Consider the following 55,870-nt stretch of genomic DNA (forward strand, 5'->3'; position numbering starts at 1 on the left):
CCCCCACAATGACATCACCCTGATTGAGTTTCCCCGGGTGTGATTTTTCGCCCGCTACCAGCCGCCGTAAACACCACACTGAGTGGATGTTTCGAGCTTCTTTATCCGTGCTTCTTGCGCTTCTCGTCGCGACCGTTGCTGGCGCGAGCGCACACGCTGACACCGCTGCCGAGTGGGACTGGCCAGTGGAGGCACCGCATCCGATCATCCGCCCCTATATCGCACCGGACACGGCGTATTCGGCGGGGCACCGTGGCATCGATATTGGTGCAGGCACAACGACTGAGGTGCGAGCCCCTGCCGCGGGCGTCGTGCACTTCGCCGGTGTCGTGGTGGATCGCCCGGTGCTCTCTGTATTACATCCGGGTGGGCTCATCACGAGTTACGAGCCTGTCACCACTACGCTCTCTCGCGGCGACTCCGTGCAGCAGGGAGACGTGATTGGCGAGCTGCAGCCCGGACACTGTTCGGTCGCGTGCATTCACTTCGGGGTACGCCTTGATGGCGAGTATGTGTCGCCACTCAATTACCTCGGAGCGATCCCCCGCGCGATACTGCTGCCCACACGAAAGCCCTAGTCGAGCCCGAGCGCATAGCGCCTGCGGGCTCAACTAGGGCGAGCATCCGAGTTGTGCGTCGACTAGGCGTCGATGCTGTGTTTCGGCGAGTGGTCATCCTCCGCATGCTTCGGAGCGTGCTCCTCGGTGTGAGCCGGAGCGTGCTCACGCACATGCTCGGCAGCGGCACGCTTCGGGGTGCGCACCTCTGCGCCAATCGAAATCACGCGACCCGGCCACCAGAACTTCTCGCCAAGCATGAACGCAAGCGACGGCACAATCACCGTACGAACGAGAAGCGTGTCGAGCAGCACACCGATGCAGACAATGATTCCGATCTGCGTGAGCGTAATGAGAGGCAGAACACCGAGCACCGCAAACACGGCCGCGAGCAAGATGCCGGCGCTCGTGATGACGCCACCGGTCGAGGAAAGCGCACGAATCATTCCCTGGCGTGTGCCGTGCTCGACCGCTTCTTCTCGCGCCCGCGTGACCAAGAAGATGTTGTAATCCACACCGAGCGCCACAAGGAAGAGGAAGCTAAACAGCACCACATTGGTGTCGATAGCGGGGAATCCGAAGACCGACTGGAACAGGAGCCAACTCGCGCCTAAGCTCGCAAAGAACGAAGCAAGCACCGTGAGCAGCAACAGAATCGGAGCAACAAGCGAACGCAAGAGCAGCACCAGCACAATGAAGACCAGGCCAAGGATGAGCGGGATTACCAGATCCTGATCATGCTGCTGGGCGCGCTGCACGTCGAGAGCCTGCGCATCCAACCCGCCGACGAGCGCATCAGCACCGTCGATGCTGGAGAGTTCAGCGCGGAGAGCCTCGATAGCGGCGAACGAGCCTTCAGTCTCGGCTGCGTCATCCAACACCACACTGATCTGCGTGATCGTCGACGTGCTTTCACCGATGCTGACAGCATCCACACCGTCAACTCCCTCGGCAGCCTGAGCAGCTTCATCGGCGTAATCAGAGTTCACAATGACGGATGCCGGCGAACCGCTGCCAGCGGGGAATGCTTCAGCAATAAGGTCCTGACCCTGAACCGCTTCGGGAACCTGCGTAAAGCTCTCGGTTTGCGAGAGACCAATCTTGATTTGCGGAACGCCCAAGGAGAGAGCGCCAAGCACGATCGCACCCAGAATGGCAACGGCAACCGGCTTCTTGGATACCAGAACGCCCAGCTTGTGCCAGACACCGCGTTCTGCGCTGCCCTCCGTGCCGAACTTGGGGATGTACGGCCAGAAGAGACCGCGACCGAACAAGACGAGAGCCGCCGGCAAGACGACGAGCGCGAAGATCATGGCGATAACTACACCCGTGGCACACGCGATGCCCAGCGCACGGTTGCCCTGCAGCTCAGCGAACACCAGCGTGAGGAGGGCGAGCACCACTGTGCTTCCACTGGCGATGATGGCGGGGCCAGCTCCGCGCAGTGCCCGCGACATCGCTTCGCGACGGTCTTCCTCCAAGCGCAATTCGTCACGGTACCGGGCGATGAGCAGCAGCGCGTAGTTGGTGCCGGCACCGAAGACCAGTACCGAGAGAATTCCCGTGACCGAGGCATCCAAGGGTATGCCAGCGAGCGCGGCGACACGAGCCGCGACGATGCCGGCAAGCCCGTCAGCGGTACCGACGACGATGAGCGGGACGAGCCACAACCAGGGGCTGCGGTACGTCACGAGCAGGAGCACCGCGACAACAATCACGGTGGTGATGAGAAGGGTGAAGTCAGCGCCTTCAAAGACGGCGGCGATGTCGACCGCGAATCCTTCAGGACCGCTGAGCAATGCAGTGAGGCCACTCGGAAGGTCGGCGTTGGCTTCAGCCCGAATCTCGTCCGCGCGCTCGGCTTGTTCGCCAGCTTCGGAGAGGGAATCGAGCGGAACCGTAACGATCGCGGTCGTGCCGTCGTCGGAGAACGTCGGTGGTGGAACGAATCCCTCGGCCGAGAGGTCGCTCAGCGTGCCAGCCGCCTCGGTGATGGCAGCGGTGTCGTCGTCGGTGAGTACATCACCGTCACGCGTGAAGACGAGAAGAGCAACCGTGGAGTCAGCCCCAGGGAGGTCTTCTGCTGCAGCGGCAGCCTGTGCTGATTCGGCTGACTCCGGAAGACCGACGCCGGGAAGGGCGCCCTCTTCGTTGCCCGAACCTGCCGCGAATATTGCGCCCGCCGCGAGAAAGGCGGCGACCAATACGATCCACGAAGTGCGCCGGGCAGTGATGAACGTCCTGAGGCGAGACATCGCTCTCCTTCTGAAGAAAAGTACTTCGATTAACTAGATATTAGACAAGTTAGAAACATAGCGGTAAAGTGAACGGCATGCAACACACCGAATCCCCTCCGGAGCGTCCCGACGCGCGACGCCCCACCCAGCTGTTGCGCGACATCCTCGATATCAGCGAAGAGTTCGAGGACCACGTCGGTCGAACCCTTTCGGTCAACCCGACCGACCTCGAAGCGATGAACCACCTGATCATGAGCGGGCCGCTGCCACCGACCGAGCTGTCTCGTCGCCTCAATATCTCGACGCCAGCCGTGACCGCCTCAATAGACCGACTCATCAACGTCGGCCATGTAACGCGGGAACAACATCCCACCGACCGCAGAAGCGTCGTTGTCGTGCCCAACCCGAGTTCGGTCGCGACCGCCATGGCCACGCTGATGCCCATGATTATGGGGATTGACCGCGTGCTCGACAACTTCGACGACAACGAGAAAGACGTCATCGAGCGCTACCTCGATCAGGTCGTCTCCATCTATCGCGCGCAGCTCCCGGAGCCCACCGACGTTCCCTCCCCCAAGCCAGCCGTCGCGCCACCCAAGATTGACCCGCCAGGTCCACGCCGCACGTCCTGGAAACCAGAAACCCACGTGGGCGACAGCCCGCTCCTGGGCTAAGAGATACGAGAAGCTTGGCCGCTGACCGTCGAGGCCGAATGCTTAAGCACGGGGATGCGCGGTGCGGTAGCTTTCGCGCAAGCGCTCCGTTGAGACATGGGTATACAGCTGGGTAGTGCCCAGACTGGCATGCCCCAAAAGCTCCTGCACCGCCCGTAGATCGGCGCCGCCATCGAGCAGATGGGTGGCAGCGGTATGTCTCAACGTGTGGGGGCCGGATCCGCCCGAACCGGGAACGTCGGCGAGCAAATGCGCGATCACTTCATACACCGTGCGCGCACTGACACGCTTGCCACGGGCACCCACAAATAGCGGTGCCGCTCCCCCGGTTTCGGCGGTGAGTTGCGGTCGACCACGCTCGAGATAATCGGCGATGGCGCGTTGAGCCGGAATTCCAAACGGAACCACCCTCTCCTTCGACCCCTTACCCATCACGCGCACGGTGAGCCGGGAATCATCCACGTCATTCGCACTGAGCCCCACAAGCTCACTCACCCGCAGCGCCGAGGCATAGAGGAGCTCGACAATAGCTCTGTCCCGCAGCGCTACTGGATCTGCCGTGGACGCCCGCGACTCAACACTCTGCAACATCTCGGCCATCTGATCGCGATTGAGAACCCGGGGCAAGTGCCGGTCGGCCTTCGGCGCCTTAAGACGAGCCGCGGCATCCAACTCGGTGTAATTATTCTGGGCCAACCACGCGCTGAACGCCCGCGAGGCTGCCGCCCGACGCGCCAACGTAGCTTTTGCGAGCCCCTCTTGGGAGGACTGCCACAACCACTCACGCAAGAGTTCGAGATCGAGATCAGCGGGCTCTGTCGCCAACCGCTCTTCCGCGAAGGCGACGAGGTTGGTGAGATCAGAACGGTAGGAACGAATCGTGTGCACGCTGAAGCCGCGGTCTGCCGAGAGGTACTCGACGAACGTCTCCACAAGGCGGGGCAGGTTCACCCCTCTATCGTGCGCCATGCTGACGACAATGGGGCTCGACGCGATAGCGTTTCGGGATGACCATTCAGCCTCCACGCCCCGCTGCCAGCACGGCCCGCGGCACCGCACTCATCACAGGAGCAACTTCCGGCCTCGGGGCGGAGTTCGCCCATCAACTCGCTTCTGGTGGCTACAACATTGTTCTGGTAGCGCGAGATCTGGCCAGACTTGAGGCTGTCGCATCCGACCTGCGCTCACGCTACGGCGTCACCGCCGAAGTGCTGAAGGCCGACCTCACCAACGTCGACGAACGGGCGATTGTCGAGCAGCGTTTGCACTCGGCGGATGCCCCCATCAGCTATCTAGTGAACAACGCCGGCTACGGACTGGCGCAAGAGTTCGAAACAAACTCGATCGACGACGAAGAGCGGATGCTGGAGATTCTCGCCACCGTGCCCCTCCGCCTCAGTCACGCAGTGCTCGGCGGCATGCTCAGCCGAGAATCCGGCACCGTACTTACTGTCGCCAGCATCGCTGCGGGCGCCCCGCTCGGGCTCTATAGCGCGGCAAAAGCATGGCCGCTCAGTTTCAGCCGTTGGGCCAACGCCCACTACCGCCACCGCGGCGTGACCTTCAGCGCCGTCGCGCCCGGGTTTGTCCGCACTGAATTCCACGCTCGACTCGGCATTGAGCGCGCCGACATGGCCCCGAAGTGGATGTGGCTCGATGCGAGCTTCGTGGTTCGCTCCGCCCTGCGCTCAGCGGCACGCGGTCGCGCCGTCTCGGTGCCCAGCGTGCGCTACAAACTCATCTGGGCTCTGATGAAAGTCACGCAACCACTAATCATGGTCTTCGTCGCGCGCGCAAGTCGTGCCGCTAGCGCTAACGGATCCTGAAACCGCGCGCTTCGACCTCGTCTTTGAGGTGGTCGCGCATCGCAACCGACGGCCCCGTTACACCCTCCGGCTGGCTGGTGCGGCGGGCGGTGTGCTCGGCCCAACCATATTCCGAATCAGGAATTTGCGCGCTTGCGCTGGTGACCTGACGGCCCGAGTAGAGACCGTTGGCAATCATGACGTCGTCGTAGTCGCTGACGTGCTTCTCGATGTCGTCACCTGAATACTGTTCCCGGTGCACAACGGCCTCGCTCGACAAACGCGGCTTTGTTCCCCGACGCACTCCCTCCCTCGGATGACCGAGAGTGAGACCAGCGACGGCAAAGACTCCCTGGGGCAGGCCCAACTCGTCGGCAATCGCCGAAGGCTGATTGCGCACCGAACCAATAGGAACAGCGCCAAGCCCGAGCGACTCGGCGGCGACTAGCGCGTTCTCAAGCGCGAGAGCGGCATCGACGGATGCCATAAGGAACATTTCGAGGTTGTCAGCGTCGAATGTGTGCCCCTGTCGCTCGGCGAGGTAGTGAAAACGGGACACATCGGCGCAGAAGATCAGCATGACAGGGGCTTCAGCGACGTAGCGCTGGTCGCCAACTAGGTGAGCCAGGCGAGCACGGCGCTCTGCATCCTCAACGACGATGATGCTGAACGCCTGCAGGTTAGATGACGTCGGGGCGCTGCGGGCAGACACCAAGATTGCTTCCAGCGCCTCCGCCGCAATCGGTGTCGGCTCAAAGCTGCGAATCGACTCGTGGCTCGTGAGCACCCGAATCGTATCTGTGATGAACTCGGGCGAAATCTCCCGCTGCTCTTGTTCGATTCGAGATGTGGGTGCGGTATTTATTGAGCCCAAAGTCATAGTTCAATGATTTCACGGCGCACTGGATGCTTCGTGCACACGCGACGCGAACGAGAAGCGTGCAGCAAGCCCGAGCTAGTCGGAGGCCGCCACTTCTGCCGCATTGAACGTGGAGTTTTTGGCTGAGAACGTCTCGAGGCGCTGCTCGGGCGTCATCGCTTCGACTTGCGCCCACGCTTCAGCAGAGTGGCCCGTGATCTCCGTGGTGTCGCCGACCGGAATGATCGAGTGCACGGTCTGCTTCTCGTAGACGTGCACAACGTTGACCGACTGCCCGTAGTCAACTCCGGAAAGCAGTCGTTCATGGGCACTGAGGTCGAGGGTGTAACACGTCGCTGACGCGACGGAAACAGGGATGCCAGCGAAAGTCGAATGTGTCGAATAGTGCAAATGGCCGCCCAGAATCGCACGAACGTCGCTGCCCTGCAGAACTTCCGCGAGCCGGTCTTGGCCCTGCAGCTCAAGCATCCCCATCGCCTCCAACATCGGGGTAGGAATGGGCGGATGATGCACCGCCAGAAGCGTGCCGTGCGGTGCCGGGGTGGCCAGTTCGTTGCGCAACCACTCCAACTGTTCGTCGCCGATCTCGCCGTGGTGGTAGCCAGGCACCGTGGTGTCGAAAGAGATGATGCGCAATCCGTCGATCATGTAGACCCGGTCTTGCGGGGCATCCGATTCTTCGTCGAACAGCAGCGATGAGTACTGGGCGCGCTCGTCGTGATTACCCATCACCCAAATGATCTCAGCATTCATGCGTTTCGCTGCCGGCTCGACGATTGCACGCAAACGCACGTAAGCGTCGGGCTCGCCCAGATCGGCGAGGTCTCCCGTGAACACGATGGCTTGAGGATTCGCGGTCGAGCGCTCAAGTTGAGCAAGTGCCTGCTCGAGGTGAGCGATCGTGTTGACGGCCCCATACAGCGGTCGACCGCCGGCGAGCAGATGCGTGTCGCTGACATGCGCGATGACGTGGCTGGGGGCAGGATATTGGCCGAGTTGAATCACAAGCCAAGCCTAGGGCGCGCCCCTGTCATCCGCCGTGAATTCTGAGAACTTTGCGGGAGACGCTCCCGCAGCGTTCATAAAAAACGCCCGCCCCCACAATTGTGGAGGCGGGCGTTTTGTGTTGTCGACCTAGCTAACGTGCGCCGCTAGGCCAGAGCATTAGTCCTTCTTGTCGAAGACGGGCAACGTGACCGTTCCCGTACGAACGCTCTCGACTGCAGAGTCGAACTCGGCAACAATGTTGTCGCTGTGCTTGAAAGTGAACAAGCTCACGACAATCGCAACAACGAGGTTGAGGATGAAGCCAGGCACGATTTCGTACATGACTCCGGAGAGCGCGTCGCTGTTGCCCCAGATAACGACAGTGACAGCACCGACGATCATTCCGGCGATGGCACCGGGAGCCGTGAGCTTGCGCCAGAACAGCGACAGCAGCACGATCGGGCCGAACGCTGCGCCGAAGCCGGCCCAGGCGTAACCGACGAGGTCAAGAACCGACGCCTGCGGGTCGAGTGCGATCAGGATTGCGACGATCGACACGATCAGAACTCCGAAACGACCGAGGACAACCTGTGCCTTAGGAGTGGCTTCCTTCTTGGCGACGATTTTGAAGAGGTCTTCGACGAGAGCCGAGGACGACACGATCAACTGCGACGAGATCGTGCTCATCACAGCGGCGAGCACTGCGGCGAGAACGAAGCCAGCGATGAGCGGGTGGAAGAAGATCTGCGACAGCTCAAGGAAGACCTTCTCGGGGTCGTCCAACGTGAGGTCGGGGTTTTGCTGGAAGTACGCGATACCGATGAGAGCCGAAGCGAGCGCGCCCAGAACGGAGACGATCATCCAGCTGATGCCGATGCGGCGACCGGCTACGGCATCCCCGGGGGAACGCAGCGCCATGAAGCGAACGAGGATGTGCGGTTGACCGAAGTAACCAAGGCCCCACGCTGCAGCAGAGATAGCGGCGATCGCGGAACCGCCGAAGAGGTTGAGCATGTCGACTTCTTCGGTGCTGACAGCGCGGATCGATTCCATCGCACCATCGATGCCGCCGACCTGAGAGATTCCGATGATAGGAACGAAAATCAGGGCGAGGAAAATCATGATGCCCTGAACTACGTCTGTGTAGGTCGCGCCGATGAAGCCGCCGAAGAGGGTGTAGAGAACGGTAACGCCACCGACGAGAAGCATGCCGAGGAGGTACTCCGAGTTGAAGGCGCTCTCGAAGAACTTGCCGCCGGCCACCATGCCAGAGGAGACGTAGAACGTGAAGAACACGAGGGTGATGATGCCGGCGGTGACGCGCAGGATGTGCGTCTTGTCTCGCAGACGGTTCTCGAAGAAGCTCGGCACTGTGATCGAGTTCTTAGAAACCTCGGTGTAGGCACGCAACCGTGGGGCTACGAACTTCCAGTTGAGCCAGGCGCCGACCGTAAGGCCGATGGCGATCCACGCTTCAACGAGGCCTCCAACGTAGAAGGCTCCGGGGAGTCCGAGAAGGAGCCAACCCGACATGTCGGATGCTCCAGCGCTGAGGGCTGCGACGCCGGGGCTGAGTTTGCGGCCAGCGAGCATGTAGTCGTCAAGGTTGGTGGTGCGCTTGTACGCCCACCAGCCGATCCCAAGCATTGCAGCCAGATAAATTACCATCGCGATAATTTGGAAGGTTAAATCGTTCACAGTGTTGCCTTTCTCATGCATGTGCGTGGGTTAAGCCTGTCTACCCTCGCAGAGATAAGGATTAGTAACAATCTAAAGAGCCGCGCATGAAACGTAAAGAAATCTAATGATTACCCCTCAGAACGCAGCTATACCGCAGGATGGTCGCGCTGACACACGAGTTTTGCGTGACTCGCGAGAGATTCACAGCTTTCACCCCTGCGCCCTATCCGCAATTGTCCCCCTAAAGTACCGATTGGTACAGACCTATAATTGCGCAACCATGACCCTCGCCTCAATCCTCGCCGCGTTAGCAGAGCTCCCGGCGTCTCCTCACACGCAACTGATTGGTGTGTCTGGTTTCTGCGGTGCCGGCAAGTCCACTCTCGCTCGGGCTCTCGCCGCGGAGCTTCCGGGATGCGTGCGTATTCGGGGAGATGACTTCCTCAACCCTGAGAAGTCTCATGAACGTTCCTCTGACTGGTCAGGGGTCGAGCGGCTGCGGCTTCGCAACGAAGTGCTTGACCCTGTGCGGAGAGGCATTTCGGGTTCCTTTCGAAGATTTGATTGGGCTGCGCGCGCTCTTGGCGCTGCGGAGCCTTTGCCCGAAGCCAAAATTGTCGTTGTTGATCTGATTGGACTCTTTCATCCAGAGCTCGCTGGAGCTTGGGACCTCACCGTGTGGGTTGACGTAGGACTCGCGCAGGCGACCGAACAGGGCAAGGCTCGTGACCGCCGACTTGGGCGCCAGCATGAGCGTTTGTGGGATGAGGTATGGGTTCCCAACGAGCAAGACTTTGTTGAACGCTTCGACCCGCGGTCACATGCCGATGTTCTGTATCAGCAGGGTTAGCCCCTCGCCCCTGAGAGCACACGTGCTGCTCATTGAGGTAGTGACCGGCGGAGATTAGCGCCCGCGGGTCTTGCCCGCGAGTTTCCACCCGCGCTCCGTTTCGGCGACGCGACCGTCGAGTTCGAGCAACCCGAGCTGGGCGCGAACCGTGGAGATCGCGAGGCCGCTGCGCGCGGCAATGTCATCGGTGGTGCGGGCGCTGCGAGCGCTGAGGGCATCGAGAAGGCGCGTGGTCTCGGTGTTGGCGGGGCTGCCAGCATCGGGATGCTCACTCGGCGTTTGTGTAGTGCCCGCGGCGTCTGTCGCGTCGTCGACCGACAGGAGTGCTTGCTTGAGAGGCGCGAGCTCGGCCATTTGGTCGGGGTTGGTGACGCACACGGCATCGTAGTCACGGATGAGGCGGTGGCAGCCTGCTGAGGCAGCGCTCGTAACCGGCCCGGGCACTGCACCGAGCGGGCGCCCGAGGGCAGCAGCGTGACCTGCCGTATTAAGCGACCCCGAACGCCAGCCTGCTTCGAGAACGACCGTGGCCAGGCTGGCAGCGGCTATCAATCTGTTGCGTTGCAAAAATCTCCATTTGGTTGGCGGTGAGCCGCACGGGAGTTCGGAAATCACCACGCCGTTTTCGACGATGCGGCCGAGGAGCGCGTCATGACCGCTCGGGTAGAAGCGGTCCACTCCCCCGGCGAGAAAGGCGACAGTGAGTCCTTGGCTGGCGAGAGCAGCGCGGTGGGCCATGCCGTCGATTCCGTAGGCGGCACCGGACACGATCGTGTAGCCACGATCGACGAGACCGGCGGAAGCTTCCATCGTGATGTGTTCGCCATAGCCGGTCGCCGCGCGCGCACCGACGAGGGCTATGCCGCGATCGATTCCGGCGAGAGCTTCGTCGGTTCCGCGCACCCAGAGCGCCGAGGGCGCGTGCCAGTCGAGATCGTTGAGCCGCGACGGCCACAGGGTGTCGTCGGGCGTGAGCAGGCGTGCACCAAAACGGGCGGCCTGCCGCAGAGCGATGAGCGCGGTGTTGGACTTGAGCCGCGGCATCCAGCGCTCGATTGCTTGAGCCATGTCGCCATCAGCCACCGCGTCACCGCCCGTTGACAGAGCGGCAGCGAAGCGTTCTGGTTCCCACCGTTCGACAACGCCGGCGAGTGCTCGCACGGCACCGAGTTGCTGAATGGCGCAACCAGCAAGACGATCGCCGGGCTCCGCAAGGCCACTCCACGTTGCTCGCGCGAAACGTTCTTCGATCGCGTCGCGATCGAGATCGACACCGCCGTCGACGCTGACTGCTTTCACGAGAGTCGCAACTTCTGATTCTTTGAGTCCAAACATGCTCACTGTGCCATGGCCTTTCTGAGGTAAAGCGCTTGCCCAACGTGGGTGTCGTCGGGTCGGGAATCGTCGGCGAGGTCAGCGAGTGACCAGGCGACGCGCAGAACACGGTCATAGCCGCGCATAGTGATGCCTCCACGTTCAAGAGCACGGTCAAGCCCTGCTGTGACCTTGGGTGCGAGCCGCAGTTCGCGTCCACGCAGATACGAACCTGGCACGTGCGAGTTGAGCCGCCACGGCGTGGTCTCGAGGCGAGCGGCTGCACGCTGGCGGGCCGCTGTGACGCGGGCGCGGGCATCCGCCGTTGAGAGAGACGGCCGCTCTCCCGCTAGCCGCAGCTGAGCACTGGTGATTCGCTCAACCCGGAACTGAATGTCGATGCGATCGAGAAGCGGCCCCGACAGGCGGGCAAGGTACCGGCGACGACTGTTCGGTGGGCACGTGCATTCGCTATCACGGGCGCCCCACTGCCCACAGGGGCAGGGATTGGCCGCCATCACGAGCTGAAAGCGGCCAGGAAAGTGAGCAATCGCATTGGCCCGATGGATGCTGATGACCCCCGATTCGAGCGGTTGCCGAAGTGCGTCTAGCGCTGCCGGCGCAAACTCGGGTGCTTCGTCGAGAAAGAGCACTCCGTCGGAGGCTCGGGCGGCAGCACCCGGACGAATCTGGGAACTGCCGCCGCCTACGAGCGCCGCGGCCGTCGCCGTGTGATGGGGCGCTTCGAGGGGCGGTCGGGTGGTGAGGCTGCTGCCCACCGGCAACCCGGCCAACGAGCGAATGGAGGAGACTTCGAGGGCCGCCTGCGGGTCGAGATCGGGCAAGAGCCCGGGCAGTCGCGCTGCAAGCATGGTTTTACCAGCCCCGGGAGGGCCGAGCAGAAACACGTGGTGGCCACCGGCTGCGGCGACGAGCATTGCGTCGATCGCATCGCTACTGCCGATCATGTCGGCAAGGTCGCCACCGGTGTCCGGGGCCGCCTCGGGGGTCGGTCGCGTAATCACCTCAACGGGCTCAGGCTCGAATTCTCCGCCATGCCAAATGGCGGCATCCCGCAGTGACGGCATTGCGATCACACGCATGTCTGGAACGAGCGACGCTTCATCGGCATTACCGCTCGGCACCATCACTGTTGTGAATCCGGCCCGCGATGCGGCGAGCACTGCGGGCAGCACACCGTTCACCGGACGCAAGCGCCCGTCAAGACCGAGCTCTCCAATGTGGAGCACACGGTCGATCGATTCTGCAGAAATAGTTCCGGAGGCGGCGAGCGCCGCGACGGCTATCCCCAGGTCGAAACCGGAGCCGTGTTTGGGCAACGCAGCCGGCGACAGGTTGACGGTGATTTTGCGGTTCGGCAGCCCGCATCCGGAGTTCGTCGCTGCGGCCCGCACGCGGTCTTTCGCTTCGCCAAGCGCGGTATCGGGCAAGCCGATGAGCACGAATCCGGGAAGGTTGTTGGAGAGGTCTGCTTCTATCTCAACGATCGCACCCTCGAGGCCGAGTAGGGAAACGGCGTAGGTTCTGCCGATCACGAGATGCGCTTCAAGTGTTCGATCTCCACGACTCCGCGCGAGGGCACAATCACCGCAACGGCATCGATGCGCACCGTCGAACCTGAGCCCGGATGATCGTCACACCAGGCCGCAGCGAGTCGTCGCAAACGTGCAAGTTTCGTGGCAGTGATGGACTCAAACGGATGCCCGAACAACACACTCGAACGAGTCTTGACCTCGACGAACACGAGCTCGTGGCGCTCTCGCGCCACAATGTCGAGTTCGCCCTGCGAGCACCGCCAATTGCGATCGAGGATCTCGAGCCCTGCACTGATGAGGTGGTCGGCCGCGAGGGTCTCGCCGTGCGCGCCTAGTTCGTCTTTTGCTGCCATGGCTCAAGAGTCGCGCCTGAGCATGCCCAAGAACGTGGCCCAGCACGAATGGGAGAACACTTCCCCGAGTGACGAACTGGGGAGGACTAGTTACCTAGTCCGCAGCACTCGCTGCCTCGAAAACCGAGACGCTGAACCGAGCACCGTCGTCAACGGTGACCCTCAGCGTCAACGTCGAGAGGTCACCCTCGAGAGACGAAGTGAGATAGGTCGATGCTGGTGTGCCCCGCTCACTGGCGCAGTTACTCGCCCACGTGCTATCCACGACCGTTTCACCAGAAACCAACGCCACCTCATACGGGGTGCTCCTGTCGCAGCCAATCGCGAGAAAGAGCTGGTCGACGGAGTCACCGAGAGGAGGGAGTGAGTACTCGTGTGAGCCGGAATCCACTTGCTCGAAGAGCACCGAGTACGGAGAGTCAGGGTTCAAAAAGTTGGAGTCAGCGCTGAGCAGTGGCAGTTCCCACTTGCTCCCCTCCGTCACGACGCCAGACTCACCCGACGGCCCCGACGATTCGGCTGCGTGTGGCTCAGTCGACACGCACCCGGCAAGCCCGAGCACCACCGCGATACCGATAAGAGCGACTCCATGACTACGCATAGTTGATTTCTAGCACGCCGTGACCCCACCACCTAGAGAAGGTAATAAATTTTCATTAAAGCTTCGTGGATGATGACACCGCACTCGGGGTATCGTGCCGGTATGACGAGCGATTCGGAGCGCAACGTATGGCTTGAGCGGTGGCAGGTCGAGGACCTTCCCGTGCTCGAACGCAGCAACACTCCCGAGATGACCGTCTTTGTCGGCGGGCCCGAAAGCGATCAACAGATCGTCACCCGACATGCCAAGTTTTTGCATCTGTGGGAGACGGGCGACGCGCGCATGTTCCGCATCCGGTCATCATCGGTGGCAGAGCCGGTGGGTTCCGTGGGGTACTGGAAGAAGCGGTGGCGCGACCGCGATGTCTACGAAACCGGGTGGAGCGTGCACTCCGCCCATCAGGGCCACGGCATAGCCTCCACCGCCCTCTCCGAATGCCTGCAGCACGCGGCAGACCATGGCGAACGCGATCAGGTTTTTGCGTTTCCTCGCACCGACAACGCGGCATCCAATGCTCTGTGTGCCCGCACTGGTTTCACGCTCGTGGGCGAAGCTGACTTTGAGTATCCGAAGGGGCATCCCATTCGAGTTAATGAGTGGATGTTCGACCTCACAGCCCGGCGAGCAAACTCGCTGCCAGCACAACCATGACAACGGCAATCAGGATGTCGAGCACCCGCCACGCCATTGGCTTCGCGAACAGTGGCCGCAAGTACCGGCTGCCATATCCAATCGCCGCAAACCATACGACGCTGCCGAGACACGCTCCGAGGGCAAACCACCACCGGTTGTCACCATAGGTGCCGCCGATGGAGCCGAGCAGCAGCACGGTATCGATATACACGTGCGGGTTGAGCCAGGTGAGCGCGAGCGCTGTGGAGAGGGCGGCGGCGAGCGTCATCCCCGCCCCGGATGCTGTTGCGGTGAGTGCTTGCGGTCGGGCCGCCCTACGCAGCGACAGAAACGCGTAGACGAGGAGGAAGAGTGCGCCGCCGACGCGGGCGACAATTAGGAGCCACCCCGCTTGCTCGATGAGGGCGCCGAGTCCCGCGACACCGGCGATGATCAGCACAATGTCAGAAAGCGTGCACACCAGTACCACTGCGGTGACGTGTTCGCGGCGCAATCCTTGCCGCAGAACGAAGGCGTTCTGCGCACCAATGGCGATGATCAGCGAGAGCCCGAAGCCGAATCCGGCAAGCACGATGGTGGCAATCAGGGGCATGAATTGACTCTAGAGGCACAATAGGAAGATGCCGGACACTTCTCTGCACGATCGCAGCGAAGTCGTTCATGCGCTCCGATCCGCCGTCGGTGGCGAAGTCGATGACTCCACGCGCCGCCGTGCCGAATACTCGAGCGATGCCTCGAACTATCGCGTCGTGCCGCAGGTTGTCGTATTTCCGCGTGACACCGACGACGTGCTGGCGGCGCTCTCGGTCTCTCGCGACAGCGGCACTCCCCTTACCTCGCGCGGTGGCGGCACCTCAGTCGCGGGCAACGCCATCGGCACCGGCATCGTGCTCGATTTCTCCCGCCATCTGAACCACGTTCTTGAGATCGATGCGGATGCCCGAACCGCCCGAGTGCAGCCGGGCACCGTGTTGGCCACTCTCCAATCCGCCGCGCAGCCCCACGGTCTGCGCTTCGGCCCCGATCCCTCGACCTGGTCGCGCTGCACCGTCGGAGGCATGATCGGCAACAACGCCTGCGGAGCTCATTCCCTGCAGTTCGGGCGCACCGCCGACAACGTGCGCAGCCTCGATGTGGTCGATGGCCTGGGGCGACGGTTCACCGCGGCGAACGACCCGAGCATCGTTGATGGTCTCCCCGCCCTTGTCAGCAGTAACCTCGCGACGATCCGCACCGAGCTCGGGCGTTTCGGCCGTCAGGTGTCGGGCTACAGTCTCGAACACCTCCTGCCTGAACACGGCAACAACCTGGCCCGCAGTCTCGTGGGCACCGAAGGCAGTCTCGTGACCGTGCTCGAGGCGACCGTCGATCTCGTGGCGGAGCCCCAGCATCCGCTGCTCGTCGCCCTCGGCTACCCCGACATGGCGACTGCCGCCGACGCTGTTCCCGCGCTACTCGCTCACCACCCGACCGCCATCGAGGGCCTCGACGCCCGAATCGTGGATGCCGTCAGCCGCACCCGTGGAGCCCGCGCCGTCGCCGCCCTGCCAGCCGGCGCCGGCTGGCTGCTCGTCGAGGTCACGGGAGACGACTCCGCCGAGACCCTCCAGCGCGCGCATCTTCTCGCCACCGATGCTGCGGCGATCGAGTCCCGCGTCATCACCGATGCGGCGGCCGCGAAACAACTGTGGCGCATCCGCGAAGATGGGGCCGGACTGGCCGGACGCACGGTATCCGGCCAGCAAGCGTGGCCCGGTTTCGAAGACGCCGCCGTACCCCCGGAGCGCCTTGGCGCGTACCTGCGAGACTTCGACGCCCTGCTGGCCGACTACAACATCGAGGGGATGCCGTACGGCCATTTCGGCGACGGTTGCGTTCATGTTCGGCTCGATATTCCCCTCGCGACGGATGGCGCCGTTCTGCGCGCCTTCGTGGATGACGCCGCCACCCTTGTCGCGTCCCATGGCGGCTCGCTGTCGGGCGAACACGGCGACGGTCGGGCACGCAGCGAACTGCTGCCGCACATGTATTCGCCGGCCGCAATCGACTTGTTCGGGCAGTTCAAGCGACTCTTCGATCCGCACAATCTGATGAACCCGGGCATCGTTGTCGACCCGGCCCCGGTCGATGCCGCGTTGCGCCGCCCGGCCGCGCTGCCGCTCATCAAGGTCAACGGTTTCGCGTTCAGCGACGACGATGGCGACCTCACGATGGCCAGCCACCGGTGTGTCGGCGTCGGCAAGTGTCGCGCCGACAACTCGGCCAGCCACGGTGTCATGTGCCCGTCGTTCTTGGCGACCGGCGACGAGAAGGACTCCACTCGCGGCCGTGCCCGCGTGCTGCAAGAAATGGCCAACGGCACCCTCGTGACGGGCGGCGTGAACTCGCCCGAAGTGCACGACGCCCTCGACCTCTGCCTCTCCTGCAAAGCCTGCGCGAGCGACTGCCCCGCCGGCGTCGACATGGCCACGCTCAAAGCCGAAGTGCTGCACCGCCGCTACGAGGGCAAGCTCCGCCCGCGCAGCCATTACCTGCTCGGCCAGCTCCCGCGCTGGGCACGCCTGATTTCGCAGATCGCCCCGCTCGCGAACGCCCTGCTGCGCGTTCCCCTCGTGCGACGCATCGCCCTGTGGGCCGGTGGAATGGATGCTCGGCGCACGTTCCCCGCCTTCGCCCGTCACCCCTTCCGTTCGAGCTCCGAGGCTCGTGCCCTGCGCGCGGCGCCCCCGGCAGAGGCAGCCACCGCTGGACGGGCAACCCCCGCCACCTCAAGCGCCGAAACCGCCGACTGCGACTCAGCCCGGCGCCCCCAGATCCTGCTCTGGGCCGATTCCTTCACCGATAACTTCTCCCCCGACATCGCCCGCGCCACGATCCGCGTGCTGGATGCGGCTGGCTACGAGATTCTGCTCCCGGAACGCGATGTGTGTTGCGGCCTTACCTGGATCACCACCGGGCAGTTGGCGGGGGCGCGCCAGAAGCTCACCGACCTGGTGACCGAGTTCTCTCGGTACACCGACCGCGGCATCCCGATTGTGGGCATGGAGCCGTCGTGCACGGCTGTGTTGCGCTCAGACCTAACCGAGCTTCTGCCCGACGACCCCGCAGCGGCGGCCGTCGCGCGTTCGACCTTCACACTCTCCGAGCTGCTCACCGCCCCGGCACCGCTTGGACCACAAACATGGACTCCACCAACCCTCAGCGACCACACCTTCGTCGTTCAACCGCACTGCCACCAGCATGCAGTCATGGGCTTCGACGCGGATCGCACGCTGCTCGCCGCCACGGGAGCAACCGTCACCGAGATCAGCGGATGCTGTGGGCTGGCCGGAAACTTCGGCATGGAGCAAGGGCACTACGACGTTTCGGTCGCGGTAGCCGAGAACGGCATCCTGCCTGCTCTGCGTGAAGCGGCAGCCGACAGCACGCTCGTCGCCGATGGCTTCTCGTGTCGCACGCAAGCATCGCAACTCGCGAATACCGAGGGCAAGCATCTTGCCGAGGTTCTTGCCGCTGCGCTTCCCGAGCGCTGAAGGCTCAGCGAACGCCAACCAGCCACCCGACCCACGTGCCAGCAGACCAACCAGCGACACGCGCTATTCGTCGAGCGCGAGTTCCTTCGGCAGTTCGAGATCCTTGGCGCTGAGTTCTTCGATGTTGACGTCTTTGAACGTGAGCACGCGCACGCTTTTCACGAAGCGGTCGGAACGGTAGACGTCCCACACCCACACGTCGGTCATGGAGAGCTCAAAGTAGAAGTCGTGCTCCGTATCGCGGCGCACCAAATCGACCTCGTTGGCGAGGTAAAACCGCCGTTCCGTCTCAATTACAAAACGGAACTGGCTCACTACATCGCGGTATTCGCGATACAGCGCAAGCTCGACCTCGCGGTCGTAGTCTTCAAACTCGTCTTCATCCATGCTGTCTTCATTGTAGGCCGCACTACCGCAACCATGTGTGCCGATGAAGTTCGGTGGCGCCGAGGCTGCGGATCCCCTCAAAGTGGGCGGCCGAGCCATACCCTTTGTTGCTGAGCCAGTGATACCCCGGGTACTCGTTGTCGGCTTCGATCATGATTCGATCACGCTGCACTTTCGCCACTACGGATGCCGCAGCCACCGATACGCAGTCACGGTCGGCCTTGACGCGGGTGTGCACTCGCGGCGCTACAGTCAGGGCACCGCTGAGCCAATCGGTGCTGCCGTCCAACAGCACTATGGACGACATGACGTCGAGCCCGGCTTCGTGCAATTGGATGAGCGCGCGCTTGCCGGCGAGCCCCAAGGCCGCGGTAATGCCGATCGAGTCGATCTCGGTGGCATCCGCATAGCCGACCGCTGAAAGCGGCGCCCACTCAAGAGTAAGCGGCTCGAGAAGTTCGCGACGTTTCTGGCTAAGCATCTTGGAATCGCGCAATCCGACAGGCCAGACGCCGTGTGCGGGCGTCATGGCGGTCATCCCAACTCCGACGGGCCCGGCAATCGCGCCGCGGCCTACTTCGTCGCAGCCGATGACGGCTCGGGCCCCTGCCCGAAAGAGTTCGAGTTCAACGTCGCTATTCGGGTCTGCTACCGCCACTGTCTACTCGGCGTTCTGCGTGACCCGCTGGAACGTCGTGGAGTAGTTATCGAGAATGCTCCAGCGTTCGGTCGGCCAGCTGATGAGCATGGCACGCCCGACCACAGAGTCGATCTTCACGAAACCGCCAGTGGGGTCATCTTTGTGAAAGGCGGAGTCGGCAGAGTTGTAGCGGTTGTCACCCATGACCCAGATTGAGTCGTCGGGCACAGTGACAGAGAAGTCTTCTTTAGTGGCTTTAGTAATAGCGTCAGGGAGCTTGATATACGGCTCCTCCAGCGGGATGCCGTTAACAATTATTTGCCCGAACTCGTTGCAGCATTCCACGGTGTCGCCCGGAAGACCGATGACACGCTTGATGAGGTGATTGCTACTGTCGGGCGCACTGAGGCCGACAAAGGCGAGCACGCCATCCACAGCACCGACAAACCAGTTCTGCGGTTCTACAGAGGCCGAGGGAAGCCAGCCACCCGGATCGGTGAAGACGACGACATCGCCGTGTTCGATAGAGAAAAGACTTGGCTCAAGCTGATTGACCAGAATACGGTCATCAATCTGGAGGGTGTTTTCCATCGACGACGACGGAATATAGAACGACCGCACCAAATAGGTCTTGATCAAAAACGAGATCAGAATCGCCGCGACGAAGATGATGACGAGATCGCGGAGGAAAAGCTTCCACCCACCGGACTTCTTAGCTGCATGGCGAGTATCGCCACGGCTGCCCGGCAGCGTGTTTTCTACAGTTTCGTTTGTCATTTAACCCCAAAGCTCCCAGCAAGCATATGCCGCTGGGAGCCCTTGGTTTGTGAATTGCGAGAGTGTTAGTTGTCGCGCTTCTCTTTGATCTTTGCCTTCTTGCCGCGAAGGTCGCGCAAGTAGTACAGCTTGGCGCGACGAACGAGTCCGCGCGATACAACTTCAATGTGGTCGATGACTGGGGAGTGAACCGGGAAGGTACGCTCTACGCCGACCTGGAAGCTGACCTTGCGGACCGTGAAGGTCTCGCGAACGCCGTGGCCCGAACGACCGATTACTACGCCCTGGAACACCTGGATACGCGAACGCGTACCTTCGATGATGTTTACGTGAACCTTGACGTTATCGCCGGCACGGAAGTCAGGAATGTTGTCTTTGAGAGACGCCTTGTCGACGTCATCGAGAATATGCATTAGTGATCGCTCTCTGCGCCCGCCATGAGTCGAACACACTTAGTTAGATAAGAAAGTTTGTGCTTCAAGCGGTTACGACGCCCTCATGGCAGAGTCGTGCGCGAGCACAATCGACAATTCTGCCACAGATTTAGTCGAAATTACCATTCTCATCGGGTTCGAGGATGATCACGCGACCGTTGTCGAGCTTCTCTCCCGGGTGACTAGGCCGTTGAGCGTCGCGCTCGAACCCCTCGACGAGAGTTGTGAAGCGGTTGCGCGTCTCCGTCACGAGCTGCCAGAGGGCGATCCAGAACGCTGCAATCGCGACGATCACGATGAGAGCGGCGGGGAACGAGGCATCCACAAATCCGTAAATAATGATGGCCGCATGCCAGACCGTGAGCAGCCCGGCGTCGATCCACGACACGCTTCGCGAATCGCGCACGCTCTTGCGGGCAACCGTCAAACCTGCGATCGCGAGAAGGACAAACGCCAAGATCGGGCACAGGATGAGGAACAGAACAAAATCCCACCCAACACTCGACCCGTAGATGCCGCGCGCAATCAGCACCCACACGGGCAACACAACGACTGCGATGAACTGCCAGTAATAAAACGCACGCCTGATCATCATGCTTCTCAGGGTATCTTCGAAGTGATCAGGAATGCTGAGAAGCATCGGACCGAAAGACTAGGTATCCCCCGTGCCAAACACCGCGATCGTTCGCACCGAACCAGTGCAGCAGCGAAGCGCAGAACGAATCAACGTCCTCCTCGATGCGGCCGCTGTACTTCTCGACGAGATGGGCATTGATGCCCTCACGACGAGCGATGTGGCAAAGCGGTCGCGTTCGTCGGTTGGCGTTATCTATCGCTACTTCCCCAATATCCAGTCGCTTCTTCGTGGCCTCGCCTCGCGAAACTTCGATAAGTATCGCGCTGGGCTCTCAGCAACGCTCGCCAAGCGCGCCACTACGGGGCTCGAAGCACTCAACACCGCCATCGACCTCTACGTCGAGTTTTGCCGCACCGAGCCAGGCTTTCGAGTGCTGTCGTTTGGCAACGTGATCGACCGACGTTTCAATGTCGATCACAAGAGCAACAACACGGCGTTGGCAGAGATTTTGACGGACCTCCTGGTCACTACATACGAAGTTCCGCCTTCGGATGCCCTCGCTTTCGACATCGAAGTCACGGTAGAAATCGCCGATTCACTGTTGGAGCGTGCATTCTTGTATGACCCGCGCGGTGAAGAACCGTTTATCGACAGACTCCGAGAGTTCATTGCGCAGCTCTTGGCACCGCACACGAAAGAGGCCGTAACCGCATGATCGAGTTGAGAACCCCCGCCGAAATCAACGAGATGAAGGCAGCAGGCGAATTTGTTGCCAGCGTGCTCACCGCCACCGAAGCGGCATCCAAAGTAGGCGTGAACCTGCTCGAGATCGATGCCCTCGCTCACAGCATGATTCGCGAACGCGGCGCGGAGAGCTGCTACATCAACTACCACCCCTCGTTCGGCGCTTCGCCCTTCGGCAAGGTCATCTGCACCTCCGTCAACGACGCGGCCCTGCACGGACTCCCCCACGACTACACGCTGAAAGATGGCGACCTCCTGAGCCTCGACTTCGCCGTTGCGGTCGATGGTTGGGTTGCCGACTCTGCGATCACTTTTGCGGTTGGCACTCCCCGTGACGAAGACCTCAAGCTCATGGATGCCACCTCTCGCGCCCTCGATGCTGGTATCGCCGCGGCTATCGTCGGCAACCGCATCGGTGGCATTTCGGCCGCAATCGGTGACGTCGCCTATGGCGCAGGCTACGAAGTGAACTTGGACTTTGGCGGGCACGGAGTCGGCCGCGAAATGCACGGCGACCCGCACATCCCCAACGATGGAAAAGCCCGTCGTGGAATGCCCCTCAAGCCGGGACTGGTCTTTGCCATCGAGCCGTGGCTCATGATCGGCACCGATGACATCTACACGGATGACGATGGTTGGACGCTCCGCAGCGCTGACGGCTCTCGCGCTGCGCACTTCGAGCACACCGTTGCAGTAACACCAGACGGCCCGCTCGTTCTCACTGCTCGCAAGTAGGCGCAGTCTGCGCGCGCTCAACCTCAGTGCGTCGAGAGTGCACCCCAGCGCTCTCTCTAACCGTCAGCCTCAGCCTTGGGTACCAACGCGACGCTCGAGCTGAACCGGAGCAACGGTGCTGGTGTAGTCCCAGCTGCCCTCGCTGTTGGTGCCTGCCTTCGGGATAGCGAACAGCACGTCGTAGGTGGTCGGCGCTGAGCATCCGAGCGCTGACGGATTAGTTTCGTGGCCGACGCGCAGACTATCGGGCTGCGGGAGCACCCAGACTGCGATGAGTTCGCACGACGCCACCTCAGCGGTGATGACGATGTCTGCGCCGCCGAGCGTCGCCGCCAACTCTCCCCGAGCCTTCACTACTTCGGCGTCAGTGGCGTCGAGAAGCACGTCAACTGACGGCCACGCATCCACCGACACCGCAGACTGCGCGTAGCCCTCAGGCAGCGGACTCGCGGTGAGATCGGCGAACGTGACGTCGTCAACGGTCATCCGTCGCGTGGTGAGCGTTGAGTCGCTCGATTCGCCCGCTCCACCTTCGGAGCTTGCCGTTGATGCCGGTGCTGGTGTCGCGGCATCCGTCGACGATGATTGTGAAAATTCGTCATCAGTCGCGGTGCAGCCAGCCAGCAACGCAACTGCCGCGATTGCTGCGAGAAAAGAGCCGGGCGTCGTTCTAAACGTCATGGCTCCATGCTTACACAGGGGGCTGAGGCGCGAAGAAAGTTGTACTACTCCGCGTCGGGCAAGAGATCGGGGCGAACGCGCTTGGTTCGCTCGACCTGCTGCGCGTGACGCCAATCAGCAATCGCCTTGTGATTTCCGCTGAGCAGCACAGGAGGCACAGCACGCTCGCGCCACGTCGATGGCTTGGTGTAGCTCGGGTATTCGAGGAGGCCCTGTTCGTGGCTTTCCTCAGTCAGGCTCTCGGGGTTGCCGATCACGCCAGGCACGAGACGGCCAATCGCCTCGATCATCGCCATCGTGGCAACTTCTCCGCCATTGAGCACGTAATCGCCGAGACTGATCTCACGAACCTGAACCGTGGATGCCGCGTAGTCGATCACTCGCTGATCGATGCCCTCATAGCGACCGCACGTGAAGACGAGATGCTTCTCGAGCGCCAGCTCGCGGGCTGCAGCCTGCGTGAATGGAACTCCGGCAGGCGTGGGAACGATCACTACCGTTTCGGGCGTGAGAACGGCATCCAGCGCTTCTCCCCATGGCTCGGGGCGCATGACCATGCCAGCGCCACCGCCGTACGGAGTGTCATCAACCGTGCGATGACGATCGTGCGTGTAATCGCGCAGATCGTGCACACCCAACTCGATGATTCCCCGCTCGCGAGCCTTGCCAAGCAGAGAAATATCGAGCACCCCGAAGAAATCGGGGAAGATCGTCACGATGTCGATGCGCACGCGGTGACCTTCGCTGCTAGTCGCACTCGGGCGCGTCAGCCTCGTCAGAAGCTGCGCTCGGCATCTCTTCTGAGACCGCTTCCGCGACCGCTTCTGCGGGCTCTTCGGATGCGTCTTCCGCAATCTCCTCGAAGAGTCCGGGAGGTGGAGTAACCACCATCTCGCCTGCTTCAATGTCGACGCTAGCCACGATGGACTTCACGAAAGGAACCAGAACGTCACCGTTGTCGGTAGTGACGGTTAACAAATCTTGCCCGGGGAAGTGATCTACCTGAGCGAGAGTGCCGACCTTTTTGCCGTCACGAATAACGGTGAGGCCGATTAGCTGGTGGTTGAACCACGCGTCTTCTTCAGGCGCCTCATTGGGATCGTGATCGATCCACAGAATTGCCTTGACGAGCTTCTCAGCGGCACTGCGGTCAGGAACGCCCTTGAAGAACGCGACCGGTTGTGCGTTAAACCACTTGAGCTCAATGAGCTCCAGTGTCTTGCCATGCCAGGCCGAACTTGTCGGCACTTGCAGAGAAAACACGGCGCCCGGAACGAAACGACGTTCCGGGGCATCCGTGTACATCTCTACTTTGACGGCTCCCTTAAGCCCGTGAGCCTTCGTCAGACGCCCCACTCGCAGCTGTGTGCGACCTTCTCGGGGAATCTTTACTTCGCCCACTGTTTAGAAGTCAGTGTCGACGACGTCGACACGAACCTTGCGACCATCGGCCAGAGCCGTGATCAGCGTTCGCAGTGCTTTCGCGGTGCGACCAGAGCGACCGATTACGCGGCCAAGATCTTCTGGGTGCACGCGAACCTCGAGGAGTTCACCGCGTTGCGTGTTCTTTGCAACGACCTGAACGTCTTCGGGGTGGTCGACGATGCCTTTAACGAGGTGTTCGAGCGCGGGAGCGAGCAATTGCTAAGCCTTGTCTGCGTTAGCGGCAGGTGCTTCAGCAGGAGCCTCGTCAGCGACGGGAGCTTCTGCAGCAGGTGCCTCTTCAGCCTTAGGCTCAGCCTTCTCAGCCTTGGGCTTGAGAACAGGCTTCTTCTTCTCGTCAGCCTGGAACTCTGCTTTAGCTTCCTTGACCTTGACGGTGCTTACAGCGTTCTTGTCACCCTTGAAGATGCCCCAGTCGCCAGTCAGCTTGAGGATTGCCTCAACCTGCGGGCTAGGCTGCGCGCCAACGCTCAACCAGTACTGTGCACGCTCGGACTCGACCTCGATGAACGAGGGCTCCTCGGTGGGGTGGTACTTTCCGATTTCTTCGATGACACGACCATCGCGCTTCTTGCGCGCGTCGGCAACGACGATGCGGTAGTAGGGTGCACGGATCTTGCCCATGCGCTTCAAACGAATCTTTACAGCCACAATTCTCCTGATTTAAATGTTTATTGGTGGCGAACCGCTAGCCGTGAGCGTGGGGGCACACTCGGCAGAAAAGCTCTAGTGGATTCCATCCGGGCCTGATTAGAGGGTCGGGCTACGGAGGACTCAACCGCCTATTCTGCCAGAGTTTTGACGGCTTGGGGAACCGATCGCCAATAAAGCCCCAAAGAGGTGCCGCTAGCTGTTCTGAGAGTCACGCCACGCGAGCCACTGCTTGGTGCTCGTGAGGTCGTAATCAGGTCCGGTAATACCGAGCGTGAAGAGGGTGATGCCCTGCTCACGCATGCCGTCAGCATCTTCAACACTCTTCTGGCGCAGTTCGTTAGAGATCTCGATCTCGTTGATGTCGCGGCCAACGGTTTCGCAGTGGGCTGCCAAAACGCCCATTTTGTGGACGAGATCGGCTCCAGTGGCGAAGCTGTGCCAGATATCGGCGTGCTTAGCAACCAGCTTGAGGGTCTTCTTCTCTCCACCACCACCGATGAGAACGGGGATCTTGCGTGTGGGAGGCGGATTCAGCTTGCCCCAGCGCGACTCGATGCGCGGTAGCGCCTCAGCAAGGGCATCCAAGCGTGAGCCGGCGGTGCCAAACTCGTAGCCGTACTCCTGATAGTCACGCTCGAACCAGCCTGCGCCGGTGCCGAAGATGAAGCGGCCACCACTGATGTGATCGAGAGTGCGGGCCATGTCGGCCTGCAGGTCGGGGTTGCGATAGCTGTTGCAGTTCACGAGCGTGCCGAACTCAACGCGGCTCGTCATCTCAGCCCACGATGCCAGCTCTGTCCACGCTTCAAAGTGCAGCCCGTCTGGCTCGCCATACAGCGGGAAGAAGTGATCCCAGTTGAAGAGAACATCGACGCCAAGCTGTTCAAGCTCCTTTACTCGGTCACGAATGACGGAGTATTCGGCGTGCTGAGGTTGAAGCTGAACGGCAATACGAACGGGGCGGCTCTGTGTCATAACTCCACAGTAACCCCTCCCGCAGACACCTAAAAGAGTGGTTCAGCGCCGGCGACGGAAGGGTCAAAAACCGCTAATGGCTAACGCCCGAGAAACTTTTGCAGACTTTCGAGTTCTTCCGGTGACGGTCCGCCGGCGGCGGGCTTCGAACCGCCTAGACCAAAGCCAGAGCCAGCGGGTGCAGAGGTTCCGACAACGCCCTGCGCGCGAGCTGCCTCTTCTGCAGCGCGCTTGGCGGGGTTGCCCGACTTGGAACCCTTCTTTTTCTGGTTCTTCTTGGAGTTGGCCGACTTGCCGCCATGTCCGCCGGGGATCGGGCCCATGCCAGGAATCTGAGGAGTGCCACCCTTAGCGACTGTCTTCATCATCTTCGCGGCCTGCTCGAAGCGGTTCACGAGCGCGTTCACCTCGGTGACGGTCGTTCCCGAACCACGCGCAATACGCACGCGACGCGAACCATTGAGAAGCTTCGGTGTTGTGCGCTCCTGCTTTGTCATCGACTGGATGATGGCCTCAGTGCGCGTGATCTCCGACTCATCGAAGTTGTCGAGTTGCTCGCGCATGCCCTTCGCGCCGGGAAGCATGCCAAGCATGCTCTTGATCGAGCCCATGTTCTTGAGCTGCTGCATCTGCTGCAGGAAGTCATCAAGAGTGAAGCTATCGGTCGCGAACTTTTCGGCAACCTTGCGCGACTCTTCTTCGTCGAAGGTTTTCTGCGCCGTCTCGATGAGGGTGAGGATGTCACCAAGGTCGAGGATGCGGCTGGCCATACGGTCAGGGTGGAACGGCTCAAAGTCGCCAAGACCTTCACCCGTCGACGCAAACATGATCGGACGACCGGTGATGGAGGCAACGGACAGCGCTGCACCACCGCGAGCGTCACCATCGAGCTTGGTGAGCACAACACCCGTGAAGTCCACGGCCTCTTGGAAGGCGCGAGCGGTCTTGACGGCGTCTTGACCGATCATCGCGTCAATAACGAAGAGCACTTCGTCAGGGTCAACAGCCTTGCGGATGTTGGCTGCCTGCTTCATTAGCTCGGCATCCACGCCCAAACGACCAGCGGTGTCAATGATCACAACGTCGTGCTGCTTGTCTTTGGCAAACTTCATCGCTTGCTTAGAGACCTTGACCGGGTCGCCCTTGCCGTTACCCGGTTCGGGGGCGAAGACGGCGACGCCAGCCTGCTCGGCAACAACCTGCAGCTGGGTGACAGCGTTCGGGCGCTGGAGGTCAGCCGCGACCAACAGCGGCGTGTGGCCGTCAGCTGCGAGCCACTTCGCGAGCTTTCCGGCGAGAGTCGTCTTACCGGCACCCTGCAGCCCCGCGAGCATGATGACCGTCGGCGGGTTCTTCGCGAACTCGATACGGCGAGCCTCGCCGCCCAGAATCGTGACGAGTTCGTCGTTGACGATCTGCACCACCTGCTGGGCCGGGTTCAGCGCCTGCGAAACTTCGTGGCCGAGCGCACGTTCACGAACGCGACCCGTGAATTCCTTGACGACCTCGAGCGCAACGTCAGCATCGAGGAGGGCACGGCGAATCTCGCGAACGGTGCCATCGACATCCGCCTCGCTGAGCTTGCCCTTGCCGCGCAGGTTTTTGAAGGTATCCGCGAGGCGGTCGGTGAGATTTCCAAAAGTGGCCATGATGCCACCAGTTTAAGGTGTCTTTGGCTGTGCGGCGACCCACAACGCCGACAGAGGCTCCGAGTAGGGTGAGAACGTGAGACACGGCATCGTAATACTCCCCCAACAGCCCTGGGCTGAAGCCAAGCATCGCTGGATTCAGGCTGAGGAACTCGGCTTCGATCACGCGTGGATTTACGACCATCTGTCGTGGCGGTCCCTCGCCGATGAGCAGTGGTACGCCACGGTTCCGACTCTCACGGCAGCCGCTAGCGTCACTAGCCGCATCGGGCTCGGCACCTTTGTCGCTTCGCCCAACTACCGGCATCCGGTTCCCTTCGCCAAAGAATTGGCGACCCTCGACGACGTCAGCGACGGCCGCTTTCTACTCGGCGTTGGCTCGGGCGGCACCGGCTTCGACGCGACAGTGCTTGGCCAAGCCGAACTCAGCCCGCGCGAACGCCATGCCCGGTTCGAAGAGTTTGTGCGCGGCCTCGACGAGCTACTGCGCTTCGAAGACCCCGGCAGCGGCGGCATCAGCTTCAACGGCGACTGGTTCACTGCCGTCAATGCGCGGATGGTCGGGGCCCCTGCCCAGCGACCACGCCTGCCCTTCGTGGTCGCCGCTGAGGGCCCTCGTGGCCTCCGCTTGACCGCCGAGCTCGCCGACGGCTGGCTCACCCTCGGCCGCACCGCTGACACCCTCGACGAGTGGTGGCAGATTGTCGCCGACACCTCCGCGCGCATGGATGACGCCCTCGAGAAGGCCGGCCGAGCATCCGCCAGCATTGATCGCTACCTCAATTTGGATGGCGCACCCCAGTTCAGCCTGGAGAGCGTCGACACGTGGGAAGACGCTGTCGGTCGCGCCGACGCGCTCGGCTTCACCGATGTGATTGGGCACTGGCCCCGCGCCGACGGCATCTACGTCGGCAAGGAAAGCGTGCTCATCGAGATCGCCTCCCGCTTCTCCCGCTGAGCGTCCACAGTGACGCGAAGCCCGCGCACAGCAGGCGATAGCGTAGAGACATGACAGCTCTCATCGTGACCCTCGCCGGACAAAGCCCCTCAGTCGCCGACAGCGCTTTCCTTGCGCCCAATGCCACCCTGATCGGCAATGTCACCCTTGCCGAGTGCGTCGGCATCTTCTACGGCGCTGTACTGCGCGGCGACACCGACGCCATCACGATCGGCGAAGGCTCGAACCTGCAAGACAACGTCGCCGTGCACTGCGATGAGGGCATCCCCACCACGGTCGGTTCCGGAGTGAGCGTCGGCCACGGCGCCGTCCTCCACGGCTGCACCGTCGAAGACGACTGCCTCATCGGGATGAACGCCACGGTGCTCAACGGCGCAGTGATCGGCACTGGGTCGCTCGTGGCCGCAGGCGCAGTCGTGCTCGAAGGAACCGTCATCCCGCCCGGATCACTCGTCGCCGGAGTGCCTGCGAAGGTTCGCCGCGAACTCAGCGACGACGAGAAGGCGGGCGTTCGCGAGAATGCCGCGCACTACCTTGAGCTGTCAGCGGCACACAAAGCCGCTAACAGCTAGCGAGAGCCGCTTGCACGTCGCGAACGGCCGACGCCAGCAACTAGCAACTAGCAACTAGCCGACGAGGCCCTGCACGAAGACGTGCGGGGTGAAACCGGTGAGGTCGTTGATGCCCTCACCCTGGCCTACAAGCTTGATCGGGATGCCGGTGCGTTCCTGAACGGCGAGCACGAAGCCGCCTTTCGCTGAACCATCAAGCTTGGTGATGACGAGGCCGGTCACCCCAGCGTGCTGAATGAAGGCTTCTGCCTGAGCAACGCCGTTTTGGCCGGTTGTCGCGTCAAGCACGAGCAACACTTCAGCGATCTCCGTCTGCTTCTCAACAACGCGACGGATCTTGCCAAGCTCATCCATCAGACCGCTCTTGGTCTGCAGGCGACCAGCGGTGTCAATGATCGCGATGTCGATGCCCTCGCGCTGAGCGCGCTCAACCGTCTGGAAGGCGACGGATGCCGGATCTTGGCCTTGCTGCTGGGGGCGCACGATTTCGGCTCCCCCGCGCTCCGCCCACGTCGCCAGCTGCTCAACGGCAGCGGCACGGAATGTGTCAGCCGCACCCACGACCACCGTGCGGCCATGGCCAACGAGGAACTTGGTGAACTTGCCAATCGTGGTGGTCTTTCCGACGCCATTGACGCCCACAACCAGCACGACCGCAGGGCGGGCGCTGAGAGTGAGAGTCGGGTCGAGGCGGGCGAGACGCTCCTCGAGGGTTTCGCGCAGCATCCGCTTCAGGTCTGTGGGGTCGTCAGTTTTGAAACGCGCGACACTTGCCCGTAGCTCGTCGATAACGGATTCAGTGATGTCGGGGCCGAAGTCGGCCGAGATCATCGCGTCTTCGAGGTCACTCCAGGTCTCCGCGTCGATCGTGTCGCGCGCGAACATTGATTTGAGTGCGCCCGAGAGCGACCAAGATGCTGCCATGACTACAGGTTAAGGCAGGTTCATGCTGCTTCCCTAACCGCGCTAGGGTTTTTAGATGCTCTCATTGATTCGCCATGGCCAAACCGACTGGAACGCTGCCGGACGCATGCAAGGTTCCAGCGACATTCCCCTCAACGACACCGGTCGCGAGCAGGCGCGAGAGGCGGTAGAGGTATTGCGGGGCTCCGAGTGGGACGTCATCGTCAGCTCTCCCCTGCAGCGTGCTCGCGAAACTGCCCAGATCATCGCCGACGGTTTGGGTCTCGAGCTCGGCCGCAGCTACGACCTGCTTATCGAGCGCAACTATGGTGAGGGCGAAGGCCTCACGACCTCCGAGATCAACGAACGCTGGCCCAACCACAGCGGCTACCCCGGGCTCGAATCACTTCATGACGTCGTCGAGCGCGGAATCACCGCCCTCAACGAGGTGACACAGGACTACCCCGGCAAAAAGGTGATCGTCGTGTGCCACGGCACAATCATCCGCTACACGCTTTCGCAACTGGCCGGTCGTGACTTCGACCACATTCTCAATGGCTCGGTATCGACGGTCGAAAAGCTGCACACGGGCTGGTGCGTGCACACCGTCAATGGCGAACCGCTCTCGCGCGTCGACTAGCAGTCACCGCTCATCACGAGCGATCGCTCTCACGATCTAGCTCGCGTCGACTGACGCCGTCTCTTTCGCGACGCGCTGGCCCACGACGGCGCTGATGCCATCGGCACGCATGCTGACGCCGTAGAGGGCATCCGCAATTTCCATCGTGCGCTTTTGGTGGGTGATGACGATGAGCTGGCTGGTCTGGCGCAGGTCTTCAAAGATTGCCAGGAGACGTCCGAGGTTGGCGTCGTCGAGCGCCGCTTCAACCTCATCCATGATGTAGAACGGGCTGGGGCGCGCTTTGAAGATGGCGATCAGCAGCGCGACGGCCGCTAGCGACCGCTCACCACCGCTCAGCAGCGAGAGACGCTCGATCTTCTTGCCTGCCGGCTTCACCGTCACTTCGATTCCTGTGTTCAACAGGTCGTCGGGGTTGGTCAGGAAGATGCTTCCGGTGCCACCGGGGAACAGCACCGGGAAGACATCGTTGAACGCGTTCTTAGTGTCTTCGAATGCGCTCGCGAAGATGACTTGCATTTTCTCATCGAGCTCGTCGATGATCGTCAGCAAGTCCTTGCGGGTGTTCGTGAGGTCGGTGAGCTGCTCGGTCAAGAATTTGTGACGCTGTTCGAGCGCATCGAATTCTTCGAGAGCGAGCGGGTTAACCCGACCCAAGCGCGCCAGTTTGCGTTCAGCCTTCTGCAGGCGAACCTCTTGCTCAGCACGCACAAACGGGCGACCGGATGCCACGGGCTCAGCATTCTCGTCTGGCTCAGGTGCTGCGGGGCTCGCGTCAGATTCCGTGGCAGCGGAGTTCTCGTCGGGCTCCGCGACGGCGGCACTCTCGGCCGCTTCGTCGTTCACACGGTCATCGGGAACCGGCACTTCGGGGCCATATTCCGCCACGAGTACGTCTTCGACGAGTCCGAGTTCTTCCCCCGAGCGTTCGAGGAGGCTCGAGAGGTGCAGCTTCTTTTCGTAGATCTGCATTTCGAGACCGTGGACGCTTTCGCTGACCGCCGAGAGGCGTTCACGCAATGCCGATTCTTCGCGGCGCAGAGTGGAGAGTTCTTCGTTCTGGGCCGAGCGCGCCGCTTCCTTCGAGGCGAGAACAACGCGTGCTTCGGAAAGCGAACGATCAACCGAGTCGAGCACCGCGGGAAGCATCTCTACGACCTTGGTCGCGGAGGCGATCTGACGTTGGCGAATAACAGCCAGTCGCGCCTGCTCTTGGGCCGCTTCGCGCTCGCGCACAAGCTGGGCGGCGAGCTGTTCGGCGCGGGCACGCTCGGCGCGCACTCGCTCGCGGATGGTCTCCATTTGGATGCGCAACTCGACTTCGTGGGCCCGGGCGGCATCCACTTCGGCCAGCATGGGTTCACGTTCGGAGACGTCGAGCATGGGGCGCGGAGCCGCCTGGTACTTGTCGGCGGCAGTCTGCGCGCGCGTCACCTCGGTGGTGGCGTCGGCCACAGCTTCTTCGGCAACGTCGACCGCGCGAGCAAGACGGTCGCACTCGGCTTGGGCTGCCTCGGCCTGAATGCGGTGGCGGCCGAGCAACTCGGACTGCGCGGCAAGCTGGGCGTCATATTCGCGCAGGGTTACGAGCGCTTGTTCGGCATCCGTCTTGGCGGAGGTAAGCTCGCGGCGCTTCTCGTCGAGCTCGAAACTCGTGCGCTCGATCTGGGTCGTGACGACACCGAGTTTGTCGGCGGCGGCATCCCGTTCGGCAACAAGTTCGAGGCGCGAACGCTTGGCACCAGAGCCGCCGCGCAGCACGAACTGCGTGAGTACATCGCCGTCACGGGTCACGAAGGTGAGATCGGCGGCGTTCGCGAGTGAGCCGTAAGCGGCGCGGGCGACCTCAAGGTCGTCGGCGATGAGAACGTGGGTGAGGAGACCGTGCACTCCGTCGGGGGCCGTGACGACGTCGGTGGCGGGGACTGTGCCGGGCGCCGTTCCGAGCGAGACCGACCGCTTGGCGGCGTTCGCGACAACCACTTCGACGCGACCGAAGTCGCGCGAGGCAGACTCGGCAAGCGCATCAATGGCCGAATCGCGGTCATCGGCAAGTACGGCATCCGCAAGCGTGCCGAGAGCGGCAGCGATCGCCGCTTCGTAGCCGGGAGTGATCTTTACATGCTCGGCAACGAGGCCGCGGATGCCCGAAAGCTTGGCAGCGACGAGAGCGCTTGAGCCGTCCTTCTGATCGACCGCGAGGGATAGCGCCGAGTTGCGGGCGGCCAAAGCATCGCGCTCGCGCTCGGAGGCATGGAGGGCTTCGCGCAGGGCTTCAATCTCGGCCTGAATGCTCGAAACCTTGGCTTCGGCAGCCTCATAGGCGGTGTCGAGCGAGCCATCACTTTCGATCGTAGAGTTGCCGGCCTCGGCTTCGAGGGCTTCGAACTCGGCCTGAGCGGCTTCGCGACGCGACTGGGCTTCGGCGAGCGCCTGCTGCTGACGAACGAGTTCACCCTGCGCTGCGGTCAGAGTGGAGGTGGCGACTTCAACGCGAGCGGTGAGACCGGCGCTCTCCAGTTCATGACGCGAAACGAGCGCACTTTGCGCGGCGATTTCTTCGTCGAGGGAGTCGAGCGCGGCCTTCGCTGTTGCGGTTGCGGCAGCGGCTGCGGCGACGGCCTTCTCGGCATCCGCTACGCCGGTCGCAAGTTCATCGGCGCCGGCCTTGACTTCGTCGACGAGGGTCTGGCTGACGCTGTTGCTCGAGACAGGCGCATCGCTCTGCTGGCCGAGCAACGACAGTCGCTGGTTCGCGAGCGTGTAGAGGCTGCGCAAACGCTCTTGCACCGATTCGAGGCCGAAAGCTACGCGGCGGGCTTCGTCTACTTCGCCGCCGACTTGAGCTTGCTCGAGGCGGGCTTCGCGCAGTTTGTTCTGGTCGAGCTGCTCTTGCAAGACGATGCGCTGTGTTTTACGTTCGCTCTCGCTGCGGCTGAAATCGTTGATGCTCGAGCGCAGTTCAACAACCTCGTCGGCGAGGAGACGGGCGCGAGCATCCCGAACGATCGAAGCAATCGAGGCCGCTTCTTTGGCAATCTCTGCCTGCTGCCCGAGTGGCTTCAGCTGACGACGGATCTCCCCCGCCAAGTCAGAAAGGCGTGTGAGGTTTGCCTGCATGGCGTCGAGCTTGCGCAGCGTCTTCTCTTTGCGGCGACGGTGCTTGAGGATGCCGGCCGCTTCTTCGATGAAACCGCGACGGTCTTCGGGGCTGGCGTGCAACACCGCATCCAGCTGGCCTTGACCAACGATGACGTGCATTTCGCGACCCAGACCGGAGTCGCTCAGGAGTTCTTGAACGTCGAGCAGGCGGCATGAGGTGCCGTTGATCGCGTATTCACTGCCGCCGTTGCGGAACAGGGTGCGGCTGATGGTGACTTCGCTGTACTCAATCGGCAGCGCGCCATCCGCGTTATCGATCGTAAGAATGACCTCGGCGCGGCCCAGCGGTCCCTTGGTGGCGGTTCCGGCGAAGATGACGTCTTCCATCTTGCCGCCGCGCAGAGTTTTGGCACCCTGCTCGCCCATCACCCAGGCGAGGGCATCCACCACATTCGACTTGCCCGAACCGTTGGGGCCGACGACACACGTCACACCCTGTTCGAACGCAAAAGTGGTCGGTTGAGCGAACGACTTGAACCCTTTGAGGGTCAAACTCTTGAGGTACACGTCACCGCCCGGTCGATTGTCATTAAATGGCTGACCACAATGATGGTCAAAACCTTGCTACACGGTACCGGATGCGCGGGGCTGCGGTGATCTGCCGCGCAGAGGCATGCGGCTGTCTGCTCTAGCGCGTTGTGGGCTCCGAGCGTATTCTGGTCGGCTACGCCGTAGCGCCTCCCACCACCGTTAGGTGCACTTATGACTGACATAGCGATCTCGCCACTTGATATCCCAGTGCACATCGATCCGAGCGGCAGCGATGAATTCTGCCAAGCAATGGCAGTACGTAATCATCTGAACGCTCTCACTTTTGGTACCGCTGACACTGCGCTTGACCCGGCAGAAGAACTCCCGCGCTGGCAGCCGACCCAGTTCGAGAGCTACCAGATGCTCGTGGCAACCGACGAAGGTCACGTCATCGGCAGAGGCGACTATGAAACCACTGACGGCGACGATGGCGATACCGCTTGGTTAGGGGTGTACGTGCATCCAGAATATCAACGGCGCGGAATCGGCAGCCGTCTCCTCACCGAAGTCGAGGCACTCGCGATTGCCGACGACAAACGTCAAGCTCATGTCTATGCGCCGGCAGCCCTGAGCGACGGCACTGCCATTGATTCACCGACCGGGTTCGGGTCAATCCCCCGGGACAGCGCCGAAACGCGCTTCATGCTCGCGCACGGGTACAGCTTTGAACAGGTCGAGCGGGTCAGCAGACTACCGCTGCCACTCCCCGGCTTGCACTCCTTGGTTGACCGAGCCATCGACCACTGCACTCGTGACTATGCGGTGCATGAGTGGGCAGGTCACTGCCCTGAGCGCTGGGTCGAAGACTATGCTCTGCTCTACTCCCGCATGAACACCGATGCGCCATCGGCTGGACTTGAACCACCCGCAGATGTGTGGACAACCCAACGAATACGCGAAAACGAATCCCGGCTCATTGCTGGCGGGCTCACTCCCGTCGTCGCCGCCGTTGAACATGTGGCAACGGGAAGTTTGGTCGGCTTCACGGGACTCAACGTGCCCGAGCGAACCGCTCGCGCCATCACTCAAGGAAACACGATCGTGCTTCGCGAGCACCGCGGCCACCGTCTCGGCAACCTACTCAAGGTGCTGAATCTGGCGCACCTGCAGCGAGTCGCGCCCGGCCATCCCTCAATCGTGACCTACAACGCCGAAGAGAACCGCCATATGCTCGCCGTTAACGAAGCCGTCGGCTTTGTTCCCGTCGGCTACGAGGGCGTCTGGAAAAAAGAGCTGCGTTAACTCGAAGGCGAGGTAACGCGAATGCGCTGGCAGAACTTGCAGAAGTGCGAACCCCGATTCATAAAGCTCTCACGCACGACCTCGCGACCACAGCGCGGGCAGGCCCGACCTTGCTGGCCGTAGACATTGAGCGAGTGCGCGAAGTAGCCCGACTCACCGTTCACATTGAGGTACTGGGTGTCGAAACTCGTGCCGCCCTCGGCGAGAGCCTTCGCAAACACCGCCCGCACTTCGGCGAGTAGCTGCACCGCTTTCGCACGACTGAGAGTTTCGGTGGGCTGGTTGTAGTGCACGCGCGCGGCCCAGAGCGCTTCGTCGGCGTAGATGTTGCCGATGCCGCTGATCAGAGTCTGGTCGAGCAGCGCCCGCTTCACCGTCGTGCGCTTGGCTTTCAGCGATCGCAAGAACTTGGCATCGTCGAAGAAGGGGTCGAGCGGGTCACGCGCGATGTGTGCGACCTGGCTCGGCACCGCGAACGCGGGCTGATCAACAGTGGGCAGCATGCTGTCGATCGCCATCGAGCCGAAGATACGTTGGTCGACAAAGTTGAGTCGCAGTGCGCCGTGGTCAGGATGATCAAGTTCGATGCGAATGCGCGTGAGCCGGTCATCCGTACTCCGATCACGTAAAAGCACTTGCCCGCTCATGCCGAGATGCGTCACGAGAGCTTCGCCGTCGGCGTCAGCGCTGTCGGCGAGAGGGAGCCACATGAACTTGCCCCGGCGCTGAGGCGTCAGAAACGTGCGACCGGTCAGACGATCGATAAAGTCTTCGCTCGGCCCCTCATGACGGCGTAACGAGCGCTCATCAAAGACGGTGACGGATGCCGCCGTCGCGCCAGTAACAGCCGGTTCGAGCCCCGCACGCACAACTTCAACCTCAGGAAGTTCGGGCACAGCTGCTACGCGGGAGTGGCTTGGAGGATGGTCCAGGCTTCGAGCGCAGCAGCCATTTCGGCTTGCTTCTTGCTCGATCCGATGCCGGACGCAATGACCTCGTCGTCGAGAGCAACGCTCGCGTGAAAACGCTTGGAGTGATCGGGGCCGCTATCTTCGATGCGATAGTCGGGAGCCCCACGCCCGAGCTGGGCGGCGAGCTCTTGAAGGCTCGTCTTGGGATCCATTGCTGCGCCAAACCGCTCTGGGTCGGCAAGCAGCGGAGCGACGAGGCGAAGGACGAGCGCGGTGGCTTCGTCCCCGCCGAGGTCGAGGTAGGCGGCACCGATGATCGCTTCAACAGTGTCGGCCAAAATGGACGGCTTTTCGCGGCCGCCCGTCTGCTCTTCTCCCTTGCCGAGGCGAATGAATGCGCCAAGACCAATCAGGCGCGCGATTTCAGCGAGCGCTACAGAAGAAACGAGCCTAGCCCGACGCTTGGCAAGGTCTCCCTCGTCAAGCTCCGGGTTATCGCGATACAGCTTGACCGTTACTGCCTGGCCAAGAATTGAGTCACCAAGAAACTCGAGTCGCTCGTTGTTCGCGATGCCGCCGTTTTCGTACGCGAAAGAGCGGTGCGTCAACGCAAGCGTCAATAACTCGGGGTCAATAGTGACCCCGAGCACAGCGGAGAGCTCAGCCGGTGAGCTAGAGCCCGTCATCGCCATTCTCGACCCGAGTGTGTGAAGACTAGTTAAACGTCAGCGACCTTGCGGCCCTTGTACTCCATGTACAGGGGCGAGCCAGCGGAGTCTTCGACTACCTTGGCGCGGTGCGGCAGGCTGTAAACAGTCTTGCCGTTTTCAATGGTCTTGACGAGGGTGGGAGGGGTTGCCTTCCACTGGGCGCGGCGCATGCGGGTGCTGGCCCGCGACATCTTGCGCTTCGGTACTGCCATGGCTAACTCTTTTCTTCTTGGGTCTCAGGTGGATCGTTCGCGTCGTGCGAGTTCTGGTCATGCGAATCTTGCGTGAAATCTTGGAGGCCGGCCAACGCTGCCCAGCGAGCATCGATGGGCGCTTCGTGTTCGTGTCCTGGATTATCGAGCAGCCGAACCCCACACTCAGGGCACAGGCCAAGACAATCCTTCTGACAGACCGGCTGGAACGGCAGTGACAACACTACCGAATCCCGCACTACAGGTTCTAGATCGATGTATTCGTCGATAACCGTGTAGTCGAAAGCTTCGTCCTCAGAATACGCGAAAAGTTCTTGAAACTCGACTCGGACAGGCAGGGTGACGTCAATGAGGCAACGAACACACTCTGCTTGAGCTTTGCCCGACACAACGGCATCCACAAGAATGCCATCGTGGAGTGACTCAAAACGGCCCTTGACGGACAGTTTCGAACCCTTTTCTACCCCAACAACGGCGGTACCAAAGGTTTCGGGTACGACGACCTGAATGGAGTGCTCTCTCATCTCGCCTGGGCGGTGAATGAGATCGCGCACCAATACGGCATACGGACTCTCGTTGATTCTAGACACGATCGTCGATTCTACCCCCGCAACGGCATCCCTGTCGCCCCCGGTCAGCAATCGCTCAGTCTGTTCACCCACGGATGAGCACACCGCGCGGTGTGGGTTGGTGTCCACATGAGGCTTTGTACCTCTCTAGACTGGGGCAACAGACCCGTGCGCTTGGTATGGCGTGGTTGGTTTGCCCAGGATTGGGCTGCCGGTCTTCTCGAAACACTTTTCGTTCTTTGTGGCGCATTCTCGCGCCCATTCACCCGTTTCTTGGAAGGCTTCATGTCTGCACTGTCTCGTTCCGCTTTGTCTCGTTCTGCGCTGTCTCGTTCTGCGTTCTCGCGCACCGTGCTGCTCGCGGGGGTGTCTGTTCTTGCCCTGAGCGGATGCACGGCTGCCGCTGAGGAAACGGAGACCGCTTCGCCCGATGCTGCCGCGCAATCGGTTGAGCTCAGCAACTGTGGCTTCGATGTCACTTTCGATTCCGCCCCCGAGCGCGTCATCACGATCAAGTCGTCGACCACCGAGATGCTTCTGGCGCTCGGCCTGGGCGATCGAATCATTGGAACTGCCTTTCAGGACGGCCCTGTGCCCGACCAGTGGGCATCCGATGCTGCAGGCCTGACTTCGATCGCCGACCGCGTGCCAAGCGAAGAAGCCGTTCTTGATCTCGAACCAGACCTTGTCTTCGCGGGCTGGGAATCAACGTTCAGTGCTGACGCTGCCGGCGAGCGCGCCGACCTCACTTCTCTGGGCATCAACACCTTCGTGGCTCCTTCGGCCTGCCAAAGCGCGGAACAGCCCGCCCAACTCAGCTTCGAGAACGTCTTCAGCGATATCGAGACGGTTGCCTCGATCTTCCGCGTGGATGCCACCGAGATCGTCGATGAACAGCGGGCACAACTGGCCGCTATCGATGCCAACGGTGACTCCCGCACCGCTCTCTGGTTCTCCTCAGGCTCCGACACTCCTTATGTCGGCGCCGGTATTGGTGCACCGCAACTGCTGCTCGACACAGTTGGCCTCACCAACATCGCGGGAGACATCGACTCGACGTGGGCTCCCTTCAATTGGGAAGCCGTCGTTGACGCCGACCCCGACTTCATTGTGCTCGTGGATGCCGCCTGGAACACCGCAGACAGCAAGATCGACGTGCTTGAGGCCAACCCCGCCACCGCGAACCTCAGCGCTGTGAAGGCCGGCCGTTACCTCGTGGTGCCGTTCGCGGCGAGCGAGGCCGGCGTGCGCAGCGTTGAAGCTGCCGAAAGCTTGTCGGCTCAAATTGCGGAACTCGATGGCTAAAGTTTCTCCGCTCACCTTCGGCACCGCGCTGGGGATCGCACTTCTCGTGTCGATCACCATCGCGGTGACGATTGGCCCTGCCGACATCCGCTTCGATGAAGTGTGGCGTTCGATTGGGAGCCACCTCGGCATTGGAGTGAGCCCGCTCACGGAATTACGAGATGGCATTGTGTGGCAGTTGCGCTTGCCTCGCGTGCTCACCGCTGCGGCGGTGGGTGCGGGGCTCGCGCTGAGTGGTGCGGTGATGCAGGCCATTACGCGTAACCCGCTCGCTGACCCGTACTTGCTCGGGCTGTCATCGGGCGCGGCTCTGGGCGCGGTGTCAGTGATTGTGCTCGGCGCTGCCGTCCTGCTTCCGCTGGCCGCCTTTGTGGGAGCGTTGCTCGCGCTCACCCTCACGTTGCTGTTGGCGGGATCGCTTGGCGCGATCACCCCGTCGCGCACGGTGCTCGCGGGAATCGCCGTCTCGGCACTCGCCTCGGCAATCACGAGCTTTGTCATTTTCTGGAGCGTCGACGGCGACTCCTACCGCGAAGTGTTGTCGTGGCTGCTCGGCTCCCTCAGCGGAGCACGCTGGCCCGCCGTCGGCATCACCATCGCCGCCATCATCGTGATCGGAATCCCCGTGATGCTCACGGGACGACTGCTCGACTCCTTTGCCTTCGGCGACGTGCAGGCAGCGTCGCTCGGGGTGAACGTCAGCGCGACCCGCTGGGGACTGCTGGCGGCATCCGCCCTCGTCACCGGCGCCATGGTCTCGGTGAGCGGATCGATCGGGTTCGTCGGGCTCATCCTGCCGCATGCCGTTCGACTGCTCGTCGGGCCTGGGAACCGCGCCCTGCTCCCCCTCAGCGCTCTCCTCGGCGCCGTCTTTCTCGTCTGGGCCGACACTCTTGCGCGCACACTCTTTGACCCGCGAGAGATTCCCGTCGGCATCGTCACTGCCATGATCGGTGCCCCCATTTTCGCGTTCCTGCTCACTCGGCGAAAGAGTTCAACATGAGTGACGACACCGGCCTGGTCGCCGAACGCATCCGAGTCACCATCGACGGCACCCTGCTCATCGACGATGTCGACTGCACGGTAGCGCGAGGCTCCCTCAGCGCTCTCGTGGGGCCGAACGGTGCCGGAAAATCCACGCTGCTGCGGGCCCTGACCGCCGTGCAGGCTCCGGCATCCGGAACCGTCACGTTCGGCAACACCGACCTGCTCGGGATGCCGCGTCGCCAACGCGCACGCCTCGCCGCGTTCGTCGAGCAAGACGCCACCACCGACTCCTCCCTCACCGTCGACATGGTCGTGAAGCTGGGGCGCCTGCCGCACCAATCGCTGTGGGAGGCCGACTCCCCCGAATCTGCCGCCGTCGTGACCGCATGCCTCGAGACCGTGGAGATGACCGCGTTCCGCGAACGCGAATTCCGGAGCCTCTCTGGCGGAGAAAAGCAACGCGTCATGCTTGCCCGCGCCCTCGCCCAAGAACCGCAACTGCTCACCCTCGACGAACCGACCAACCACCTCGACATCGCAGCCCAGCTCGCCGTACTCGAGCTGCTGTCGACCCTGCGCACCACCGGCGTCACCGTGCTCGCCGCGCTGCACGACCTCTCCCTCGCGGCGAGCTACTGCGACCACATCATCGTGCTGTCCCACGGCCGCGTCGTGGCGGCAGGCGCGACTGAAACGGTGCTGACTGAACAGCTGATCGCTGACGTGTATGGCGTGACGGCTTCCATCCTGCGCAATCCAGTCACGGGCAAGCCTGTCATCGGGTTTAGCCCGGCGTAACCCATCTCCGACTAGCTCAGCCTGATCTCTGAGAAGACCCCGCTCAGCCTCTCCTCAGCACTAGCCGCGGCGGTCTCGTGAGCTGAACGCCGTGCGCGGAGCGAGTGTCGCCCACACGCGCATCCTCCAGCCGACGGATGACCGCAGTGCCGTCACGACGTTCCTCACCCCTGCCGCGCGCACAGTTTGTGGTCGCGCGCTGAACGCGCTCGCCTCAACCTGACCCAGCAGCGATCTGAGGGCGGACGCCTCAGCCGCTCCGAGGGACTCGGAGAGGTACTCGTACTGCTGGCGCGGAGTTGCCGTAGTGCTCAACGGATAGCCGAGGTCGATCGCGGTGTCGCGCACCTCGCGCCATGCGAGGCCTGTTTCACCTCGCCGCACGCCGGCCAGTCGCAGAGCACGACGGCTGCTGCGCACGAGTGCCGGGATGAGCACAAGCACGGGCACGGCGAGCATTAGCCACCACCAGGACGAAATTTCGACGCTAGTTGTCGTTGCTGTGTCCACCTCGTCTTCGCGGGGAATCTCGGGGCTTGCGCCAGCAGTCGCCGTCGAGGTGGACGTTGGGGTCGCGACTGGCTCGGGTTGCGACTCATCAACATCAGGCGTGCTGGGGTCGTCTTCGATGCTTTGGGCAAAACGTGGTGCGCTTCCCACCGAGACTGTCGGTTCGAACCGGATCCACCCGATGGTCGGAAAATAGAGCTCCGGCCATGCGTGCAAGTTGTCGGTGGACACGAGGAAGCGTCTTTCCTCCGCGTCATCCGCAATTCGCTCGCCAGGGGTGAAACCGACAACCACTCGCGCCGGGATCTCAAGGCTGCGAGCCATTGCAGCCATGGCAGAGGCGAAGTGAACGCAGTAGCCGCTCTTCGCGGTCAAAAACTCTCCGAGAACACCGGCACCGGAACCGTCGTAGTCCTCGGCGACGGGAGCTTCTTCTGAATAGGTGAAGTCGCCATCGGCAAAGAACGATTGCAACGCCAAAGCTTGATCAAAGCGCGTTGCTTCGCCGCCGGCGACGTCATCTGCAGTTTCTGCCACGACGCTCGGAAGGGTCTCGGGAAGCTCAAGATAGCGCTCGAAACCATCGGGCAGAGTCGTGGGCGCGGCCTCGAGTTGCTCAATCGAGGGCGCTGGCGAAACGAAGGCGACTTCGTAGTTTTGGTCACGAGAGTTCGAGTCGTCCGTCGATACCGTCAGCCCGTCTGGCTCCCACGACCAGTCACCGTCGAGCCCACTAATGGTCGTCGCCGCGTAAGGCACCGGCAGGAGCTTTCCCCGGATGCGCTCGATCTCGATCTGCAACACCTTCTCCTCCCGCGGCACTTCGTCGGCAAGACCGGGCGGCAGCGGAAACTCCTCGACGGCACCAGCGGCTGTCGGCTCGTTTTCCGATGGCTCCCAGGTGTCGTCGGCAAACACGTCAAGCGCCGCCACCCGCAGGTATTCCCCGCCACTCTCCGAGGCATAGGTCAACGCCCGCAACGGGACACCGCGCCGCAGGTCGCTACTGAGGTTGATGATCGGGTTTACCCCGGTGGAAATGAGCCCCGGCCCAGCATTCGACTGTTCTGCAGGCTCAACGCTCGGCAGTACCACCGGCACGATGAGCGACAGCACGAGCGCCGCTGAGATCAACGGCCATGCCGAGCGGAATGCCTTGTGCTGTGACGCCACTAAGAGAACGGCAACGTAGGCAAGCGCTGTAGCCGCGAAAACAAACGCATCGTGCAATTCAGTGCGCACAAAGCTCGGCACCAGCAGGAGAACAATGAGCGGGATGGCGGTCAACGCTGGCTTCTGCAACACGAACGCCGCGACATCCATCGCCACTGCCACTGCCACCGCACCGAGACAAATCAGGAAGACGATCCCAATAAACGCATCAGCGGGAAAGCGCTGCACTGCCATGGAGTCTTGCCCTTGAACTACCAGTTGATTGAACCGGGTAACCGTGCCGACAGTCGGGATGATGCCGAGGATGGCTGTTTGAGGCGCAAACATCAGAACGAGCGATACCAGCCCGCCAACGGCAGCCACCAATGAACCGAGCCAGGCCCGCGAGTTCACACTGCGAAAAGCAGCGCCAGACGCGAGAGTCACCACCACAGCCGCCATGAACGGAAACCACCAGGCGCCTTCGGTGAGCACTGCGCCGAGGCTACTCGCCGCGACACCGATTGCCAGCGCTAAGACACCCGCAACAGACCACAGCCGCACTCGGCGATCATGCTTCGCTACGCTCGTGGCTCGTGCTGCCTCAGTCGTGCTCACGAAGCACCTTCGATTCGGCTACAAAGAGGTTCCACGCCTCGGCGACATCGTCATACGAGCGCACCGAGATCACCTTCCAGCCTCCGGTACGCAACTGATCCGCCACTGGCGGACGCTTCTCGGCACCGCCTCGCTCACGATCACCGAAACTCGACGAAGACTCCACGACGAACGCGACCGCAAACCCAGCACCGGCCGCCTGCTCGACCAAGAAATCGACGGTGTCAGTATCCGGATGCGCGACGAGCGCAATCGTTGGCGCGGTCGCACCCGCTCGCGCCACCGGGGCAGTCGTCCAGCTGGTTGGCGAATCGATAGGCGCTATCGCCGCGAGTCGAGTCAAAAGATCCTGTTCGGCCGCCGATCTCCGGTGCAGGATTGCAGCATCCGTTAATTGGGAGAGTCCCGTTTCGACAATGTGCACGAGAAAACCCTCGCGACGCAATTGCACAGCCGCCGACGCGAGCATGCTCACCACCCACTCGAAACGCGCACTGTGCGACGACGAAACGGTAATGCCCGAAGACGACCGCACCGCTGGGGCGCGACTGGCATCGGGATACCCCGCGAGCCGAGTATCGACAATGATGCGGGCCTGCGGGTAGCTGTGCTGCTCCTCTTGACGAACCATGAGACTGCCGTGCCGAGCGGATGCTTTCCAGTGCACACGACGCATGGCATCGCCCCGACGATATTCGCGCGTCATGGCATCATCGTCGTCACCAGCGGCACGACGTTGCACAACCCTCGCTTCGCCGTCTCCGGACTGCGCGAGCAGCACCGTCGACGCCAGTTGCACCACCTGCGGAGTCACCACGAGCGGTGTCTCGCTGCCGACATTCCAGCCACCCCAAGCCAACTGCAAAGGGTCGGATGCTTCGAGCATGAGGGGTCCGATCTCGAAGACTCCGCGAGTAGCTGGGGTGAGCGTGTAACTCAATTGAGCCGCGCTGCGGTCGTTCCGCGCCTCCGTTTTCACCGACAGCCGCGGTAGCCAACCATTTTCGGTCACCCACGGGCGCCACGGAAGACCATCGCGCCAGCGCATCGGCGTTGTCGGCCGTCGCCGTTGGTTGTCGACGCGCAGAGCGACGGCTGTTGTGCTCCCGGCTTCTACCACCGGGAACGAGAAACGACGTGTGACAGTCAGCGCAGCAGCGTGCGTACGCACAAACAGTGCAGCCACGACGGGCAAGGCAACCGCAAAGGAACCGACATATAACAAAACCGGCATACCAGCGCCGACGCCCACTCCCAGCGCGATGGCACCAGCAACAAGGAACGTCGCACCGCGGTTTGTCAGCCGGGCACCACCCAGCACAATGCGAATAGTTCGCAGCAGCACGTCGCGGGCCATGACAGCCCTTTCTAGGATGCGGCCGCGTGCACCGGCACCGGAGTCTCCGCCACGATGCGCTCGATGACATCCGCGATCGAATGCCCAGAGAGCAGTGCCGAAGTGTCACCGGTGTGGCGAGCAGGAATCATGCGATGCGCCAGCACCGTGACAGCGAGCGCATCAATGTCATCCGGCAGCACAAAATCGCGGCCATCAATCGCTGCACGAGCCTTAGCTGCGCGTACCAAGTGCAGCGTCGCACGCGGACTCGCCCCGACACGAACCTCACGGTCGCGGCGAGTAGCTTGAGCGATTGCCACCGCATATTCCTCCACGGCAGTGCTCACGAAGACACGGCGCACTGTCGCGATGAGTTCACGCAGCTGCTCCACCGACACCACCGGAGTGAGCGCATCCAGCGGGCTGGTCAGCTCGCGCGACCGCAACATGGCCAGCTCGGCTGCGGCATCCGGATAGCCCATTGAAATGCGGGCCATGAACCTGTCACGCTGCGCCTCAGGCAACGGATAAGTGCCCTCCATCTCGATGGGGTTCTGTGTCGCCACCACGATAAAGGGGCTTTCAAGTTCGTAGGTAGTGCCGTCGACGGTGACACTCGACTCGGCCATGCACTCGAGCAGTGCCGACTGCGTCTTGGGGCTGGCGCGGTTGATCTCGTCACCAATCACAATATTGGCGAACACCGGGCCTTTCTTAAACTCGAACTCTCGCGTGTTCTGGTTATAGACCGAGACACCAGTGATGTCTGCCGGCAGCAAGTCTGGGGTGAACTGCACGCGAGAAACGGTGCTGTCGACCGTGCGCGCCAGGGCTCTCGCCAGCATGGTCTTACCGACCCCGGGCACATCCTCGATGAGAAGATGACCCTCCGCCAGCAACACCGTGAGCGCCAATCGCACGGCCTCAGTCTTGCCATCAATCACGGTCGAAATACTGCGCACAATGGCGTCACAGTGATCGTGGAACACGTCGTCGGGTAGTGACCCGGAGCTAGGGGCATCCATGGAGTGAGTCTTACACCGGTCTTCCACTACGGCAATTGCTTACGCTTGCGCAGTTCATTTTCGAGGGCACGGATTTTTTCCTGGCGTTGAAAGTATTCGATTTCAGCATCGAGATTCGCGAGCTCTTCTTCGGTCGAGCTTGGCTGCCTCGACGGCTGGTGTGCGCGACGCACTGGGGCGCCAAAAGAGGGAGAGCTAGGTGCAGTCGTCGCGAATTCGCGGCCGAGAGCAAACCAGAGAATGCTGCCGATGAAGGGCATGAAGATCACGAGAAAGATCCACGTAACTTTGCCGAGATGTTTGATGCGTGATTCGTCGATCAGGATGATGTCGATCAGCACTGAGATGAGCAACGCGAAATACGCGAGCGAAATGAGACTCCCCATCCGCTCATCGTAGAGGTAATTTCACACGGAGTCGAGGTTTAGTCTTCTTTAGTTTGGGCGGCGTCGAGGGCCTCGTCGAAGCCCGCCATCCAGGCCTCTTTCGTGCCCAGACTGAACATGTCTTCGGGGCCCGACCGCACGAGCGAACGTGCACCAGGAGCATCGAGATCGGTGACGTGCTGGCCAAGGCCGCGGATGACCGCAACGGGTAATCCCCCAGCCTTGCCTTTGACCAAGTCCGTAGCGGCAGCAACTTCGTCGGCGAGCGCCGTGACGCTCACCGCAAGCGGACGGCCCGAAGCATCCGCGGTGCCACGCAAATCATCAAGAACATGGATGCCCGCCGCACCAATCGCAATGTCAGCCTGGCCCTTGCGCCAGGGCCTGCCCACGGTATCGGTGATCACGATGCCCACCGTTACCCCGAAACGTTCGCGTAGTCCGGAACAGAGCTCGCGCGCCGTGGCATCGGGATCGAGCGGGAGCAGCAGAACGATGCCATCAGGGGTGTTGCTGGAATCGACGCCCGCCGCCGCCATCACGAGCCCGAGACGGTTTTCGACAATGCGAGTGACTCCGTTGGGGTGCTCGCGGGATGCCACAATCCGCACGGTTTCGTCAGTGATGGCTTGCTCGCGATCAGCGGCCTCCACCGAACGCCCTTCGGCCTTGCTCACGATTTTGGAGGTCACGGTGAGGATATCGCCATCGGCGAGCCCCCCAGAGTTCACGTCGTCAGAGTCGGCAATGAGCGCAGCGGCAATCGCCTCAAGCAGGTTGTCACCGGACTGAATTTCGGGGATGCCGGGCACAGCCCATGCGCTCATTCTCACGCGTCTAGTCTGCGGCATTGACGGCGCGGCCACTACTTGCGCAGCGCCGGCAGCACGTCGCGCCCGAAGACGGTGAGGAACTCGCGCTGATTGCGTCCGACGTTGTGGAGGTAGATGCGGTCGAATCCGAGATCGAGGTAGCTCTGGATGTAGGCACGGTGCACGTCTGGATCGGCGCTCACGGGCATCCGCCCTTCGAAGTCTTCTGGGCGCACCATGCGGGCGAGCTGTTCGAGCTCAAACGGTGAGCGGATGTCGTTCTTAGCGAACCGCAAACCACCGTTCGGCCATTCGATGAGCGCGTTGCGCATGGCCTGCTCATCTGTTTCGGCCCAGCTCAAGTGCAACCGCAGTACGCGGCTCTGAGTTTCGGGCTTGCGGCCCGCTTCGCGCGCTCCTTCGGCGAATCGTTTGAGCAGCATGTCGACTTTCTCGAGGGGTGCTGCTTCGGTGATGAGACCGTCGACGGTTTTGCCCGCACGCTTGGCGGCGACGGGGCCCGCTGTCGCAACGAGGATCTCGGGCGCGACTTCGGGCATGGTCCAGAGGCGTGTCGATTCGAGCCGATAGAACTGGCCTTCGTGGCGCACATCTTTGTTGCCGAGACCCGAAGCAAACAGTTTCTTGATGATCTCGACGGCTTCGAACATGCGGTTAATGCGTTCGGGGGCTTCTGGCCAGTACTGGCCGACGATGTGTTCGTTAATGGCTTCGCCGCTGCCGAGCCCGAGCCAGTGCCGACCGGGATTCATCGCGGCTAGCGTCGCCGAGGCTTGAGCGACCATTGCCGGATGCCACCGAAAGGTGGGTGCGGTAACTCCGGTACCGAGGTCGCCGGTCGTAGCCTCGCCCAAAGCGCTCAGCACGTTCCACACGAAGGATGCCTGCCCCTGCTGTGGAATCCACGGCTGGTAGTGGTCCGCCGCCATCACGCCGCGAAATCCTTGCGTTTCTGCATACTGCGCGAACTCCATGACTTCGCGCGGATGGAACCGTTCGAGCATGGCGGCGTAGCCGATGTGGGGTGCAGCAACTGTCACGGGCATCCGTCTATTGTGGCGTGCATTGCGCCCTTCGTGCTGCACCCGGCTTTCAGAGCATTGAATTGCCGTCGCGACGAGCGGATAATGGGGCGATCTACTCACTGAGGAGTCGGCATGAATCTGGGCGCGTTTTCGACCAGCACCGCTAGTCCACTCATGCACGTCATTCTCATTCCAGGGTTCTGGCTCGACGAAGCGTCGTGGGCACCCATCACCCAGTCGCTGCGCGCTGCTGGCTACACCGTTCATCCGCTGACGCTTCCCGGTCTTCACCGCGACGACACCGACCGAGCAACCATCACCCTGGCCGACCATGTTGCCGCCGTGGTGGCGGTGGTCGACGGCCTCACTCGAGACTACGACTGCGAGGATGATGCAGCGCACGCCCAAACAGCACCTCATATTGTGCTCGTGGCCCACAGCGGTGGCGGCCCCATCGCCCACGCTGTTGCGGATGCTCGCCCCACTTGCCTCGCCCGCATCGTGCACGTTGACACGGTGCCGCTCCCCCACGGGATGCCGATCAACGCCGACCTTCCGACGATTGATGGTGAGATTCCGCTGCCCGATTGGGCGGTATTCGACGACGAAGACCTTGTTGATCTCACCGCTGAGCTGCGGGCCACCTTTCGGGAGATGGCGATTCCGCAGCCCGCTCGCGTGGCCAGCGACCCGCAAAATCTGTCGACTCCGGCACGGTTTAGCGTTCCCGCCACAGTGATTTGTTGTGAGTTCACGAGCGAACAATTGCGGTCATGGATGCGCGACTCTGAGCCATTCGCCTCAGAGCTTGCACGCCTCGACGACCTCGAACTCGTTGACCTCCCCACCGGGCACTGGCCACAGTTCACGAAGCCAGCGGAACTTGCCGAAGTAATCATCACGGCTGTGCATCGCAGCTAAATAGGGTCTTGTTCTCAACGAGCACCCGTCCTACACTGAGCAAACGCCAACTATTGAAAGGAGCCTGACGTGTTTACGTTCACCATTACGAAGAACCCCACTACCGCCGGCTCCGTCGGCACCCTCACCGCCTAACCGGTTAGCGTTCTCCGCTCACCGGTTCTGACGGTGGCGGCGCTCACGGAGCACACGACCCAACTCGATCATCACGAGACCGCGTTCGACTGACGAGTCGGCACACCCTCACTGAGGATGCGCAGCACGCACAGTGATGATCACCCCTTCTCTAGCGACTCGCGATCGCTGAAGGATGCCGTTGGGTCGCCACCTGAAACAGCGCGCTTTGGCGCGCCATCCGCAACCTCTCTCTGTCACGAAAGTTTTCCATCATGAATGAACTACTGGCGGCCTCGAAAGACCGCCACGCCCATCCGCCCGAACCTGACCCCGTCGAGCAGCCCACAACTCGGGCAGTACGCCGTGTTGGTCCGATCGACCGGCTCGCTCTGCACCTCGGCGTCGCTCTCATCACGTGGAGCCGCCGGCCCGGCCGTGCCCGCGGTCACGCAAGGACTGCGGCGAGGGCTCAGCACCAGTTGAGCCGCGAACGGCTGGAACAAGCGCGAGCGCGCGAGGAGCAGAACTATCCGCGGTTCATCATCCGCTGAATTCGCCGCACTCGACCGCCGCTGGATCTCTCCGGCGGCGGTCGTTTCGTTCTCAGCGAATATGAAGCGAAATTTCTTGGCACTCTCAGGCCGAGAATGCTAATTTTTGATTGTTGAGTCACGGTGACTCAACTTTGAGAAAGGGGTTCCCCATGACACTGTCATTTGATCCTTTTGCCGAACTCGACCGGCTCACCGCAGCAGCCCAGTCCCGCGTCGGCGCCCAGCTGATGCCGGTTGATCTGTACCGTCAGGCGGACGAGTACGTCCTCACCGCCGACCTTCCGGGCATCGATCCCGGTTCCGTTGACGTCGACGTTGATGGCCAGTTGCTCACCATTCGCGCCGAACGCACCGCTGGCGAACGCGAGGGAGCCAAGTGGCTCTCTCAGGAACGTCGCTATGGTTCTTACCTGCGCCAGTTCAGCATTGGCGCTGGCATCGACCGCGACAACATCAGCGCCAGCTACGACAATGGCGTCTTGAGCGTCATTATTCCGGTCTCCGAGAAGGCAAAACCTCGAAAGATTGAGGTCAGCACCAACTCGGCGAACCAGGCTCGTTCAAGCGAAAAAGTCGCCGTCACGAGCTAGCTGACACCGGAACGTCGCCGCGTTCGACGGTGGCGCACAACAACGATGGGCGGATGCTTCACGCATCCGCCCATCGTTGGTTAAGCCTGTCGCACTAGGGCCGTGCTCTCGCGCGATCCGCTGCGGTCAGAACGCGAGTTACAGCGCCCGCAATCGCGGAGCAATGTCGCGCTCGAAGAGCTCAAGGAATCGGCGCTGGTCGTTGCCGGGCGCGTGGAAGACGAGGTGGTTGAGGCCGGCATCCACATAGGGACGAATCTCTTCCACAATCTTGTCGGGATCATTGCCCACGATCCACCGCGAAGCGATCTGCTCAATGGGCAGAGCATCGGCGGCACGTTCCATCTCGATGGGGTCAGTGATGTCGTGCTTCTGCTCCTTCGAGAGAGCAAGTGGCGCCCAGAAACGCGTGTTTTCGAGGGCTACGTCGGCATCGGTGTCATACGAGAGCTTGATTTCGATCATCCGGTCGATGTCTTCGAATTTGCGGTCGACCTTGGCTGCGCCCTCTTTCACGCCGGGGATCAGCGCGTCGTTGTAGAGCTCCATGCCCTTGCCCGAGGTGCAGATAAAGCCATCTCCGGCACGGCCGGCGTAGCGCGCCACCATGGGGCCACCGGCAGCGATATAGATCGGGATGGGCTGGTCAGGGCGGTCATAAATGCTCGCGTCGTGAGTGGAGTAGTACTCCCCTTCGAACGAAACGCGATCCTCGGTCCAGAGCGCTCGCATAAGGCGCACCGACTCGCGCAAGCGAGCGAAGCGCTCTTTGAACTCGGGCCACTCTTGCTCACCGGCACCACGGAATCCGGTGGCAATTTCATTCAGAGCCTCACCAGAACCAACACCCAACATGATGCGCCCCGGGTAGAGGCAACCCATCGTCGCGAACGCTTGAGCAAGCACAGCCGGGTTGTAACGGAAGGTGGGAGTCATCACACTCGTGCCGATACGGATCGTGCTGGTGCGCTCCCCCACCGCGGCCATCCAGGTCAGCGAGAACGGAGCATGTCCGCCTTCGTGACGCCACGGCTGGAAGTGGTCGCTAACCGCAACACTCTCCATGCCGTGTGCTTCTGCGGCCACCGCGATCTCAACGAGTTCACGCGGGGCAAATTGTTCTGCTGACGCTTTGTATCCGAGGGTGAGTGTCATAAACCCATTGTGCCGGTGTTAGTCGCGCGGCGCTTGCAAAAACTCAGAAACCGAACGCGGAACATAGGGCGCGACGTCTCCGCCAAGCGCGGCAACCTGGCGCACCAGCGAACTAGACACGTGCGCATGAGCGGGGTTCGGCAGCATGAAAATCGTCTCTACCCCGGCGAGGTCGCGGTTGACGATCGCCATGGGCGTTTCGTACGCGACATCTACTTGAGAACGGATGCCCTTGATGATGACACTCGCCCCGACATCGGTGCAGTAGTCAACGAGAAGGCCCATACTCCAGCTAGTTACAAGGATGTTGCCCTCGAGGTGGGCGTCGGCAACGGCCTGCTCGATGAGCGAGACGCGTTGCGCAATCGGCAAAAGCGCGGTCTTGCCCGGGTTGTGCACGACGAGAACGTGCACTTCGTCAAAGGTTTTCGCTGCCCGCTCAATCACATCGAGGTGGCCAAGGGTGACAGGGTCAAACGACCCAGGAACAACAGCGATCCGACTCATGCTCCCACGATAGCCGCTCAGTGCTCATTGGCGCGTGGGAGTTCGCTGTGCGGGGAAATCTGGCGCAACACAGCAAAGCGCGCGGGTGGGAGCGCTGCCTGCCGCGGGCCGGTGTTCGAGCGCGCAAGCTTGCGAGCGGATGCGCTAGTTCTTGCCGAGGAACGCTTCGGCACTTTCGTCAAGCCGACGCTTGAGTGCTTCGGCGAGCGCCGGATGCTCTGCCAAGGTCGGGTCTGCGACCAACAGCCCCTGAGCCGCCTCGCGCGCTTCGGTGATGAGTTGACCGTCGTTGGCCACTCGCAGCAGCTTGAGGCTCGAACGCCCACCCGACTGCACGCCGCCAAGCACATCGCCTTCGCGGCGCAGCTCAAGGTCTTTGTTGGCGAGTTCGAAACCATCGAGGGTGGATGCCACAGCCTCAACGCGTTCGCGCGCCAACGACTCCACCTCGGCTGCCGTGACGAACAGGCACAGCCCCGGAACCCCACCACGACCAACCCGGCCGCGCAACTGGTGCAACTGAGAGACCCCGAAACGATCAGCGTCGAGCACAACCATCACCGAGGCGTTCGGCACGTCGACACCCACTTCGATGACCGTCGTCGCGACGAGCACATCAATGTCGCCCGCGGCGAAGGCGCGCATGAGCTCGTCTTTCTCCTCGCTCGAGAGCTTGCCGTGGAGCGCCTCGATCCGCTTGCCCGCGAGAACCTTGTTGCTGCGGAGCGACGCCAGCACCTCGGTCACGTTGGCGATCGGGCGCGGTGGTCCGGCATCCGGATCATCGGAGACAGCGGGCGCCGGCTCACTGCCGGGCTCTTCAGTTTTGGCGTCAATGGCGGGGCACACAACGAAGCCTTGACGACCGATGGCGAGTTCTTCTGCCAGTCGCTGCCAGACGCGCGACACCCAGCCTGGTTTTTCGGCGAGGGGCACGACGTGACTGCTGATGGGCTGACGGCCAGCGGGCAACTCAGCAATCGAGGAGATATCGAGGTCGCCGAACACGGTCATCGCAACCGTGCGCGGGATGGGCGTTGCCGTGAGCACCAGAACGTGGGGAGGCTTCGCGCCCTTGAGCCGCAGCGCTTCGCGCTGGTCGACGCCGAAACGGTGTTGCTCATCAACGACGACGAGACCGAGATCGACAAACGTGACCGCGTCGCCCAGGAGGGCGTGCGTGCCGATCACGATGCGAGAAGCCCCCGACACGGTCGCCAGCAGCGCCTTCTTGCGCTCTGCTGTCGGCAGCTGGCCTGTGATGAGGGTCGGGCGCAGTTCGGCCGCGAGATCGGGGCCCAGCGTGCGGATGATCGAACGGAAATGTTGATGCGCCAAAACCTCAGTGGGAGCCAGCAACGCTGATTGCCCACCCGATTGCGCGACCGCGAGCATCGCCCGCAGCGCGACCAGAGTCTTGCCGGAACCCACCTCACCCTGCACGAGCCGATTCATCGGAACCGGCTGCGCCATGTCGTGGAAGATTTCCTCCCCCACGGTTTGCTGATCGCCCGTGAGCGTGAACGGCAACGCTGCGTCGAAGCCTTCGAGCAGTGGGCCGGCCGTGCGTGCGATGGCTTCCGATTCGCGCTGTTTCTGACGCTGTTGCAGAAGCGCCGCCTGCAGAACGAATGCTTCCTGAAAACGCAGGGTGTCGCGAGCTGCCCGCCAGTCCGAGTCAACCTTCGGGCGGTGCACTTGCTCAAGCGCCTTCGCAAACGGAAGCAACTCGCGTTCGCGACGAACGGCATCCGGAACCGGGTCATCAAGCGGGCCAAGCGTATCGAGCACGACCTCGACGGCTTTCTGAATTTGCCAACTCGCGACCGTCGACGTCGCCGGATAAATGGGGATCGGCTGCTCGGCCCATGACTTGGCCTGCTCGGGCTTCTTGAGCTCGAGAGCATCCCGGTCAAAGAGTTCGTAGTCGGGGTGAGCGAGCTGGCGCGTGCCACGATATTGGCCAACCTTGCCCGCAAAGATTCCACGCACCCCCGGCGTCAACTCATTGGCACGCCAGGCCTGATTGAAGAACGTGAGAGTCAGGATGCCCGTGCCGTCGCTGATCGACACCTCAAGAATCGAGCCGCGCTTGTTGCGCATCGGACGATTGCGCACCTCGCGCACTTCTGCGACGATCGTGACTGCCTCATCCAACGGCAACTGGGCCAACGCAGTCAGCTCGCCTCGCCGCGCATACCGCCGCGGATAGTGGGTCATCAGATCGCCGACCGTGAGCAAGCCAAGACCGCGCTGCATCGAGGTAGCGGTGCGCCCGCCCAAGACGGCGCTGAGCTTCTGATCAAGGGGCGAGGTCACCCTAGAAGAGTACCGGGGACCACTGGCGTTTGCCCCGCCCTCGGGCTCGCCCACCCGTCACCACGCGAGCCCCGAGCGCCCGCCCGCTCACCCCGGCTAGGCTCGACACGCTATGACACGCATAATCGCCGGGTATGCCGGCTCCCTCACCATCGCCGTACCGAGCGCGGGCACTCGCCCCACAAGCGACCGCCTGCGCGAAGCGATCTTCTCCGCGCTCGAAGCCCGCGACGCGATCGAAGGCGCCCGCGTGCTCGACCTCTACGCCGGCACCGGAGCGCTCGGGCTCGAGTCCGCCTCGCGCGGCGCACCCCACGTCACCCTCGTCGAGAACAACGCTCGCGCCGCCGCCACCTGCCGCAAGAACGCGACCCTCATCGCGGCAAAGGCTCCGCGCGGATCAAAGCCGATCATTCTTACCGCCGCTCGCGCTGTGCACACGTTCTTAGAGACATCCGGTGATCAGTGGGATCTCGTCTTCATCGACCCGCCCTACGAACTCGGCAACGGTGAACTGCTGGTAGCGCTCGAACTGCTCGCGAGCCAGCTCAGCCCCGACGCCCTCGTGATCGTCGAACGCAGCTCGCGCGACCCCGAACCGGAGTGGCCCGCTGGGCTCGAACTCGACCGGCGCAAAGACTACGGCGACACCACGCTCTACTGGGTTCAGCCGACCGAGGCATAGCCAGCCAGCACTTCGGCGATCAGCACTTCTGCGATCAGGATCCGCCGTCAGACAGGGTCCGCCCACTGTGACTAGCCGACGGCGCCATCCCAGCCCGCATAGGGATCCCAACCGCCGCGCTCGGTGTAGGCAACGCCATCGACAAGCACGCCCTCGCCTTCGACGACGCGACCAATCGCGCGGAATCCTGCGGGCAGCGGGGTGGATTCCGGGAACGTCGCGAGCAATGAGTGGTCTTCCCCACCGTCGAGCTGCGCCCGGCCTCCCACCGCTTCGGATGACAAATCAAGCCCAACGCCACTAGCGGTGGCAACGCGGCGAGCATCGATCGCGAGCCCGTCGCTCAGGTCGAGCATGGCCGTGGCTCCTCCGATAGCGGCGGCTTTGCCGTCCGCGATCGGGGGCGCTGGCCTGAGTTGGGCGGCGATGGCATCGGGATGCGTTGTCGCGAGGGCTGCGGCGGCTGCGGCATCCGGTTCGCCATCAACGACGCCCTCAGTGAACAACAACCGCAAGCCCTCAGCCGCGAGGCCGAGCGTGCCCGAGACGGCGATCACGTCGCCGGCTTGGGCACCAGAACGCAGAACCGGGGCGCGCCCTTCGAGATCACCAAAGGCCGTGATGACAATCGTGAGCACTGTGGAGACCGAGAGGTCGCCGCCGATTACACCGCTGCCGGGAGCAAGCGTCTCGCAGCCCTCGCGCAGGCCGTCGGCGATTGCTTCAAGCGCCGAGACGGGGGTGTCGTTGGGTGCCGCAATTGCGACCACGAGACCGGTGGGAACCGCCCCCATCGCTGCGACATCCGACAAATTTGTGGCAGCAGCTTTCCAGCCGAGATCGTACGGAGACGACCACGCCAGCCGAAAGTCTGGGCCATGAATCATCATGTCCGTCGTGATCACGACACGCTTGTCTGGCGTTGCCAACACGGCAGAGTCATCGCCCGGGCCGAGAAGCTCCGCCTCAGCAGAAGGCAGTCGCGGAAAGATGCGCTTCAGCGCGGCAAGCTCGCCCACGCCGCCGAGAGTGTCAAGGGTCTCGCTCGCGCGGTCAATCGTCATATTCTCACGGTAGCCTGAAGGCGATGAGAACGACGACCCGCACCCCCATAATCGCCATGCTCGCGATGATTCCTTTGCTAGCAACGCTGGGCGGATGCGCGGCGATTGTTCCCCTGGAGCCTGCGGATGACGCCGCCAACCCATCCTGCGCCGACGTCATCGTGCGTCTCCCCGACACTGTCGCTGGTCTCGACAAGCGCGAGACCAATGCTCA

Annotated in this window: 58 protein-coding genes (1 of these 58 cut by a window edge); 20 read left to right on the top strand and 38 right to left on the bottom strand. The window is 62.2% G+C overall.

The window, feature by feature from the left end; all coding sequences use genetic code 11:
• Window positions 1-86: 86 nt before the first annotated feature.
• The gene (locus I6E56_RS03605) at window positions 87-578 is read left to right on the top strand and encodes a M23 family metallopeptidase (protein WP_197136093.1); all 492 of its coding nucleotides are present in this window, start codon (window positions 87-89) and stop codon (window positions 576-578) included.
• A 62-nt stretch (window positions 579-640) separates the two neighbouring features.
• Here I6E56_RS03605 and I6E56_RS03610 read toward each other — a convergent pair whose 3' ends face one another.
• On the bottom strand, window positions 641-2,812 hold the full coding sequence (locus tag I6E56_RS03610) for an MMPL family transporter (RefSeq protein ID WP_197136095.1): 2,172 nt from the start codon (window positions 2,810-2,812) through the stop codon (window positions 641-643).
• A 77-nt stretch (window positions 2,813-2,889) separates the two neighbouring features.
• On the opposite strand from I6E56_RS03610, the gene I6E56_RS03615 reads away from it, so the two are divergent.
• Window positions 2,890-3,468: a MarR family winged helix-turn-helix transcriptional regulator gene (locus I6E56_RS03615; RefSeq protein WP_197136097.1), complete on the top strand. Its 579-nt coding sequence runs from the start codon at window positions 2,890-2,892 to the stop codon at window positions 3,466-3,468.
• 42 nt (window positions 3,469-3,510) lie between these two features.
• Here I6E56_RS03615 and I6E56_RS03620 read toward each other — a convergent pair whose 3' ends face one another.
• Complete coding sequence (locus tag I6E56_RS03620) at window positions 3,511-4,437, bottom strand: tyrosine recombinase XerC (protein ID WP_197136098.1); 927 nt, start codon at window positions 4,435-4,437, stop codon at window positions 3,511-3,513.
• A gap of 38 nt (window positions 4,438-4,475) precedes the next feature.
• On the opposite strand from I6E56_RS03620, the gene I6E56_RS03625 reads away from it, so the two are divergent.
• Window positions 4,476-5,294 (top strand): SDR family oxidoreductase, encoded by an 819-nt coding sequence (locus tag I6E56_RS03625; RefSeq protein ID WP_197136099.1) that lies wholly within the window; start codon window positions 4,476-4,478, stop codon window positions 5,292-5,294.
• On the opposite strand, the gene I6E56_RS03630 is transcribed toward I6E56_RS03625, so the two are convergent.
• The 3 genes from I6E56_RS03630 to putP all read right to left on the bottom strand — a co-directional run bounded on the left by I6E56_RS03630 (window position 5,281) and on the right by putP (window position 8,838).
• Window positions 5,281-6,153 carry an NADPH-dependent oxidoreductase gene (locus I6E56_RS03630; RefSeq protein ID WP_197136100.1) on the bottom strand — a complete coding sequence of 291 codons (873 nt, stop codon included), beginning with the start codon at window positions 6,151-6,153 and terminating at the stop codon, window positions 5,281-5,283. The genes I6E56_RS03625 and I6E56_RS03630 overlap by 14 nt on opposite strands.
• A 75-nt stretch (window positions 6,154-6,228) precedes the next feature.
• The gene (locus tag I6E56_RS03635) at window positions 6,229-7,158 is read right to left on the bottom strand and encodes a phosphodiesterase (RefSeq protein ID WP_197136101.1); all 930 of its coding nucleotides are present in this window, start codon (window positions 7,156-7,158) and stop codon (window positions 6,229-6,231) included.
• A 159-nt stretch (window positions 7,159-7,317) separates the two neighbouring features.
• A complete protein-coding gene (putP, locus tag I6E56_RS03640; protein ID WP_197136102.1) occupies window positions 7,318-8,838 on the bottom strand; it encodes a sodium/proline symporter PutP in 1,521 nt (506 codons plus the stop codon).
• A gap of 262 nt (window positions 8,839-9,100) precedes the next feature.
• Between putP and I6E56_RS03645 the strand changes: the two genes are divergently transcribed.
• Entirely contained in the window at window positions 9,101-9,670 is a 570-nt protein-coding gene (locus tag I6E56_RS03645) for a uridine kinase (protein ID WP_197136103.1), read from the top strand.
• 54 nt (window positions 9,671-9,724) lie between these two features.
• Here the strand turns inward: I6E56_RS03645 and dprA are convergent, their stop codons facing one another.
• From dprA to I6E56_RS03665, 4 genes are all read right to left on the bottom strand, one after another.
• A complete protein-coding gene (dprA, locus tag I6E56_RS03650; RefSeq protein ID WP_231606410.1) occupies window positions 9,725-11,005 on the bottom strand; it encodes a DNA-processing protein DprA in 1,281 nt (426 codons plus the stop codon).
• Between the two features lie 2 nt (window positions 11,006-11,007).
• Window positions 11,008-12,540 (bottom strand): YifB family Mg chelatase-like AAA ATPase, encoded by a 1,533-nt coding sequence (locus I6E56_RS03655; protein WP_197136107.1) that lies wholly within the window; start codon window positions 12,538-12,540, stop codon window positions 11,008-11,010.
• The gene (locus I6E56_RS03660) at window positions 12,537-12,893 is read right to left on the bottom strand and encodes a YraN family protein (protein WP_197136109.1); all 357 of its coding nucleotides are present in this window, start codon (window positions 12,891-12,893) and stop codon (window positions 12,537-12,539) included. The genes I6E56_RS03655 and I6E56_RS03660 overlap by 4 nt, the downstream gene beginning before the upstream one ends.
• Before the next feature lie 94 nt (window positions 12,894-12,987).
• Window positions 12,988-13,494 carry a hypothetical protein gene (locus I6E56_RS03665; protein WP_197136111.1) on the bottom strand — a complete coding sequence of 169 codons (507 nt, stop codon included), beginning with the start codon at window positions 13,492-13,494 and terminating at the stop codon, window positions 12,988-12,990.
• Window positions 13,495-13,563: 69 nt separating this feature from the next.
• On the opposite strand from I6E56_RS03665, the gene I6E56_RS03670 reads away from it, so the two are divergent.
• Complete coding sequence (locus I6E56_RS03670) at window positions 13,564-14,145, top strand: GNAT family N-acetyltransferase (RefSeq protein ID WP_231606232.1); 582 nt, start codon at window positions 13,564-13,566, stop codon at window positions 14,143-14,145.
• Here I6E56_RS03670 and I6E56_RS03675 read toward each other — a convergent pair.
• Window positions 14,105-14,719, bottom strand: coding sequence for a LysE/ArgO family amino acid transporter (locus tag I6E56_RS03675; RefSeq protein WP_197136113.1), 615 nt, complete (start codon window positions 14,717-14,719; stop codon window positions 14,105-14,107). The two genes, I6E56_RS03670 and I6E56_RS03675, sit on opposite strands and share 41 nt — an antisense overlap.
• A gap of 28 nt (window positions 14,720-14,747) precedes the next feature.
• Between I6E56_RS03675 and I6E56_RS03680 the strand changes: the two genes are divergently transcribed.
• Window positions 14,748-17,660, top strand: a complete 2,913-nt coding sequence (locus I6E56_RS03680) for an FAD-binding and (Fe-S)-binding domain-containing protein (RefSeq protein WP_197136115.1) — start codon at window positions 14,748-14,750, stop codon at window positions 17,658-17,660.
• Between the two features lie 63 nt (window positions 17,661-17,723).
• Here the strand turns inward: I6E56_RS03680 and I6E56_RS03685 are convergent, their stop codons facing one another.
• The 5 genes from I6E56_RS03685 to I6E56_RS03705 all read right to left on the bottom strand — a co-directional run bounded on the left by I6E56_RS03685 (window position 17,724) and on the right by I6E56_RS03705 (window position 20,493).
• Window positions 17,724-18,047, bottom strand: a complete 324-nt coding sequence (locus tag I6E56_RS03685; protein WP_009772690.1) for a DUF2469 domain-containing protein — start codon at window positions 18,045-18,047, stop codon at window positions 17,724-17,726.
• A gap of 22 nt (window positions 18,048-18,069) precedes the next feature.
• Window positions 18,070-18,705, bottom strand: a complete 636-nt coding sequence (locus I6E56_RS03690) for a ribonuclease HII (protein WP_197136117.1) — start codon at window positions 18,703-18,705, stop codon at window positions 18,070-18,072.
• 3 nt (window positions 18,706-18,708) lie between these two features.
• Window positions 18,709-19,464 carry a signal peptidase I gene (gene lepB, locus I6E56_RS03695; RefSeq protein WP_197136119.1) on the bottom strand — a complete coding sequence of 252 codons (756 nt, stop codon included), beginning with the start codon at window positions 19,462-19,464 and terminating at the stop codon, window positions 18,709-18,711.
• 65 nt (window positions 19,465-19,529) lie between these two features.
• A complete protein-coding gene (gene rplS, locus I6E56_RS03700; protein WP_197136120.1) occupies window positions 19,530-19,877 on the bottom strand; it encodes a 50S ribosomal protein L19 in 348 nt (115 codons plus the stop codon).
• A 130-nt stretch (window positions 19,878-20,007) separates the two neighbouring features.
• Window positions 20,008-20,493 (bottom strand): MFS transporter, encoded by a 486-nt coding sequence (locus tag I6E56_RS03705; RefSeq protein WP_197136121.1) that lies wholly within the window; start codon window positions 20,491-20,493, stop codon window positions 20,008-20,010.
• A 70-nt stretch (window positions 20,494-20,563) separates the two neighbouring features.
• Between I6E56_RS03705 and I6E56_RS03710 the strand changes: the two genes are divergently transcribed.
• Both I6E56_RS03710 and map read left to right on the top strand, forming a co-directional pair.
• Window positions 20,564-21,190, top strand: coding sequence for a TetR/AcrR family transcriptional regulator (locus I6E56_RS03710; protein WP_197136122.1), 627 nt, complete (start codon window positions 20,564-20,566; stop codon window positions 21,188-21,190).
• Window positions 21,187-21,954 (top strand): type I methionyl aminopeptidase, encoded by a 768-nt coding sequence (gene map / locus I6E56_RS03715; protein ID WP_197136123.1) that lies wholly within the window; start codon window positions 21,187-21,189, stop codon window positions 21,952-21,954. Before I6E56_RS03710 ends, map begins: the two co-directional genes overlap by 4 nt.
• Window positions 21,955-22,023: 69 nt before the next feature.
• Here map and I6E56_RS03720 read toward each other — a convergent pair whose 3' ends face one another.
• The 7 genes from I6E56_RS03720 to ffh all read right to left on the bottom strand — a co-directional run bounded on the left by I6E56_RS03720 (window position 22,024) and on the right by ffh (window position 27,356).
• Window positions 22,024-22,635, bottom strand: a complete 612-nt coding sequence (locus tag I6E56_RS03720) for a hypothetical protein (protein ID WP_197136124.1) — start codon at window positions 22,633-22,635, stop codon at window positions 22,024-22,026.
• Window positions 22,636-22,679: 44 nt separating this feature from the next.
• On the bottom strand, window positions 22,680-23,366 hold the full coding sequence (gene trmD, locus I6E56_RS03725; protein WP_197136125.1) for a tRNA (guanosine(37)-N1)-methyltransferase TrmD: 687 nt from the start codon (window positions 23,364-23,366) through the stop codon (window positions 22,680-22,682).
• Window positions 23,367-23,382: 16 nt separating this feature from the next.
• Complete coding sequence (gene rimM, locus I6E56_RS03730; RefSeq protein WP_197136126.1) at window positions 23,383-23,991, bottom strand: ribosome maturation factor RimM; 609 nt, start codon at window positions 23,989-23,991, stop codon at window positions 23,383-23,385.
• A gap of 48 nt (window positions 23,992-24,039) precedes the next feature.
• Window positions 24,040-24,276 (bottom strand): RNA-binding protein, encoded by a 237-nt coding sequence (locus tag I6E56_RS03735; protein ID WP_010203243.1) that lies wholly within the window; start codon window positions 24,274-24,276, stop codon window positions 24,040-24,042.
• A 3-nt stretch (window positions 24,277-24,279) separates the two neighbouring features.
• Window positions 24,280-24,729: a 30S ribosomal protein S16 gene (gene rpsP, locus I6E56_RS03740; RefSeq protein ID WP_197136128.1), complete on the bottom strand. Its 450-nt coding sequence runs from the start codon at window positions 24,727-24,729 to the stop codon at window positions 24,280-24,282.
• 195 nt (window positions 24,730-24,924) lie between these two features.
• Window positions 24,925-25,707 carry an LLM class F420-dependent oxidoreductase gene (locus I6E56_RS03745; protein ID WP_197136130.1) on the bottom strand — a complete coding sequence of 261 codons (783 nt, stop codon included), beginning with the start codon at window positions 25,705-25,707 and terminating at the stop codon, window positions 24,925-24,927.
• Between the two features lie 80 nt (window positions 25,708-25,787).
• Window positions 25,788-27,356, bottom strand: coding sequence for a signal recognition particle protein (gene ffh / locus I6E56_RS03750; RefSeq protein WP_197136132.1), 1,569 nt, complete (start codon window positions 27,354-27,356; stop codon window positions 25,788-25,790).
• A gap of 76 nt (window positions 27,357-27,432) precedes the next feature.
• Between ffh and I6E56_RS03755 the strand changes: the two genes are divergently transcribed.
• On the top strand, window positions 27,433-28,314 hold the full coding sequence (locus tag I6E56_RS03755; RefSeq protein WP_197136134.1) for an LLM class flavin-dependent oxidoreductase: 882 nt from the start codon (window positions 27,433-27,435) through the stop codon (window positions 28,312-28,314).
• Between the two features lie 50 nt (window positions 28,315-28,364).
• A complete protein-coding gene (locus tag I6E56_RS03760) occupies window positions 28,365-28,886 on the top strand; it encodes a gamma carbonic anhydrase family protein (protein ID WP_197136136.1) in 522 nt (173 codons plus the stop codon).
• Window positions 28,887-28,940: 54 nt separating this feature from the next.
• Here I6E56_RS03760 and ftsY read toward each other — a convergent pair whose 3' ends face one another.
• Complete coding sequence (gene ftsY, locus I6E56_RS03765; RefSeq protein WP_197136138.1) at window positions 28,941-29,810, bottom strand: signal recognition particle-docking protein FtsY; 870 nt, start codon at window positions 29,808-29,810, stop codon at window positions 28,941-28,943.
• Between the two features lie 55 nt (window positions 29,811-29,865).
• Here ftsY and I6E56_RS03770 point away from each other — a divergent pair, with 55 nt between their 5' ends.
• Window positions 29,866-30,429, top strand: coding sequence for a histidine phosphatase family protein (locus tag I6E56_RS03770; protein WP_197136140.1), 564 nt, complete (start codon window positions 29,866-29,868; stop codon window positions 30,427-30,429).
• A 36-nt stretch (window positions 30,430-30,465) separates the two neighbouring features.
• Here the strand turns inward: I6E56_RS03770 and smc are convergent, their stop codons facing one another.
• On the bottom strand, window positions 30,466-34,098 hold the full coding sequence (gene smc / locus I6E56_RS03775) for a chromosome segregation protein SMC (protein ID WP_197136142.1): 3,633 nt from the start codon (window positions 34,096-34,098) through the stop codon (window positions 30,466-30,468).
• Window positions 34,099-34,293: 195 nt separating this feature from the next.
• Between smc and I6E56_RS03780 the strand changes: the two genes are divergently transcribed.
• Window positions 34,294-35,364, top strand: coding sequence for a GNAT family N-acetyltransferase (locus tag I6E56_RS03780; protein ID WP_197136144.1), 1,071 nt, complete (start codon window positions 34,294-34,296; stop codon window positions 35,362-35,364).
• On the opposite strand, the gene mutM is transcribed toward I6E56_RS03780, so the two are convergent.
• The 4 genes from mutM to I6E56_RS03800 are packed head-to-tail and all read right to left on the bottom strand — an operon-like array spanning window position 35,361 to window position 37,787.
• Complete coding sequence (gene mutM, locus I6E56_RS03785) at window positions 35,361-36,260, bottom strand: bifunctional DNA-formamidopyrimidine glycosylase/DNA-(apurinic or apyrimidinic site) lyase (protein WP_197136147.1); 900 nt, start codon at window positions 36,258-36,260, stop codon at window positions 35,361-35,363. The genes I6E56_RS03780 and mutM overlap by 4 nt on opposite strands.
• A gap of 5 nt (window positions 36,261-36,265) precedes the next feature.
• Window positions 36,266-36,967: a ribonuclease III gene (rnc, locus tag I6E56_RS03790; RefSeq protein ID WP_374061345.1), complete on the bottom strand. Its 702-nt coding sequence runs from the start codon at window positions 36,965-36,967 to the stop codon at window positions 36,266-36,268.
• Between the two features lie 26 nt (window positions 36,968-36,993).
• Complete coding sequence (gene rpmF, locus I6E56_RS03795) at window positions 36,994-37,197, bottom strand: 50S ribosomal protein L32 (RefSeq protein WP_197136152.1); 204 nt, start codon at window positions 37,195-37,197, stop codon at window positions 36,994-36,996.
• Between the two features lie 2 nt (window positions 37,198-37,199).
• On the bottom strand, window positions 37,200-37,787 hold the full coding sequence (locus I6E56_RS03800; RefSeq protein ID WP_307842753.1) for a YceD family protein: 588 nt from the start codon (window positions 37,785-37,787) through the stop codon (window positions 37,200-37,202).
• A 264-nt stretch (window positions 37,788-38,051) separates the two neighbouring features.
• Here I6E56_RS03800 and I6E56_RS03805 point away from each other — a divergent pair, with 264 nt between their 5' ends.
• Genes I6E56_RS03805 through I6E56_RS03815 form a run of 3 tightly spaced genes read left to right on the top strand, consistent with a single transcriptional unit; the run spans window position 38,052 to window position 40,856 of the window.
• A complete protein-coding gene (locus I6E56_RS03805; RefSeq protein ID WP_197136153.1) occupies window positions 38,052-39,071 on the top strand; it encodes a putative F420-0 ABC transporter substrate-binding protein in 1,020 nt (339 codons plus the stop codon).
• Complete coding sequence (locus tag I6E56_RS03810) at window positions 39,064-40,074, top strand: putative F420-0 ABC transporter permease subunit (protein ID WP_197136155.1); 1,011 nt, start codon at window positions 39,064-39,066, stop codon at window positions 40,072-40,074. The genes I6E56_RS03805 and I6E56_RS03810 overlap by 8 nt, the downstream gene beginning before the upstream one ends.
• Window positions 40,071-40,856, top strand: a complete 786-nt coding sequence (locus tag I6E56_RS03815; RefSeq protein WP_197136157.1) for an ABC transporter ATP-binding protein — start codon at window positions 40,071-40,073, stop codon at window positions 40,854-40,856. The genes I6E56_RS03810 and I6E56_RS03815 overlap by 4 nt, the downstream gene beginning before the upstream one ends.
• 60 nt (window positions 40,857-40,916) lie before the next feature.
• On the opposite strand, the gene I6E56_RS03820 is transcribed toward I6E56_RS03815, so the two are convergent.
• Genes I6E56_RS03820 through I6E56_RS03845 form a run of 6 tightly spaced genes read right to left on the bottom strand, consistent with a single transcriptional unit; the run spans window position 40,917 to window position 47,765 of the window.
• On the bottom strand, window positions 40,917-43,136 hold the full coding sequence (locus I6E56_RS03820; RefSeq protein WP_197136159.1) for a DUF3488 and transglutaminase-like domain-containing protein: 2,220 nt from the start codon (window positions 43,134-43,136) through the stop codon (window positions 40,917-40,919).
• On the bottom strand, window positions 43,123-44,493 hold the full coding sequence (locus I6E56_RS03825) for a DUF58 domain-containing protein (protein ID WP_197136161.1): 1,371 nt from the start codon (window positions 44,491-44,493) through the stop codon (window positions 43,123-43,125). The genes I6E56_RS03820 and I6E56_RS03825 overlap by 14 nt, the downstream gene beginning before the upstream one ends.
• A gap of 11 nt (window positions 44,494-44,504) precedes the next feature.
• Window positions 44,505-45,500, bottom strand: coding sequence for a MoxR family ATPase (locus tag I6E56_RS03830; RefSeq protein ID WP_197136164.1), 996 nt, complete (start codon window positions 45,498-45,500; stop codon window positions 44,505-44,507).
• Between the two features lie 26 nt (window positions 45,501-45,526).
• Window positions 45,527-45,886: a PLD nuclease N-terminal domain-containing protein gene (locus I6E56_RS03835; RefSeq protein WP_197136166.1), complete on the bottom strand. Its 360-nt coding sequence runs from the start codon at window positions 45,884-45,886 to the stop codon at window positions 45,527-45,529.
• Window positions 45,887-45,924: 38 nt separating this feature from the next.
• Window positions 45,925-46,713 (bottom strand): coenzyme F420-0:L-glutamate ligase, encoded by a 789-nt coding sequence (cofE, locus tag I6E56_RS03840; RefSeq protein WP_197136168.1) that lies wholly within the window; start codon window positions 46,711-46,713, stop codon window positions 45,925-45,927.
• Between the two features lie 38 nt (window positions 46,714-46,751).
• Window positions 46,752-47,765, bottom strand: coding sequence for a TIGR03557 family F420-dependent LLM class oxidoreductase (locus I6E56_RS03845; protein ID WP_197136171.1), 1,014 nt, complete (start codon window positions 47,763-47,765; stop codon window positions 46,752-46,754).
• A gap of 111 nt (window positions 47,766-47,876) precedes the next feature.
• On the opposite strand from I6E56_RS03845, the gene I6E56_RS03850 reads away from it, so the two are divergent.
• The 3 genes from I6E56_RS03850 (at window position 47,877) to I6E56_RS03860 (ending at window position 49,926) form a co-directional block, all read left to right on the top strand.
• Window positions 47,877-48,665 (top strand): alpha/beta hydrolase, encoded by a 789-nt coding sequence (locus I6E56_RS03850; protein ID WP_307842755.1) that lies wholly within the window; start codon window positions 47,877-47,879, stop codon window positions 48,663-48,665.
• A 389-nt stretch (window positions 48,666-49,054) separates the two neighbouring features.
• Window positions 49,055-49,333, top strand: a complete 279-nt coding sequence (locus I6E56_RS03855) for a hypothetical protein (protein ID WP_197136172.1) — start codon at window positions 49,055-49,057, stop codon at window positions 49,331-49,333.
• 152 nt (window positions 49,334-49,485) lie between these two features.
• Window positions 49,486-49,926, top strand: a complete 441-nt coding sequence (locus tag I6E56_RS03860) for an Hsp20/alpha crystallin family protein (protein WP_197136173.1) — start codon at window positions 49,486-49,488, stop codon at window positions 49,924-49,926.
• A 138-nt stretch (window positions 49,927-50,064) separates the two neighbouring features.
• Here the strand turns inward: I6E56_RS03860 and fgd are convergent, their stop codons facing one another.
• From fgd to I6E56_RS03875, 3 genes are all read right to left on the bottom strand, one after another.
• Window positions 50,065-51,081 (bottom strand): glucose-6-phosphate dehydrogenase (coenzyme-F420), encoded by a 1,017-nt coding sequence (gene fgd / locus I6E56_RS03865; protein ID WP_197136174.1) that lies wholly within the window; start codon window positions 51,079-51,081, stop codon window positions 50,065-50,067.
• Window positions 51,082-51,099: 18 nt separating this feature from the next.
• A complete protein-coding gene (gene coaD, locus I6E56_RS03870; protein ID WP_197123952.1) occupies window positions 51,100-51,588 on the bottom strand; it encodes a pantetheine-phosphate adenylyltransferase in 489 nt (162 codons plus the stop codon).
• A gap of 144 nt (window positions 51,589-51,732) precedes the next feature.
• Window positions 51,733-53,847, bottom strand: coding sequence for an ATP-dependent DNA helicase RecG (locus I6E56_RS03875; RefSeq protein ID WP_231606418.1), 2,115 nt, complete (start codon window positions 53,845-53,847; stop codon window positions 51,733-51,735).
• A 172-nt stretch (window positions 53,848-54,019) separates the two neighbouring features.
• Between I6E56_RS03875 and rsmD the strand changes: the two genes are divergently transcribed.
• Window positions 54,020-54,592 (top strand): 16S rRNA (guanine(966)-N(2))-methyltransferase RsmD, encoded by a 573-nt coding sequence (rsmD, locus tag I6E56_RS03880; protein WP_197136176.1) that lies wholly within the window; start codon window positions 54,020-54,022, stop codon window positions 54,590-54,592.
• 71 nt (window positions 54,593-54,663) lie between these two features.
• Here the strand turns inward: rsmD and thiL are convergent, their stop codons facing one another.
• Window positions 54,664-55,656, bottom strand: a complete 993-nt coding sequence (gene thiL / locus I6E56_RS03885; RefSeq protein ID WP_197136177.1) for a thiamine-phosphate kinase — start codon at window positions 55,654-55,656, stop codon at window positions 54,664-54,666.
• Between the two features lie 23 nt (window positions 55,657-55,679).
• On the opposite strand from thiL, the gene I6E56_RS03890 reads away from it, so the two are divergent.
• Window positions 55,680-55,870, top strand: the 5' end (the start) of a protein-coding gene (locus I6E56_RS03890; RefSeq protein WP_197136179.1) for a DUF3515 family protein. The gene runs 361 nt beyond the window's last position; only the first 191 of its 552 coding nucleotides appear in the window; it begins with the start codon at window positions 55,680-55,682; the stop codon falls past the right edge of the window.

It is taken from the genome of Salinibacterium sp. NK8237, assembly GCF_015864955.1.
In the GTDB taxonomy this organism is placed as follows: domain Bacteria; phylum Actinomycetota; class Actinomycetes; order Actinomycetales; family Microbacteriaceae; genus Rhodoglobus.

Bases quoted from the DNA above. Each gene is read 5' to 3' on its own strand.
- I6E56_RS03605 (WP_197136093.1), top strand. From the start codon at position 87: ATGTTTCGAGCTTCTTTATCCGTGCTTCTTGCGCTTCTCGTCGCGACC.
- I6E56_RS03610 (WP_197136095.1), bottom strand. From the start codon at position 2,812: ATGTCTCGCCTCAGGACGTTCATCACTGCCCGGCGCACTTCGTGGATC.
- I6E56_RS03615 (WP_197136097.1), top strand. From the start codon at position 2,890: ATGCAACACACCGAATCCCCTCCGGAGCGTCCCGACGCGCGACGCCCC.
- I6E56_RS03620 (WP_197136098.1), bottom strand. From the start codon at position 4,437: ATGGCGCACGATAGAGGGGTGAACCTGCCCCGCCTTGTGGAGACGTTC.
- I6E56_RS03625 (WP_197136099.1), top strand. From the start codon at position 4,476: ATGACCATTCAGCCTCCACGCCCCGCTGCCAGCACGGCCCGCGGCACC.
- I6E56_RS03630 (WP_197136100.1), bottom strand. From the start codon at position 6,153: ATGACTTTGGGCTCAATAAATACCGCACCCACATCTCGAATCGAACAA.
- I6E56_RS03645 (WP_197136103.1), top strand. From the start codon at position 9,101: ATGACCCTCGCCTCAATCCTCGCCGCGTTAGCAGAGCTCCCGGCGTCT.
- dprA (WP_231606410.1), bottom strand. From the start codon at position 11,005: ATGTTTGGACTCAAAGAATCAGAAGTTGCGACTCTCGTGAAAGCAGTC.
- I6E56_RS03660 (WP_197136109.1), bottom strand. From the start codon at position 12,893: ATGGCAGCAAAAGACGAACTAGGCGCGCACGGCGAGACCCTCGCGGCC.
- I6E56_RS03665 (WP_197136111.1), bottom strand. From the start codon at position 13,494: ATGCGTAGTCATGGAGTCGCTCTTATCGGTATCGCGGTGGTGCTCGGG.
- I6E56_RS03670 (WP_231606232.1), top strand. From the start codon at position 13,564: ATGATGACACCGCACTCGGGGTATCGTGCCGGTATGACGAGCGATTCG.
- I6E56_RS03675 (WP_197136113.1), bottom strand. From the start codon at position 14,719: ATGCCCCTGATTGCCACCATCGTGCTTGCCGGATTCGGCTTCGGGCTC.
- I6E56_RS03680 (WP_197136115.1), top strand. From the start codon at position 14,748: ATGCCGGACACTTCTCTGCACGATCGCAGCGAAGTCGTTCATGCGCTC.
- I6E56_RS03685 (WP_009772690.1), bottom strand. From the start codon at position 18,047: ATGGATGAAGACGAGTTTGAAGACTACGACCGCGAGGTCGAGCTTGCG.
- lepB (WP_197136119.1), bottom strand. From the start codon at position 19,464: ATGACAAACGAAACTGTAGAAAACACGCTGCCGGGCAGCCGTGGCGAT.
- rplS (WP_197136120.1), bottom strand. From the start codon at position 19,877: ATGCATATTCTCGATGACGTCGACAAGGCGTCTCTCAAAGACAACATT.
- I6E56_RS03705 (WP_197136121.1), bottom strand. From the start codon at position 20,493: ATGATGATCAGGCGTGCGTTTTATTACTGGCAGTTCATCGCAGTCGTT.
- map (WP_197136123.1), top strand. From the start codon at position 21,187: ATGATCGAGTTGAGAACCCCCGCCGAAATCAACGAGATGAAGGCAGCA.
- I6E56_RS03720 (WP_197136124.1), bottom strand. From the start codon at position 22,635: ATGACGTTTAGAACGACGCCCGGCTCTTTTCTCGCAGCAATCGCGGCA.
- I6E56_RS03745 (WP_197136130.1), bottom strand. From the start codon at position 25,707: ATGACACAGAGCCGCCCCGTTCGTATTGCCGTTCAGCTTCAACCTCAG.
- ffh (WP_197136132.1), bottom strand. From the start codon at position 27,356: ATGGCCACTTTTGGAAATCTCACCGACCGCCTCGCGGATACCTTCAAA.
- I6E56_RS03760 (WP_197136136.1), top strand. From the start codon at position 28,365: ATGACAGCTCTCATCGTGACCCTCGCCGGACAAAGCCCCTCAGTCGCC.
- ftsY (WP_197136138.1), bottom strand. From the start codon at position 29,810: ATGGCAGCATCTTGGTCGCTCTCGGGCGCACTCAAATCAATGTTCGCG.
- I6E56_RS03770 (WP_197136140.1), top strand. From the start codon at position 29,866: ATGCTCTCATTGATTCGCCATGGCCAAACCGACTGGAACGCTGCCGGA.
- I6E56_RS03780 (WP_197136144.1), top strand. From the start codon at position 34,294: ATGACTGACATAGCGATCTCGCCACTTGATATCCCAGTGCACATCGAT.
- rnc (WP_374061345.1), bottom strand. From the start codon at position 36,967: ATGGCGATGACGGGCTCTAGCTCACCGGCTGAGCTCTCCGCTGTGCTC.
- rpmF (WP_197136152.1), bottom strand. From the start codon at position 37,197: ATGGCAGTACCGAAGCGCAAGATGTCGCGGGCCAGCACCCGCATGCGC.
- I6E56_RS03805 (WP_197136153.1), top strand. From the start codon at position 38,052: ATGTCTGCACTGTCTCGTTCCGCTTTGTCTCGTTCTGCGCTGTCTCGT.
- I6E56_RS03810 (WP_197136155.1), top strand. From the start codon at position 39,064: ATGGCTAAAGTTTCTCCGCTCACCTTCGGCACCGCGCTGGGGATCGCA.
- I6E56_RS03815 (WP_197136157.1), top strand. From the start codon at position 40,071: ATGAGTGACGACACCGGCCTGGTCGCCGAACGCATCCGAGTCACCATC.
- I6E56_RS03825 (WP_197136161.1), bottom strand. From the start codon at position 44,493: ATGGCCCGCGACGTGCTGCTGCGAACTATTCGCATTGTGCTGGGTGGT.
- I6E56_RS03830 (WP_197136164.1), bottom strand. From the start codon at position 45,500: ATGGATGCCCCTAGCTCCGGGTCACTACCCGACGACGTGTTCCACGAT.
- I6E56_RS03835 (WP_197136166.1), bottom strand. From the start codon at position 45,886: ATGGGGAGTCTCATTTCGCTCGCGTATTTCGCGTTGCTCATCTCAGTG.
- cofE (WP_197136168.1), bottom strand. From the start codon at position 46,713: ATGAGCGCATGGGCTGTGCCCGGCATCCCCGAAATTCAGTCCGGTGAC.
- I6E56_RS03845 (WP_197136171.1), bottom strand. From the start codon at position 47,765: ATGCCCGTGACAGTTGCTGCACCCCACATCGGCTACGCCGCCATGCTC.
- I6E56_RS03850 (WP_307842755.1), top strand. From the start codon at position 47,877: ATGAATCTGGGCGCGTTTTCGACCAGCACCGCTAGTCCACTCATGCAC.
- I6E56_RS03855 (WP_197136172.1), top strand. From the start codon at position 49,055: ATGAATGAACTACTGGCGGCCTCGAAAGACCGCCACGCCCATCCGCCC.
- I6E56_RS03860 (WP_197136173.1), top strand. From the start codon at position 49,486: ATGACACTGTCATTTGATCCTTTTGCCGAACTCGACCGGCTCACCGCA.
- fgd (WP_197136174.1), bottom strand. From the start codon at position 51,081: ATGACACTCACCCTCGGATACAAAGCGTCAGCAGAACAATTTGCCCCG.
- coaD (WP_197123952.1), bottom strand. From the start codon at position 51,588: ATGAGTCGGATCGCTGTTGTTCCTGGGTCGTTTGACCCTGTCACCCTT.
- I6E56_RS03875 (WP_231606418.1), bottom strand. From the start codon at position 53,847: ATGCAGCGCGGTCTTGGCTTGCTCACGGTCGGCGATCTGATGACCCAC.
- rsmD (WP_197136176.1), top strand. From the start codon at position 54,020: ATGACACGCATAATCGCCGGGTATGCCGGCTCCCTCACCATCGCCGTA.
- thiL (WP_197136177.1), bottom strand. From the start codon at position 55,656: ATGACGATTGACCGCGCGAGCGAGACCCTTGACACTCTCGGCGGCGTG.